Origin of the sequence: Actinomadura latina NBRC 106108 (assembly GCF_001552195.1) — a bacterium.
GTDB lineage: Bacteria > Actinomycetota > Actinomycetes > Streptosporangiales > Streptosporangiaceae > Spirillospora > Spirillospora latina.
The window spans coordinates 1-55555 of the sequence record NZ_BCQS01000001.1 but is presented as its reverse complement, the minus strand read 5'-3'; the positions used below and the strand labels follow the sequence as shown (position 1 = coordinate 55555).

Sequence of the window (55555 nt, the reverse complement as noted above, 5' to 3'; positions counted from 1 at the left end):
GAACACGGGCTACGGCCCCCCGCAGCCCCCGCCCTACGAGGGCGCCCCCATGCCGCAGCCGTTCGACGGGGGGATGCTGCCGCCGCCGTACTACCCGGCCCCGGCCTACGACCCGTCCCAGGCCCCGCCCTCTTCACAGCAGTCGCCCCCTTCGCAGCAGTCGCCGTACGACGCCAACGGCAACGCCGCGCCGCCCCTCGACCAGCTGCCGCCGTACCCGCCCGAGCAGTTCGCGCGCCAGGACGCCGGCGGGCAGTACCAGCCGATCGACCCCGCCACCGGGCAGCCCTACCCGCAGGACACCGACGCCTCCGGGCAGCCGTACGTGCCGATCGACCCGAACACGGGCCGCCCGCTCGCCCCCGAGGCCGGACCCCCGCAGGACGTGAACGGCACCGTCCAGCAGCAGTTCCCCCCGGCGGACCCGAACGCGGCCCCGCCCTACGCACCCGACCAGAACGTCCAGCAGTACCCGCCGCAGCAGTACCCGCCGGCCGACCCCACCACCGGCCAGCAATACCCGCCGGCCGATCCGACCACGGCCCAGCCGTACCCGCCGGCCGATCCGACCAGCGGCCAGCCGTATGCCCAGTTCGACCCGACCACGGGTCAGCCGTACGCCCAGGTCGACCCGAACACGGGGCAGTCCTACCAGCCGGTCGACCCGAACACCGGGCAACCGTACGTGCAGGTCGACCCGAACACGGGCCAGCCGTACCCGCCGGACCCCAACGCCGTCGCGCAGCCCTACCTGCAGGTCGACCCCAACACCGGGCAGCCGTACATGCCCGTCGACCCGAACACGGGGCAGCCCTACCAGGGGTACGGCTACCCGGCCGGGCCGCAGCAGGGGCAGATGATCCCGCCGGGGCACGCCGCCCCGCCGCAGCAGCCGCAGGACTCCGACAGCCTCAGCTCCGAGAACCTCCTGGGCGAGCGCCGCATCGCGCCGTCCTCGGGGTGGCGGCGCGCCGTCTACAAGGCGACCGCGGGCAGCATCCACCCCGGCGAGTCGCAGTACGAGCTGCGCCGCAAGGACCTGATCGCGCGCGCCCGCACCCCCGTGGCCGGCGGCCACCACCGGGTCGCGGTCATGTCGCTGAAGGGCGGCGTCGGCAAGACGACCACCACGACCGGCCTGGGCTCGATGCTCGGCTCCTTCCGCGGCGACCGGGTCATCGCGGTCGACGCCAACCCCGACCGCGGGACGCTCTCGGACAAGGTCCGGCTGGAGACGGCCGCGACCGTCCGCGACCTGCTCAACAACCGCGACCAGATCAGCCGCTACGCCGACGTGCGCGCGTTCACGTCGCAGAACGAGGCGCGGCTGGAGATCCTCGCGTCCGACCGCGACCCGGCGGTCAGCGAGGCGTTCTCCGCCGAGGACTACGCCGCCGTCGCCGTCGTCCTGGAGCAGTACTACTCGGTCTGCATCACCGACTGCGGCACCGGGCTGCTGCACTCCGCCATGTCGGGCGTACTGGCCCTCGCCGACCAGCTCGTCCTGGTCAGCTCCCCGTCGGTGGACGGCGCCCGGTCCGCGAGCGCGACCCTCGACTGGCTGGAGGCGCACGACCACGGGCACCTCGTCCGCAACGGCGTCGTCGTCCTGTCGATGGTCCGCAACCGCACCCGCAGCCAGGTCGACCTCGACAAGCTGCAGGCGCACTTCGAGAGCCGCTGCCGCGCCGTCGTCCGCATCCCCTACGACGACCACCTGGAGGAGGGCGCCGAGGTCGAGCTGGAGCAGCTCGCCCCCGCCACCCGCGAGGCGTACCTGACCCTGGCCGCCGTCGTCGGCGACGGCTTCGCCTTCCAGCGCCCGCCCCAGTCCTGAGGACGGACGGTAAGGTCACGTTCCGTGACTGACGGCGATGGCTTGTACGTCGGCAAGGCCGGACCGGACGCGGCCGGTGACCGGGGCTGGCTGCTCGGGCACTTCAAGCCCGCCGGCGATCTCCGGCACAGCGACGAGGTCGAGATCAAGTGGGGCGTCCACCCCAAGGGGGAGCGGCGCGCCCAGTGGACGGACGGGGAGAAGCGCACGGCCCTGCTCATCCTGATCAGCGGCCGGTTCCGCCTGGAGTTCCCCGGACGGAACGTGGTGCTCGCCGAGCAGGGCGACTACGTGGTCTGGGGACGCGGCGTCGACCATTCGTGGGAGGCCGAGGAGGAGTCGGTCGTCCTGACGGTCCGCTGGCCGTCCATTCCCGGCTACCGCGTCCCCGAGGAGCCGTAGGAGACCCGGCCGCGGCTCGACGTCCACGCCGCCGTCGCACTCGGCTGAACTCCCGATACGCGGTCGAAGGCAGCCCCCCGCGACCGCTATCGTGGTCGGTGGCCGGGAGCCGCCGGCCACCGGGAGAGTTCGCATAGTGGACTAGTGCAGGCGCCTTGAAAGCGCCCAGGGCTGGGGACAGTCCTCGTGGGTTCGAATCCCACACTCTCCGCTCCGGAGTCGGGGGCGACCCCCTGGAACCCCCGGCCGCCGCAAGGTGGGCGACTCTGGCATAAGTCATCCGTTACCCTCTTCGGCATGTCGCAGACACCGAATGATCCGGCGGGTACGACGCACCAGTTCCAGAACTTCGCCAGCCAGGCGCAGCCGCAGAAGTCCGGGCCGAACGTCGGCCTGATCGTCGGCGCGATCGCCGTGGTGGCGGTCATCGCGGTCCTGGCGGTCGCGATCATGGCGCTCGGCTAGGACGCCGGAGGGCCCGGCCAGGGCGCCGGGCTCAGCGGCCGCTGCCGCTGAAGTGCTGGTAGTCCTTGGCGCCGCTCCAGGCGCCGCCCCAGCCCCAGCCGATCGAGGCGAACGCCTTCACGACCTTGTCGCCGGCGTGGATCAGGCCGGGCGCGTCGAGCTTGCGGTTCTTGTACTTCGTGCAGGACTTGTGGGCGATGCGCCCGTCCGCGTAGACGTAGGGGTTCTGGCAGGGGTTGATGTCGACGGCGAGGCCGTACGCGTGCTGGGAGAACGAACTCGACCCGGTCGCGTTGCGGCAGTTGAAGGCGGAGGTGTTGTTCGCCTCGATCGAGTCGAAGTCGCTGCCGCCGTACTTGTCGACCGGCTCCATGCGCTCGATCGGGTACTTCATCTTGTACAGCTTCTTGAAGACGGAGACGAGGTCGTCGGCCGCCTTGGCGTTGACGACGAGCCGTCCGCCGGTGTGCGGCTTGTCGTCCATGCCCCAGTAGGTCATCTCGATCATCCGGAGCCCGGACGGCGCCACGGGGCAGCCCTTCCGCCAGGACGACTTCAGGTCGCCGGCGGTCACCTTCTTGACGTCGGCACGGAAGCCCTGCTCCGACGGGGACGCCGACGGCGACGCGGCCGTCCCGGACGCGGTGGGCGGGGTCGCGGCCGGCGACTCGCCCGAGTCGTCGGAGCCGCGGCCACATCCGGCCGCCGCGAGCGCCGCCGTGAGCAGGACGCCGAGGAAAGTCGCGCTGAAGATCGGCCCTCTACCTGGCATCTTTGCAGCATACGCAGGCCTGGAGGTGCTCGCGTGGCACCGTTAGTTCGCTACGGTGCGTTTGAGGGTGCGCCCACCGGATAGGGGCGGCGTGGACCTTCGTTCGACCGCCGGGCATGTCGTCCGGTGACGTCCGGTCCCAGGGAGCCGGGATGGCGGAAGCTCAGGAGAGCGACCTCCCAAGCCTCGGAGACGAGATCTTCGCCGTGGCGCACAATGTGGAGGTCGAGCAGGGGGCGGCTGCGGAGCCGCGATTGCCGACGGACAAGGCGCAGGTGCTCGCCGAGCGCGCGCGGGCGTTCCTCGGCCGGGACGTGAAGGCGCTGGCGGCGGGCTTCGTCGTGTTCGTGTTCGTCGATCTCGTGATGATGTGGGCGCCGCTGATGATGAGCCGCCGCCCGAGCCTGCTGCCGCAGTTCATCACGCTGCTGCTGCTGGCGTTCGGGCTCGGCGGGCTGCTCGTCTGGCAGGTCGGCGGCCGGTGGCGGACGTTCGGCATCGGCATGATGCTCGCCTGGGGGTTCCTGACCCTGGTGTCGGTCGGGTTCCTGACCGGGGTGACCGTCCCGCTGTGATCAGGTCGCGGGCCCGACGCGCTTCAGGACGAGGCCGAACGCGCGCCCGATCGCTTCGAGGTCCTCGGGTTCGATCACGTCGATGAAGAACGTCCGGACGGTCTCGACGTGGTCGCGGGCGGCGCGTTCGAGCGCCGCGAAACCCTCGTCGGTGAGGTGCGCGAAGACGCCGCGCTTGTCGTTGGGGCAGCTGTCCCGCTTGACCAGGCCCTTGGTCTCCAGGCGGGAGCAGGTGTGCGACAGCCGGCTGCGGGACTGGCTGGCGTTCTCGGCGAGCTCCGCCATCCGCAGCCGCCGCTCGGGCGCCTCCGACAACCGGACGAGGATCTCGTACTCCGACACCGACAGGCCGTGCTTGGTCTTGAGGTCCCGGTCCATGATCTCGGTGAGCCGGACGCTGCCGTCCACGTATGCCCGCCAATCGCGCTGCTGGGTGGCATCGAGCCAGCGAGGTTCGCTCATACCGGAAAGTATAGAACGATATGTTGAATATTCAACTAGTGCGCGCTATCTTCACGGTAGCAGGACGGGACGCCGCCTCCGTCCGCGGAAATAGTTGAAACATCAACTACGTTGCACGAGGCAGTGCACCGCCCGGCCGGGACGGGGCACCCGAATGAGGGGAGATCCCATGCCTGCCGTGATGGCCGACCCGCTGACCCTGCCCCGCCTCCCGCTGCTGCCGGAGACCGGGACCGACTGGCGCCGGGTCGCGAAGGTCGTGACCGCCAAGCGTCACCTCGAAGGCGAGGGATTCCAGGTCAGGCGGCCCTTCCCGGGCATCGACCTGGCCCTGGCCGACCCCTTCCTGCTCCTCGACCACATGGGCGCCGTCGAGTACGCGCCAGGCGAGGCGAAGGGTACCCCTTGGCATCCGCATCGCGGGTTCGAGACGGTCACCTACATCATCGACGGAGCCTTCCAGCACCAGGACACGACCGGCGGCGGCGGCCTGATCTCCGACGGCGCCACCCAGTGGATGACGGCGGCGTCCGGGATCCAGCACATCGAGCAGCCGCCGCCCGAGATGGTCGCCAAGGGCGGGCTGTTCCACGGCATCCAGCTCTGGGTGAACCTGCCGCGCGAGCAGAAGTGGCTGCCGCCGCGCTACCAGGACATCAAGGCCCGCGACGTCAAGCTGCTGGCCGCCGACGACGGGTCGTCGCTCGTCCGCGTCATCGCCGGGTCGCTCGCCGGGTACGACGGCCCTGGCGTCACCTACACGCCGATCAACTACCTGCACGCGACGGTCGCGCCCGGCGCGCGGCTCGCGCTGCCCTGGCCGCGCGACTTCAACGCCCTCGTCTACGTCCTGTCCGGACGCGGGACGGCGGGCGCCGAGGAGGTCGGGCTGGACGAGGGGCAGCTCGCCGTGTTCGCCGGCTCCCACCACAAGGGCGACGGGGACGGGCTCGTCGTCCGCGCCGCCGACAGCCAGCCGCTGGCCAGCGCGAACGGGTGGGAGATCCTGGTTCTGGGCGGGCTGCCGATCCGCGAGCCGGTCGCCCGGTACGGGCCGTTCGTGATGAACACCCGCGAGGAGATCGTCCAGGCCTTCGAGGACTTCCAGGCCGGACGCATGGGCACCGTCCCGGCGGAGCAGGTGCCGCACCGGTCGGACGCCGACGAGTCCCTCGCCTGACTCCCGGGAGCGGTCCTGCCCGGTACCCCGCTCCGGGCAGGGCCGCTCCCGGGGCACTTCCCGCGTTCGCGTGACGGAGGCGGACGCATGCGCTAGTGTGTTCGAATAGTCGAACAGAAGTTCGACCTGTTCGGAGGTGCTCGCCCGGGGAGGCGACATGGCGGCCATCGCCACGAGAGGGGCGGAAGCCCCCGCGCGCTGCGGGCGGCGGCGGGAGCACGCGACACGCCGCAGCGATTTCTACGCAAATCTACGGCCGCAGCTATATCGCCTCATAGAGTCCGACAGCGTGGACCCCGTGCGCAATCCCTACGCCCCGGGCGCCGGGCAGCGCCCCCCGGAGCTGGCCGGCCGCGATCGCGAGCTCCGGCAGTTCGAGGTCGTGCTGGAACGGGTGGCCCGCGGGCGCCCCGAGCGCAGCATGATCATCACCGGGCTGCGCGGCGTGGGCAAGACCGTGCTGCTCAACGCGTTCCGGTCGCAGGCGATCCAGCGGCTGTGGGGGACGGGCAAGATCGAGGCCCGGCCCGACCAATCGATCCGCCGGCCGGTCGCCTCCGCGCTGCACCGTGCCGTCCGGGAGCTGGCGCCCCGGCACCGCGCGCCCGACCGCATCGAGGACTTCCTCGGCGTGCTCAAGGCGTTCGCGCAGTCCGAGCCCGAGCCGTCCGGGAAGGGCAAGGCGCGGGCGCACCGCTGGCAGCCCGGCATCGACGTGCCCGCCGCGCGCGGGCGCGCCGACTCCGGCGACCTGGAGATCGACCTCACCGAGCTGTTCGTGGACGCCGCGTCCGTCGCGACGGACGTCGGCGCCGGCATCGCCCTGTTCGTGGACGAGATGCAGGACGTCCCCGCCGACGACGTCTCCGCGCTGTGCGCCGCGTGCCACGAGCTGTCCCAGGTCGGCGGGCCGCTGATCGTGGTGGGCGCGGGGCTGCCGCACCTCCCGGCGGTCCTGTCGGCCAGCAAGTCGTACAGCGAGCGGCTCTTCCGGTACGCGCGCATCGACCGGCTCGACAGGGAGTCGGCCGATTTCGCGCTGATGGCGCCGGCCGAGCGCGAGGACGTCACCTTCACCAGGGACGCCCTCGACGCGCTGTACGGGGCGGCCGACGGCTACCCGTACTTCGTCCAGGCGTACGCCAAGGTCGTCTGGGACGTGGCGCCCGGCACCCCGATCACGGCGGACGACATCAAGGTCGCCGCCCCGGAGGCGGAGAGCGAGCTCGCGGTGGGCTTCTTCGGCAGCCGCTACGAGCGCGCCACCCCCGCCGAGCGCGACTACATGCGCGCGATGGCCATGCTCGGCGACGACCCGGTGCCCACGGCGTCGGTCGCGGACGAGCTGGGCCGCAAACCGTCCAGCCTGTCGCCCGCCCGCGACGGGCTCATCAAGAAGGGCCTCATCTACAGCGCCGAGCGCGGCATGGTCGCGTTCACTGTGCCGCACTTCGGCACGTTCCTCCGCTCCCAGCCCGCCTGACCGATCCGGCTCTATCGAGTTCTCTAGCGAAAAGGCTAGAGAGCGGTAGAAGCCTGCATCGCGCCGCGTTCGCGCCCTGTTTGCGCCGGTGTCGTCCGGTGAGTATGAGGTTCTCTAGCTTTGAAAGTAGAGAGCCATAGATTTTGCTCGCCCTATTCTCTGGCTTTGTCTAGGATCCTCTAGGACTTTTTGTAGAATGCCCTAGAAAGATGCAGAGGCGTGCGGCGGGCCCGGTGTTGTCACATGGGGCGGGTGGGTAGGACCCCGGGCGAATGCCCATCCAACGGGCAGAAGCTCTATATATCGGGGGGAAGCATGACGGACCGAGCTCGGTTCCGCGGTCAGGACCCGGACAACGCATTCGGCCAGGAGGACTACTCCGGCCAGGACGACACGTCCTCCGCCTTGGGCTACGACGACTCGATGGGCTACGACGAGGCCGTCCGCTACGACGAGACGCAGGACCAGGGCGGCCGGATGCCGGGCGCCGACGACGGGTACACGACCGAACGGCGCCGCTACCACGGGCAGGACGAGTACGGAACCCACCAGAACGAGTTCGGGAACGAGAGCACGGAAGGCGACTGGTGACCCGTCCACGGGGTGAGGGCCGCGTCCCACGGAATCGCGGCCCTCGGGGAGCCTCTCGGACGTGCCCGGTACCGGGCTAGACAGCCGACATTTCGGGCATCACGGTGGCGGACCGCACGTCCCGGTCCCCTTCGGCGGTGGACACGGCGAACACGATCTCCACGTCCCGGTCGTCCACCCGGCCCGCGAAGGCCACGAACCGCCAGCAGCCCTCCCGCCATACGTCCAGCGGGACCGCGCTCGCGACCGCGTTTTCGTGCCTGCTCCACGCCGCGCTCTCGAAGAGCGCCGCGTACGTCTCCGCCATCGGGCTGCGCCGCCGCTCGCACGGCGGATCGGCGGGCGTCCCCCGCCGCTCCGCGAGTTCCGCCAGCTCCGGCGACAGGAGCGCGAACAGCGCCAGCTCGACCGCGAACACCAGCCCGACCTGGACCTGCACGTCCCGCAGCACGTCCACGCCCGCGAGCGGCGCGCCGAGCGACGCCACCGCCGCACCGGTGAACAGCACGGCCCGCAGCACGCTGCGCCGCCCGACCCTCTTGGCGCTGAGGCCGCCGAAGCAGCCGCACCCGGCGTCCGGCCGGTGGACCCGCAGCTCCCCGACCACCCACGTCGCCGCCGCGAACGCCACCGTCGTCGCGAGCCGCACCGACAGGTGCGAGGTCACCAGCAGCGCCAGCCCGAGGAGGCCCTCGCCGAGCCCGAGCCCGACCGTCATGCCGCGGCTGCGGCGCACCGCCGTCAGCCGGGCGAGCCCCGCCGGAACCGGCACGCCGTGCACGTGGTCGGGCGCCTCCGCCGCCCGCTCCCGGACCGTCAGCTTCGCCGCGCACGCGGCCAGCAGCACCGCCGCGAGCAGCAGCACCTGGGTGTTCTGGAACGCCGTCACCATGACCCCTCCAGCGGCAGGTCCGGGCGGACGGACGCGTTGAAGCAGCCCGCGTCGAGATCGCCGCCGAGCCCGGCGAACGCGACCGGCGTCAGCTCGACGATCCGGCCGCGCGGGGACGCGTCGCACTCCACGCACCGGTCGCAGAACCGGGCCGCCGTGCAGCCGCACTCGACCACCGGCACCGCCGCGGCCCTCCTGCGGCACTCGTTGTGCACGGTGATCCCGCTCCCCACCGACAGGTACGGGAACGGAACGCAACCGGGCGGGGCGTCCGCGCATCCCCCGGCGGCCCCCTCGGAGTCGACCGCCGGGTAGGCCGCCCCGTCCGGCGCCGCACCGCCGGCGTCGCCGAACCAGGTCGCCGTCCCGCGCAGCACCCCGGGCACGGGCGCGGTCGGCTCCGGCGCGGCGAGATCGTCCGCCCGGTATCCGGGCTGCGACGTGCCGGGACGCACCGCCCGCGGCCCGTCCGGGGACCCGACGCAGATCACGTCGATCAGGTATCCGGGCTGCAGGCGCGGATGCCGCACCAGCACCCGTTCGAGGGCGTGCGGGGGGATCACCACATGGGCGCGCCCGCGGTGGGGGCCCATGTCCACCTCCACGGTGTCCTTCTCGCACGCCAGGATCGTGCCCGCGACGCGCCGGATGTCGACCCAGACCCGGTCGGCGACGAAGACGCCCCGGGGGGCGTGGGGGGTCGTCCCCCCTCGAAGGGTGCGGTCGGTGACGCCGCTCTCCCTCTGCCGGACGATCACCGGGCGGCCCGGCCGGAGCGCGGCGAGGCCCCCGCGCCCGCCGTGCCAGACCCCGGTGTCCCCGCTCATCGCGAGCCGGACCTCCGTGCCGCCCGCGGCCAGCACCAGCAGGTGCGGGCTGGCGTCCAGGACGATCCCGCACACCGCGCGCAGCGGCGGGCCGGCCTCCGGAAGGCCCGCCTCGGGAAGCCCGGCCTCCGGAAGGCCCGCCTCGGGACGGGCGGGGGACGCCCCGAACACGGCCGCGCGCCGGCGGCGGCGCGCTTCACGGGACGGGCTCGGCGGCATCGCGGCACTCCGGCAGTGATCACTCTGGGCGAAGGGGTGGAAGACAGTGCGTCAAGGCTCACGTGCCGTGACCTCGCCTGTCGATGAATTTGTCGCGATAAGTCAGCCAGCGGTGGACGTCTGATCTACCTGGGATGAAGATTATGAACTGGTTGACCCGGATATGTGATTTATGTAGGCCCGTAATTACGATCTTCCTGCGATCGTCGACCATACCCGGGAGCGGCCCGGCGCCGACTCTCCAACCCCTTGGCCCGGTGGTGATGTGAACGCGACGCGGCACGAGGAGTTCCGCGCGTACGTGGAGGAGCGCAGGCCCGTCCTCCTGCGCACGGCGACCCGGCTGGCCGCCGACCGCGCCGAGGCCGAGGACCTGCTGCAGGCCGCCCTCGCCAAGACCTACCTCGCCTGGGACCGTATCGAGGACCGCGCCGCCGTGGACGGCTACGTCCGCCGCGCCATGGTCAACACGCAGATCTCCTGGTGGCGCCGCCGCAAACTCGACGTCTACCCCACCGACCGCCTCCCCGACCGTCCCGTCGAGGACCACACCGGCCGCAGCGAGATGCACGACGCCCTGGGCCGCGCCCTCGAACGTCTCCCCGAGCGCCAGCGCCTGGCCGTCATGCTCCGCTACTACGAGGACATGTCCGAGAGAGAAGTGGCCGAAGTACTGGGCGTCAGCGTAGGCACGGTGAAATCCACCGTCTCCCGGGCCATGGCCCGCCTAAGGGAGTTGTACTGAAGCTCAACTACCGGTCACGGGCATGCCCCGCGCTGTCATCGGGGCTTCCAAGGGTTCGCCTCCCCAGGGTAGAAAGCTGTGGGGAGCCGTTTCTGGCAGGAGGCGTGCCGTGTTCAGCACCATGCAGGACTTTCCGCTGACGATTACGACGATCATGCGCTATGGCGCGGGGGTCTTCGGTGATGCCGAGGTCTCCACCTGGACGGGGGACGGCGCGCGGCGGCGGAGCTACGCGGAGGTCGGGGAGCGCGCCGCCCGGCTGGCCGGGGCGCTGCGCGGCCTCGGGGTGGACGGCGACCAGCGCGTCGCCACGTTCATGTGGAACAACGCCGAGCATCTGGAGGCCTACTTCGCGGTTCCGTCGATGGGCGCGGTGCTGCACACGCTCAACCTCCGGCTGTTCCCCGACCAGCTCGTCTACATCGCGAACCACGCCGAGGACCGGGTCGTCCTCGTCGACGGGTCGCTGATCCCGCTGCTGGCGCCGGTGCTCGCGCAGCTGAAGACCGTCCAGCACGTGGTCGTGGTGGGCGACGGCGACACGGTGCCGCTGGAGAGCGCGGGCAAGGAGCTGCACCGGTACGAGGAGCTGCTGGCGGCGGCGCCGGCGACGTTCGACTGGCCGGAGATCGACGAGCGGTCGGCCGCGGCGATGTGCTACACGAGCGGCACGACGGGGAACCCGAAGGGCGTCGTGTACTCGCACCGGTCGGCGTACCTGCACTCGATGGCGACGTGCACGGGCAACGCGATCGGGCTGAGCGCGTCCGACGTCGTGCTGCCGGTGGTTCCGATGTTCCACGCGAACGCCTGGGGCCTGCCCTACGCGGCGGTCATGGCGGGCGCGTCGCTGATCATGCCGGACCGGTTCCTGCAGGCGGAGCCGCTCGTCCGGCTGATCGAGGCCGAGCGCCCGACGGTCGCGGGGGCGGTGCCGACGATCTGGTCGGACGTCCTGCGCTACACGAAGGAGCACGGGTCCGACCTGAGTTCGCTGCGGCTCGTGCCGTGCGGCGGGTCGGCGGTTCCGGAGGCGCTGATGCGGGGCTTCGACGAGATCGGCGTCCGCATCGTCCAGGCATGGGGGATGACTGAGACGTCGCCGGTCGCGTCTGTCGCGCACCCGCCGGTGAACGCCGCCGGCGAGGACGCCTGGCGGGCGCGGATCAGCCAGGGGCGCGTCCTCGCGGGGCTGGAGATGCGGATCGTCGGGGACGGCGACCGGGTCCTGCCGAACGACGGGGAGGCGGTGGGGGAGGTCGAGATCCGCGGCCCGTGGATCACCGGCGCCTACTACCTCGACGAGGACCCGGGAAAGTTCGACGACGGCTGGCTGCGCACCGGCGACGTGGGGACGCTGACGGCGGACGGCTACCTCGTGCTCACCGACCGGGCGAAGGACGTCATCAAGTCGGGCGGCGAGTGGATCTCCTCGGTGGAGCTGGAGAACCACCTGATGGCGCACCCGGACATCGTGGAGGCGGCCGTGGTCGGCGTCCCCGACGAGCGGTGGCAGGAGCGGCCGCTCGCCTCGGTCGTGCTGCGGGACGGGGCCGAGGTCACCCCCGAGCGGCTGCGCGAGTTCCTCTCCGACCGGATTCCGAAGTGGCAGCTCCCCGAACGCTGGTCGTTCATCACCGAGGTCCCGAAGACGTCCGTCGGGAAATTCGACAAGAAGGTGCTGCGGCGCCGTTACGCGGACGGTGACCTGGAGGTCCGGGAGGTCGGCTGATCCCGGTTCTGACCCGGAGTCACGACACGCGTGGTCACGGAGAGGTGCAGTAACTCACCCGGGTGTTACCTTAACGGTGGATTTCGGGAGATGATGTGGTGCAGATAGGGTCCGCGGGTGTATGCAAGGTGGGCTGATTGTCCGGATGCCCCCCGTGGGGGCGGGCCCCTCATGCCGCTGCCGGGAGCGTGAATGCCCAGGTTGTCCACCTCCGCACGCTCGGCCGACCGTGAACTGGTCAAGGGGCTGAACGAAGGCGACGAGGCGGCGCTCGCCGCGCTCTACGACGAGTACGCCGAGCGCCTCTACGACTACGCTCTGTCGATGTCGGGGGACGAGAAGGTCGCCGCCGACATCGTGCACGACACGTTCATCGACGCGTGCCGCCGCGCGCCCCGGATGCGCGACCACCTGCACCTGGGCTCCTGGCTGTACGGATCGGCCCGGCGCCGCTGCGTCCGGCGGGGCCGCGCGAAGGTGCTCTGCTGGGACCGCGACGGCGAGTTCGGCGACGCCCAGTTCGCGAGCCGCGCCGATGACGACGACCTGGGGCTCGACTGGCCGCCCCCGGACGAGTTGCACGGCCTGCTGCGCGGCTGCCTGTCCCAGCTGGAGCCCGTCGACCAGGAGGTCATGTTCCTGGCGTTCCGGCACGGGCTGCGTCCCGCGCGGCTCGGGGCCGCGCTCGGCCTGTCGCCGCGGCGGGCCGCGCTGCGGGTGCGCAGGGGGCGCGCCGAGCTGGAGGCCGCCCTCCAGGAGGTGGTCCGCCGCGCCGAGCGGGCGTGCGCCGGCGGGCCGGCGGCGGAGGGGCCGGTGTCCACAGCGGTCGCCGTGCTGGCGGCCCGCGTGCCGCCGAAGGAGGAGTCCGCGCCGGCCGTCCCGCCGCGCCCGGCCAGGGGACTGGCCCGGGTGCTGCGCCGCCGGGGCGACGTCTCCCCCGCCGACCCGGAGACCGAGCGGCATGTCGCCGACTGCCTCGACTGCCTGCGGCGGGGCCGGGTGTCGCCCGCCGCGCTGCTGCGCCGGGCGCCCGCGCCGGTGCTGCCGGCCGCGCTGCGGCACCGCGTCATGCACACCGCCACCGATCCCGAGCTGGCCGGCCACCGGGCCGACATCGCCGCGCGCGGCGGCGCGCTCACCCCGTCCGGCCTGCCGATCCAGCCGGACGTGCCGTCGCCGTTCACCCGCCGGTGGCTGTTCACCGTGGGCGGCATGGCGGGCGCGCTGGTCGCCGCGCTCGTCGCGGTGGTCGTGATGGGGCCCGGCATCGGCAGCGGCACGCTGTCCTGGCCGCCGTTCCGCACGCAGCCGCAGCCGTCGATCACCAAGGTGCACCCGCCGGCCGGCTCCCGCGGCGGCGGGCAGCCGTCCGCGGCGCCGGGCGGGGGAGCGCAGGGCCGTCCCGCCCAGCCGCCCGCGAGCGCGCCCGCGGAGGGCGAGGATCCGCAGCACCCGCAGGACCCGTCGGCGCCGCCGTCGCAGCCGACCGACCCGCCCGCGCGGCGCGGCGTCCTCGTCGTGAGCCCCGGCAAGGTCGAGATGTACGGCACGAAGACCGCGCACGTCAGCCTCGCCGCCAGCGGCGGATCGGTGTCGTGGACGGCGATGACGTCGACGAGCCAGCTGATCCTGTCGGAGATGCAGGGCGGCATGTCCGACGGCGACACGACCAGCCTGACGCTGACCCTCCGCACGGCGATCATCGGCCTGCCCGGTCAGGGGACGCTGACGTTCACCGACTCCGAGGGCGCGCCCCACCAGGTGACGGTCGTCTGGGGCGCCACGCTGCTGTGACGGATCAGCCCTCGGGCCGGTCCTCCAGCGCGTCCCTCATCGTTTCGAGGCGGTCGCCGAGGACCGCCTGGACGCGGGCCTCCATGGCCCGCGCGATGAACGGTTCCACGACCATCTTCACCAGCGGCCGCATGCGCCGCACCACGGCGGCGACCTCGGCCACCTTGGCGCCGTCCGGGACGGGCTCGCCCTCGAGCCGGTCGAACACGTTCGCCTGGACGAGGTTGACGAACCGTCCGGCGATCACGTCGCAGTCGTCGCGGATCTCCCCGGCGATGTCGAGCACCGAGTCGAGCGGGATGCCGGCGGCGACGAGTTCGGCGCCGACGTGCAGCAGCCGCGGGCTCGGCACCCGGAACTTCTCGCCGTCCCGCTCGATCAGGCCGAGTTCGACGGTGCGCTGCGTGATCCGGGCGATCTCGTCGTCGTCCAGCCCGGTGCCGAAGATCTCGATGAGCTCCTCGTAGGTGGTCGTGCCGGGTATCTCGTCCGACCAGGGGTCCGTGAGGACCTTCTCCAGCCCGAGCACCTCGCCGACGTCCTTGCCCGTCTCCCAGGCCGACAGCAGGTCCTTGATGATCGCGAACGTGTAGCCGCGGCCGAGCAGCTGGCCGATGAGCCGGAGCCGGGCGAGATGCGAGTCGTCGTACTTGCCGACCCGGCCCTCGAGCCGCGGCGGCGGCAGCAGCCCCCGGTCCTGGTAGGCGCGGATGTTCCGCACGGTGGTCCCGGCCAGCCGCGCCAGCTCGTCGATTCGGTACTCGGCCATGTTGCCGTGATCTTACTCCCGGCCCATTGTTACATCGTTCGATGGCACATAGGGTTGCGCGCATGGCGGACGACATCGAGGAGACCCTCCTCGGCGGCCCCCTGCGCTACACGCGCAAGGAGGTCGAGGCCCTTTCGGGCGTCACGGACGATTACGCGCGCCGGATCTGGCAGGCCCTCGGCTTCCCGGCCCCGCCCGACGACGAGACCGCCTTCACCGACGGCGACGTCGCGGCCCTGCGCGAGATCAAGGACCTCCTCTCCCACGACATGGTGGACGAGGACATGGTCCTCCAGCTGGCGCGCGCCGTGGGCCAGACGATGGGCCGCCTCGCGAGCTGGCTCGGCGACGTCTGGCTGCAGCGGCTCGGCGAGCTCCCGTCCGCGGAGCCCCTCACGTCCGACCTGGTCACCGCCGCGCTCGCCGCCACTGAGGAGCTGCGCCCGGCGTTCGAGCGCCTCCTCCTGCACGGCTGGCGCCGCCAGCTCACCGCCGCCGGCATGCGCGCCGCCGCCACCACGGCCACCGCCCAGTCCGATCCGGCCGCCGGCCTCGCCCACCTCGCGGTCGGCTTCGCCGACGTCGTGTCGTTCACCCGGCTGAGCCGCCGCCTCGACGGCGACGCGCTGGGCGCCTTCATCGAGCTCTTCGAGTCGACCGCCGCCGAGATCGTCGCCGAGGCCGGTGGCCGCATCGTGAAGACCCTCGGCGACGAGGTCCTCTTCGTCGCCCCGACCCCGTCCGCCGCGGCCGACATCGGCCTCCGCATCGCGGACCACTTCAACGAGGCCCCCGACTCCCCCAAGGTCCGCGTCGGCCTGGCCTACGGCGAGGTCATCCAACGCCTGGGCGACGTCTTCGGCACCCCGGTCAACATGGCCGCCCGCCTGACGTCCATCGCGTACGCGGGAACGGTCCTGGCAGACCCCGACCTGGCCACGGCCCTCCCCAAGGACGCCTACGAGATCTCCTCGCTGCGCCCCCGCCCCCTCCAGGGCCTGGGACGCGTGAAGCCCTACCTCCTACGCCACCCCCGCCGCTAGCCCACCGCGCCGGCGAGGGCGGAACGATGCGTCGCCAACCTGGTGCGGCCGCGCGCGTGCGCCTAGCCTCCGGGACTACCGGCATGGACGTCCGTTGCGTGGGCTCTGGGGGGATGAGGTCGGTCGTGTTGAGCGGCGGCACCCTCGCGGGGACCGCCCCGGGACGCGCACTGAGCCCCGCCTGACCCCGCCGAACCCCGCCCGGCCGGGAGATCGGAGCCGGCGGAGCGTCCTCGGCGTCATTCGAGGATCGGAGGCAGGCCGAACGCGGAGAACACCTTTGGGTCCTGGAAGACGACGTTGCGCGCGATGCCATTCGGGGTCACGGTGAAGACCTGCAGGGTGTGCAGCCGGTACGCGCCGTCGGTGCGGGTGTAGGCGACGGCGGCCGGTTGCGCGTTCGCCGTTGTCCGGGTCATGCGCCAGTCGGTGCCGCGCATGGTGAAGACGCGCTCCATCAGGAGCTGGACGGGACGGTCTTGATGACTTCGCCCTTCTGGTTCACCGCGAGGTAGCCGCCGCCGTACTCGTCGGAGAGGTAGATCATCATGGTCGGCCGGTCGCCGTTGAACGTCCAGGCCGCCTGCACGATGACGTACCGGCTGGTCGGCTTCGGCACCTTGAGGACGCCCTCCGCGCGGCTCATCAGTCGCGGCAGGGCGTCCCACTCGAAGGCGCGGAGATTCACCGTGGCGTCACCGGTCGTTATGGCGATGCTGGGACGGCTGCGTACGGCCGCGTCCGCGCCTTTCTCGTAGGTGTAGTTGTCGAAGGCGCCGGGTCGTCCGGAGTGAGCAGCGACTTGACCTCTTTGACGCCGCCCCCGCCGTTCCCCGCCTGCGGGGCGGCGGCGCTCCTCGATGTCGCGTCGTAAGGTTCACCGCCGTTGTCCGGTTCGTCGTCGTCCATGAGCGCGGGAAGGACGATGAGGGCCGCCGCGAGAAGGATCGCGACCGCCCCGGCCAGCACGGCGGCAATGGCCCCGATCATGCCGGAACGGCGTTTCCGCGGCCGCCCGGGGACGGTCGTCCGCATCGAGAGCGGTGGCGGAGTCGTCCCGGGTCCCGGCATGGGGACGAAGGGCGGAGGCGGAGGCATCGGCGGGGGTGAGGCCATGGACGGCGCTGCGGCCGCACTGGCGGCGGCCTGGGCGAGCATGTGGTCCAGCTGGGCCGCCGCGGGCCGGGCGGCCGGTTCCCGCACCAGCAGCGCCCGCAGCACGGGCGTCAGGGGACCGGCCCGGCGGGGCGGCGGGACATCGGCCGTCATGATGGCGCCGAGCGTCGCGGCCGTCGTGGACCGGCGCAGCGGATTGGTCCCCTCGACGGCCACGTACAGCAGCAGCCCGAGCGACCACAGGTCCGAAGCGGGGTCGCCCTCGTGCCCGTGCAGCCGCTCCGGCGCCATGTACTCCGGCGAGCCGACCAGCCCGCCGGTGGCGGTGACGCGGGACGCCTCCTGGAGCACCGCGATGCCGAAATCGGTGAGGACCGGCGTCCCGTCCGTCCGCAGCAGGACGTTCGCGGGCTTGACGTCGCGGTGGCAGACGCCGGCCTCGTGGGCGGCGCGCAGCGCCGCGAGCAGCCCGCGTCCGACGGCGGCCCCCTCGGCGGGCGGCAGCGGCCCCCGCGCCAGCCGCTCCTGGAGGGACTGCCCGCGGACGAGTTCCATCACCAGCCACGGGTGCGGCATGTCGGGCGAGTCCACGATGTGATGAATGGTCACCACATTGGGGTGATCGACCCGCCGCTGCCGAGTCGTGCCCGCAGCTCGAAACGGCCGTCGATCACCATCCCCGCAGAGGTCACGGCGGACAGCCTAAGGCCATGATCTCCGCAAAGCCCCTGATTCGCCCTTCCTGGGCGGGAACGCGGCGATCCACCGGCCGCCGCCGGTCGAGCGCGGAACACCGGTGATTCACGCGATGTCCGGCCGCCGGGGGCGGGCGGACACTGTGCTTCCCCGACCCCCGCCCCATGGAGGCAACCATGCGCCCACCCCTTCGGCGTCCCGGACGGCGGGCCGCCGCCGCGACGCTGGCGGCGGCGTTGTCCGCCGCTCTGCTCTGCGCGCCGTCGGCCGCCCGTGCCGACGCCGCCGATCCCGTGGTCACCGTCCCGCCCGCCGGCGACCACGGCTTCCCGTTCCTGGCCGCCGCCGAGGACCTCGGCTCGTTCGGCTACACCGAGAGCGAGTACTTCATCTCCGGGACCGCCGCGTCCTACGCCAAGTCCGGCATCTGGGGCTCGAACGGCCGGTGGGACGTCCGCGAGTCCGGTCACGCCGCGTACAAGAGCCGGCTCCTGGTGCGCCGCCCCGCCGATCCGGCGAAGTTCAACGGCACCATCGTGGTCGAGTGGCTCAACGTCAGCGGCCAGATCGAGATCTCTCCCGACTACTGGTTCACGCGGGACGAACTGCTGCGCAAGGGCTACGCCTGGGTCGGGGTCTCGGCGCAGTCGGTCGGCGTCAACGGCGGGCTCGGCGAGGTCAAGGGCCTCAAGGGCTGGGACCCGGCGCGGTACGGCAGCCTCGTCCACCCCGGGGACGCCTACTCCTACGACATCTTCTCCCAGGCCGGGCAGGCGCTGCGCAGCCCGGACGGGCCCGACCCGCTCGGCGGGCTGGAGGTCAAGACCCTCCTCGCCGACGGTGAATCGCAGTCCGCCGGCCTCATGACGACGTACGCCAACGCCGTCCAGCCCGTCTCGAAGGTCTACGACGGCTTCATGATCCACAGCAACGGCGCCGTCGCGGCCCCGATCAGCGGCGAGCTCACCGATGTCCTGTGGATGCCGAACCCGTCCCGGATCAGGACCGATCTGCCGGTGCCGGTGTTCGTCGTGCTCACCGAGACCGACGTCCCGGGCGCCTTCCTCGCGCGGCAGCCGGACACCGGCCGGGTCGTCCACTGGGAACTGGCGGGCACCGCCCACGGCGACCAGTGGGCGTTCGACCTGGGCGGTCCCACCGTGAAGAAGTCGGTCGGCTCCGCGGGGCCGCAGCCCGACTGCGCCGCCGGGTCGGCCCCGTACAACGACGGGCCCGGCCACTACTCGATGAACGCCGCGCTGCGCCTGCTGGCCGGCTGGGCGCGGGGCGGGGCGGCGCCGCCGAGCGGACCGGAGCTGAGCACGGTCATCCGCGACCCGCGCACCGGCCTGGCCACCGGCGGCATCCGGCTGCCGGACGTCGCGGTCCCGACCCGGACCCTCACCGGCGAGCGCGACACCAGCGGCAGCGGCGTCTTCTGCGGCCTCTACGGCGCCCGCGACCCGTGGAACGGCGACGCCGACCCGTGGGACCGGCACGACGCCGGCGACCCGTCCGACCCGTCCTTCCCCCGCACCGCCGAACCGGTGCTGAGCAGCCTCTACCCGACGCACGCGGACTACGTGGGCAAGGTGCGAGCGGCCGCGCGGCAGTCGGTGGACGCCCGCTACCTGCTGCCGGAGGACGCGGCCGCGATCATCACCGCCGCCGAGAACTCCGACATCGGCGGCTGACCCCGCACCCCGCGACGCGAGGCCCGCCGGCGTGCCGGCCCGGCGGGGCCGGCTTGTCCCCCGTGCGAGCTACCGGCAAGTGTCCACTGCGCGGTGACGATTCCCGATCGCATGATCCCTAGCGTTCTTCCTGGCCGCGGCGCCAGAACCGCGGGGACAAGGTGAGGGAGTCATCATGAAGCTGTTGATCCAGCTCTTGGCGGTCGTGGCGGTCGCCGCCATCGGCGGCGTCGCCACCGCCGCGGTGCAGTGGGACGTGCTGCCCACGTTGGGCCTCGGCCTCGCGTCAGCGGTGCTGGCGCTGCTGGTCTACGTCTTCGTGGTGGGGCGGACGGAGCGCCGCCCGGTGGACGAGCTGGCCCGCGCCGGGGCGGTCCCCGCTCTCGGCCGGGGCGCGCTGATCGGCTTCGGGTTGTTCGGCGTCGTCATCGCGAACCTCGCCCTGCTCGGCGACTACCGGGTCGACGGCTTCGGCTCGGTCGCCGGCCCGGTCGCGCTGGTCGGCGTCATGGCCGCCGCTGCCGTGACGGAGGAACTGGTGTTCCGCGGCATCCTGTTCCGGATCGTCGAGGGACGCATCGGCACCTGGTGGTCGCTGGCGCTGACCGGTGTGGTGTTCGGCCTGATGCACCTGGGCAACGAGAACGCCACTCTGTGGGGGGCCATCGCCATCGCGATCGAGGCGGGCGGCATGCTCGCCGCCGCCTATGCCGCGACCCGGAACTTGTGGGTGCCGATCGGTCTGCACTTCGCCTGGAACATCGCGGGCGCCGGCATCTTCGGCACCACGGTCTCCGGCAACGACACCCCGGACGGGCTGCTGGACGGCGTGACATCGGGCCCGGCCCTGATCACCGGCGGCGAGTTCGGCCCGGAGGCGAGCCTGTACTCGGTGGGGCTCGGCGTGGCGGCGACGGCCGTGTTCCTGTGGTTGGCCCACCGGCGCGGCACCATCGTTCCCCCGAGGCGCCGCGACCGCGCCGCCGCGACCGCTAGCCTCTCCCAGTGATCGACTTTCGGCAGATCCCGGACATGTGGCGCCGGTGCGGCGTCATGGTCCGGGATCTGCCCTTGGCGCTGCTGCTGGCGGCCGGGTCGCTCGTCCCCGCCTTCCATGGCCTCGGGACGCAGGTCGGCGGCCTTCCGGACCGTCCCTACGACGGACTGGCGGTCCTGGCGGTCGCTCTGCAGAGCCTTCCGCTCATCGTGCGCCGCCGGTGGCCGGCCGCGTGCCTCGCCCTGGTGTCGGCCGGCTTCGCCCTCGACCAGCTCCGCGGCTACCACATGTTCGCCGGCACCGGGCTGGCCATCGCGGTGCTGAGCGCGGGCGCCCATCTGGACAGGTTCCGGCGCACCGCCATGGTCGTCCTCACCGCGGGATACGCGGTGCTGGCGGTCGCGCTCGACCGGGCCGGCGCGACCGAGCGGCCGGACGGGTTCGTGACGTTCTACCTGGCGATGGGCGTCGTGTGGGGCATCGGGGCCTGGCTGCGCGCCACCCGGGCCGCCGAGGCCGAGCGCCGCCGCCGCGTCGCCGAGGCCACCCGCGCCGCCGAACGCACCCGCATCGCCCGCGAACTCCACGACGTCGTGACCCACCACGTGACGGCGATGGTCGTCCAGGCGGAGGCGGCGCGCTACCTGACCGCCGCACCGGACCGGCTGGACGAGACCCTGACCGCCGTCTCCGACACCGGCCGCCGCGCCATCGGCGACCTGCGGCATCTGCTCGACGTGCTGCACCCCGACCACGACGCCGAGCGCGCGACGCTGTCCGTCGGCGATCTCGCGTCCCTCGTCGAGCAGACGCGCAAGGCGGGACAGCCGGTGGAGTTCACCGAGGAGGGGACGCGGGCGGAGTCGGCGGGCAGTGCCGAGTTCGTCGCATACCGGGTCGTCCAAGAGGCGCTGACGAACGCCCTCAAGTACGCCCACGGCAGCCGCACCGAGGTCCATGTCCGCTACGCCGACAAGGAGATCACCGTGCAGGTCGGCAACGACGGCTCCGGCTCGCGGTCCGGGACCCCCGGCGGGAGCGGACGGGGCCTCACCGGCCTCCGCGACCGGGTCGACGCGCTGGGCGGCGGGTTCAGCGCGGACCGGCGGCCGGACGGCGGCTTCGTCGTCCGGGCGCGCATCCCCGCGGGAAGCCCGTCGTGACCGTGCCGGTCCGGGTGCTGGTCTGCGACGACCAGGCGCTGATCCGGACCGGGTTCGCGACGATCATCGACGCGCAGCCCGACCTGGAGGTCGTCGGCGAGTGCGGGGACGGCCGCACCGCCGTCGACCTCGCCCGCAGGCTGGAGCCGGACATGGTGGTGATGGACGTCCGGATGCCGGTGCTCGACGGCATCGAGGCGACCCGGCGGCTGGCCGGCGCCGGAGTGCCGAACCCCGTCAAGGTGCTCGTGGTGACGACGTTCAACCTGGACGAGTACGTGTACGAGGCGCTGCGCGCGGGCGCGAGCGGGTTCCTGCTCAAGGACGCCCCGCCGGCGCAGCTGCTGCACGGCATCCGCACCGTCGCCGCCGGCGCCGCGCTGCTCGCCCCCGAGGTGACGCGGCAGCTCGTCGGCCGGTACGCGGCCCGGATCCGCCCGACGGAGAGCACCCCGGCCGAGACCGCGCTGACGCCGCGCGAGCTGGAGGTGCTGCGGCTCATCGCGAATGGCCTGTCGAACAGCGAGATCGCGGCGGAACTGGTGATCAGCCAGGAGACCGTCAAAACGTACGTGTCGCGCATCCTCGCCAAACTCGACTTGCGCGACCGCGTCCAGGCGGTCGTCTACGCGTACCGCAACGGCCTGGTGACCTGAGGGCATCGCCGGTCGGCGAGCACTTGAATGGAGGCTCCCGGCCTGCTCGTCGGCGGCGTCCGGGAGTTCTTCAGCAGGCTGCGCTGAGATGGATCATCCGGTCAGGGACCGCAGGTAGGCCATGAGGCTTGCCGCGCGGAGAGAGCCGGTAGTGCGGGCTAATCGTCCGAGGGCAGCACGAGCTTCTGCAGGGAGCTTCGCAGGTGCTCCGCGGCCTCCGGGGTGAGGGACGCCAGGAACTCGCGCTCGGCTCCGTCGTTCGCGTCGCCGGCCAGGCGGAGGGTCTCGCGGCCGGCATGGGTCAGTTCGACGACGTTGCGGCGGCGGTCTTCCGCGTGCGGGTGGCGTGACACCAGGCCCTTGCCCTCCAGGGCGTCCAGCATCGCGACCATCGTGGTGCGGTCGATGCCCAGCCGCCGCGCCGCCTGCTGCTGGGACGCCGGTTCGCGGCCGGCCAGGGAGAGCAGGACGCCCAGCTCCCGTCCGTCGACGCCGTGCGCCGCCACCGCGTCCGCGGCCAGCTCCGCCATCCGAAGGTGCGCGCGCTTGAGCAGGTAGACGAGATTCCTGCTCAGCTCGGGGCCCGGCCCATCACTGCTCGACACGGAAGAATTCTATCGCTAAACTGATCGTCAGTAGTACTGATAATCAGTAGAGCGACAGAAAGGATCCAAGCAAATGATCTTGGTTACCGGAGGTCTGGGGTTCATCGGCTCCCACACCGTGCGCGCACTGCTGGACCTCGGCGAGAGCTGCGTCCTGGTCCAGCGCCGGACGGCCGAGCCGCCCGCCGATCTCGCAGAGGGGCGGGCAGTGGCCGAGCGGGCCGACATCACCGAGCCGCGCGCGTTGCTCGACATCGGTGAGCGCCACGAGATCACCGGCATCCTGCACCTCGCGGGCTCGATGCCCTGGCCGCCCGATCCCGAGCAGCCCGTCGAGGCCGCCCGGAAAGCCCTGGGCGGCCTGTTCAACGTCCTGCAGGCCGCCCGCGAGTGGAACGTGCACCGGGTGGGTGTCGCGAGCACGATCGGCGTCTACGGCGGCGTCGCGAACGAGGGCCCGCTCCGTGAGGACATGCCGCTGCCGATGACCTCGGGCCACCTGATCCCGACCTTCAAGAAGATCGGTGAGCTGCTCAACGGTCACCTGGCCGACGCCGCCGGCCTCGATGTCGTCGACTACCGCATCTCCGGCACCTGGGGTCCGCGCGACCCCCATGGCGCCCTGTTCTTCGCGGCCCCGGAACTCGTCCACGCCGCCGTCCGCGGCACCGAGCCGGATCTGTCCGCGCTCCCCGGTCCCGCGCACGCGGAGGATTCGCTCGACCTGTGCTACGTGAAGGACACCGCCCGGGCGATCGCGCTCCTCCAGCTCGCGGACCGGCTCGACCACCGCACCTACAACGTCGCGTCCGGCCGCGCGACGACCAACGCCGAGATCATCGCCGCGATCGAACGGGTGGTGCCGGACGCCCGGGTCGAGCTGCCCACCGGAGGGGACGCGCGGCAGAGCTACCTCGACATCACCCGGCTCCAGCAGGACACCGGCTTCAAGCCCGAATACGACACCGAACGCGCGGTCGCCGACTACATCGCCTGGCTGCGCGCCGGCAACGAGCACTGACAGACCACGGCCCGGGACCCGCGGAACTCCCGCATCAGGTCCCGGGCCGTGAGAACGGAGGGCTACGTCAACGCGCACACACGAAGCTTCGGCCAGCGCGGGTACTCGCAGAGCGGGCGCGTCCTGCCGTCGCGGCCGTCGGTGGCCACCGGCCTGACGGGCGGACGCCCCTCTTCGGCCCACCGTTCCAGGGCGGACAGCGAATCCCAGGTGCCGGCGAAGGCGACGTCGCCGAAGTTGGCGTGGTTCACGCCGGGGATGAGGTAGTACCGCAGGGAGTTCTGGGTCTGCCCGATGCCCGCGGTGGCGATCACTCGCCGGTAGTAGTCGCTCGTCGAGCGGTGGGAGACGAGTTCATCGGCGGAGCCATGCAGGAGGAGCAGCTTTCCGCCGGAGCGCATGAAGGGACGGAGGTCCGCGTCGTTGCGGTCCTGGATGGCGGACAGGTAACTGATCCGGGGAAGCCACTTCCCGGGCCGCCGAGGGTCGACGTCGAGGGAGTTGGAACCGGGATCCCTCGTGAGGAAGTACTAGACCCACTGGTCCCAGAACTGGAGCCCGTATCCGGCCGTCGCAGGCATCGGGTTGGCGGGCGCGGTCGTGCCGAACCCGATGAACGGCGTTCTCATGTCGGCGCCCGACAGCAGGGGAAAGCCGGGATACTCTCGCTCACCACTGGCGATCCGGTACGGCCACCGGAACGGCTTGGACGCCGCGACCACCGAAGCGATCTGCGCATCGGGCGACCGAGCCCGCGGTGCTGCGGTGATCCGGTGTTGATGAAGTTCCGGACGCCGGCGATCGAACAAACGGACGGACGTTCTGGCGGGTGGGCCGGCAGGCCGACCAACGGCCCGAGGACGTCCTCGGAGATCCGAGCGCAGACCGGCGGACGGAGGGTCGACACGGCGGTCAGGGTGTACGGGCCGGGACGGCCGGAGGTTTCTCGTGGACGGGCCGAGGCCGTGGTTCCGTGGGGCGGCGGTGCGGCGGCGGGCCGTCCGGACCCTTGCCGTCCCGCACTGCGGTCATGGCGTCACGGCGGGGCGGGACCGCGCCTGGGGCGTCCTCATGATCACGGCGTTCCGTCCGGGATCGGACGGCGCGGCCGTCACTGCCGGGCGTCCGCCTCCAGGACGGCGGCCTCGAGCCGCGCGACGGCTTGCGCCGCGGACAGCCCGGTGCCGTCGGCGGCCAGTGCCGCCAGCGCATCCGCCTCCTCGCGACAGACCGCGCACGCCAGCAGATGAACCCGGAAGTCTTCCGGCAGAGGGGCGTCGGAACCGAGGATCGCGTCGATGGCGGCATCGACCCGCTCGAAGCAGTCGTCACAGGAGAGCCACGGTTCGGTGTTGGTGGTCAGGCGGTCGATCGCCTCCGGCGTCAACGGCTCATGGTCTCTCACCGGTTCACCTCCTTGGTGGTCCGGACGGGCAGGTAGCCCTGGGCGGACAGGTGGGCTCGCAGACGCTTGCGGGCGTCGTGCAAGGTCTTGTACAGGGCGCTGCGGTTGGTGCCGAGCCGCTCGGCCAGCACATCGATCGGCACCTCGTCGACCAGTAGCGCGACGGCAATGCGCCGCTGGTGCGGCGTCAGCGCGGCGAAAAGCGCGTCCCGCGCGGCCCGGGCCAGATCGCGGCCCTCGGCGTAGGCCTCCGGGGAGGAGGCGGCCGTCTCGCCGGGTTCCGGCACCTCGTGCAGCCGGATCTCCCTGCCGCTCCACGCGGCGCGCCGCACCTCGACGCCCGCGTGCAGGATCCCGAACTTGTAGGCCCAGGTCGTGAACCGGCTGCGGCCCTCGAACGTGTGCAGGCGGGAAAGGACCGACACCGTCGCCTCGTCCGCGGCCGCCTGCACGATCTCCTCGCGGCGGGCGGCACCGAGATCGGCGGCTTCGACCATACGGCCGACCTGGTACCGGGCCGCGCGCAGCATCAACCCGTGCAGGTGCGCCACCGCGTCGTCACGCACCGGCCCGGCCGCCGAAAGGCGGGCGACCCAGTCGTCACCCGGCGGCCCCTCACCCGGCGGCCCCTCACCCGGCGGCACCCCATCGGCCCGTGGCCGACGCTGCTCACGGTACGGGGTCACTAGCGCCTCACCCACCTCCCTCACCTCGCCCGCCTCACAACCGCCCCTTCACCCGCGGCCGCGCCATGCCGCAGACACCGCTCTTTCCTTACCACCATGGCATGAACGTCGGTCATGCCGTCAGCCGCCATCCGGTGCGCCGACAGTTCGTCGTATCCGGCGGCTATGAGCTGCTCGCGGCGCCATCTCACTTCCCGTCCTCGCGGCCGCGGCCGCGGCAACGGCGGAATGCCGTACGCCGCCGGGCCATGCCTCGTCATGCCATGCCTCATATCAGGACCGGTCATACGTGGTGAGTGCCGCCGGCCCCGTCCCGTCTTACCGGGATCTCACGAATTCGCTCGCCCCCGGTAAGACCACCGCGTCCGGCGCCCACTAACCAACAACCGAGGCGGACGGCGGCTCTCCGTGACGGATCCGCCTTGGCAGGCACACCCGCATTCCACCGAAGGGACCTTCATGTCCATCCGACACAAGACCAGATACCGCGCCTCCACAGCATCGCTGATCGCGGCGCTGACCCTGTCGGGCGGCCTCCTGACGGCCTGCGGCTCGGGCGGCGGCCATGTTGCGACCGCCGCCGCCGCGCACGGCCAGGCCCACCCGGCCGCCCACCCGACCGCGCAGGTGTCGGCCGAGGTGGCGCTCTACACCACGATGCGGACCCTGTGGGCCGAGCACATGGAATGGACCTGGTCGACCGTGGTCGCGTTCGCCGCCGACTCGCCCGCGCTCCAGCCCACCCTCGACCGCCTCCTGCGCAACCAGGCCGACATCGGTAACGCCGTCGCGCCCTACTACGGCGAGGACGCGGCGAAGCGGCTCACCGAGCTGCTGACCACCCACATCGAGGAGGCGGTCCCCGTCCTCACCGCCGCCAAGGCCGGGGACAAGGCGGCACTGAACAAGGCCACCAGGGCGTGGTACGCCAACGCCCGGGACATCGGAGACTTCCTCGCTCACGCCAACCCCAACTGGTCGCGACACGACATGCGTCTCATGATGAGGACGCACATCACCCAGACCCTCGGCTACGCCGGCTCTGTCCTGGGCGGCGACTTCAAAGCCGCCATCGCCACGTTCGACAAGGCCCAGACGCACATGGACGGCATGGCCGACATGCTCTCCCAGGGCCTCATCGAGCAGTTCCCCGACAAGTTCTGACGCCCTGGCGACGCGCGTGAGCGTGCGAGACGGTCCGCACACCGTCCGCCCGGACCATCCGTCCGATCGATCCCCGTCGGCACCACGGAACACCGACCCGCAAACAAGCGAACACAGGAGAACCACCACATGATCACGAACCAGAACCGGGACCAGGACCGGAACACGCCCTCACTGGCCGACCCGGGAGCCCAGGCGTTCCTGGCGCTGCGTCTCGGCTTCGCCGTCCTGCCCGTCCTGTTCGGGCTCGACAAGTTCGCCACGATTCTCACCGACGACTGGACCCGCTACCTCGCCGCCGTGTTCAACGACGTCGTCCCCGGCGACGCGGGAACGGCCATGCAGCTCGTCGGAGTCGTCGAAATCATCGCCGGCCTCGCCGTCCTCGTCATCCCGCGCCTGGGTGCCCCGCTGGTCGCCGCATGGCTCGGCACCATCATCATCAACCTCATCATCGTCGGCGGGTACGGCGACGTCGCGCTCCGCGACTTCGGCCTCATGGCGGCCGCGCTCGTCCTGACCCGCCTCGCCTGGGCCTACCCGAACGGCCTGCCCGCCCGCCGTCCCTGACCCGCGGAAACGGCCGTGCGGGCCCGGCCGCAGAGGACCGGGAGAGGGGCATCTCGAGCGCACGCACGGGTTCGTGGCCGGCGGTAGAGCGGCCGAGGCACTGCGAAAGCGTGGCTTCGACACCGACCCCGCACTGCGCTGGAGATGCCCCTGCCTGTTTCCCGCCCCACCGCTCAAGATCATCACCAACGGTGCGGGCTTGGCGGAGCGGAGAAGTTTCCCGCGGATGGGAATGAGTCGGCCCAAGTACTTGTTCGGCCAACTATCAGTGGTTCGAGCAAGGAAGGGGACGACGGCATGACGGCTTCCATCGATGACCAGGCCCGGGTGAGCCCGTTCGAGCGCTTCGAGGTCGGGTTCGGGACACTCAGAAACCGGGTCGTGATGGCCCCGATGACGCGCAGCCGCGCGTACGGGCCGGACGCGAGTCCCACCGGGCTGATGGCCGAATACTACGCACAACGGGCAGGTGCGGGGCTGATCGTCACCGAGGGCGTCCAGCCCAACCGGATCGGCCAGGGCTACCCCGATACGCCCGGCCTGCACAGCGGCGCCCAAGTCGAGGCGTGGCGTCGGGTGACCGGCGCTGTGCACGGCAACGGCGGGAGGATCGTCGCGCAGTTGATGCACACGGGCCGGATTGGCCATCCGGACAACTATTTCGAGCCCGCCATACCGGTCGGCCCGTCGGCGGTCCGTGCCGGTGGCCAGATCTTCACCGCCGGCGGGCTGCGGGACTTCGTGGAGCCCGTGCCGCTCACGGGCGAGCAGATCTGGGAGACGGTCGCGGACTTCGCGGCGGCCGCCCGCAACGCGATCACGGCGGGCTTCGACGGCGTCGAGCTGCACGGTGCCAACGGCTACCTGCTCCACCAGTTCCTGTCCACCAACGCCAACCGGCGCGAGGACGAGTGGGGCGGGCCGGCGGAGAACCGGATCCGCCTGACGCTGGAGGCCGTCCGCGCGGTGGCGGAGGAGATCGGCGCCGAGCGCACCGCACTGCGGATCTCCCCGGCGAACCCGTTGAACGACATCGAGGAGCGGGACCATGCCGAGACGTACCGGCTGCTCGTCGACGAACTGGACCACCTCGGCCTGGCCTACCTTCACGTGCTGGAGTCCACGGATCCCGGGCTCACCTCCGCTCTGCGGGCGCGCTGGTCCGGCCCGTTCATGCTGAATCCGGCCACCCCCGGATCGAAGACCGGCCCGGAGCACCTCTCGCTCATCGAGGAGGGTGCCGCCGATCTGCTCTCCTTCGGCCGCCTCTTCATCGCCAACCCCGACCTGCCGCATCGGCTCGCGACGGGCGGGCCGCTTCGTGAACCGGACTTGGCCAGGGCCTACGGCGGCGACGCCGCGGGCTACACCGACTACCCGGCCCTGCGGCCCGCACCGGCGGGCGGGACTTCCGCCTGACGTCCGCCACCAATGGAGGGAACACCGCCATGACCACCACACGCACTGACCACGACACCGCACGGGTCGTCGTCATCACGGGCGCGGCCGGGGGAGTCGGGGCTGCTCTCGTCGGCCGATTCCTGCGCAACGGCGATCGGGTGATCGCCACGGACCTGTCCACGGACGTCCTCGACAAGCTCCGCGCGGATCTGGACGCGGATCCGGGCGCGGTCGAGTCGCTGGTGACCGTCGCCGGCAGCATCGCCGACGAGGACGACGTCCAGGCGATCGCCGACGCCGCTCGCCGGCTGGGCGGGGTCGACGTGCTCCTCAACGTGGCCGGGTTCTTCCCGTTCGACATGTTCGAGGACACCAGCCCCGACCGCTGGCGGACGGTGATCGACATCAACCTGACCGGGTATTTCCTGGTGACCCACGCCCTGCTGCCCCTGATGAGGGGCCGCGGCTGGGGCCGGATCGTCAACATCGGGTCGGCGTCGATGTTCCCAGGCGTCCCCGGGCAGGTCCACTACGTCACGGCGAAGTCCGGACTGCTCGGGTTCACCCGCAGCCTCGCACGTGAGGTCGGTGCGGACGGCATCACCGTCAACCTGCTGACCCCCGGCCTGACCCTCACCGGACCCGTGCTGGAGAACTTCCCGCCGGAGCTCATCGCGTCCCAGCGCGAGGGCCGCGCGCTCAAGCGGGACCAGCACGCCGGCGACCTCGTCGGGCCGATCTTCTTCTTGGCGTCTCCGGACGCCGACTTCGTGACCGGCCAGACGTTGAACGTCGACGGCGGCATGTTCATGAACTGACCTCGGCGGGCCGCGCTCCGGCGCGGGGCGCGGCCCGGCGAAACGGAAGGAACCGATAATGACCGAGTTCAATGACCGTGTCATCGCGGAGTTCCGGGCGGGCCGTGGCCGCGTCGGCGCCTGGGGGAGCAACCTGGTCCTCATCCATCACCGCGGGATACGGACCGGGACCGAGCGGGTGAACCCCGCGATGTCCCTGCGCAGCGGTGGCGACTGGCTGGTCGTGGGTTCCGCGATGGGTGCGCCGCGCGACCCGGCCTGGACGGTCAACCTGCGGGCCCACCCCGACACCGAGATCGAGGCCGTGATCGACGGCGACATCGCCACCGTTCCGGTGCGTGCCGTCGAGTTGACCGGCAGGGAGCGCGACGCCGCGTTCGCGCGCTTCGTCGACATGGCACCCGCCTTCGCGGCCTACCAGGCCAAGGCGCCGCGGCCGCTGCCCGTGATCCGCTTCACCCGCCGTGCGCCGGAGCACGTCCCCGGCACTGTCGAGGACGCCCGCTGAACCGGGAGCCGGGCCCGCCGTCAGGCCGGCGGGCCCGGCTCCCGCTGTTCGGCGGCGACCAGGTTGTCTTCCAGGGCATGCAGCGCGTGCAGCACTCGCTCCCGCTCGGCTGCGCCCATCCCGCCGACGGTGAGCGACTCCAACTCGGCCCAGATCCGCTCCACGCTCCGCTTCAGCGCGAGGCTGGCACGGGTGGCCTCGACGATCGTCGCCCGCTTGTCGGTGGGGCTGGGGGTGCGCCGGACGAAACCCGCCGCTTCGAGGCGGCGGACCGAACGTGCCACCGCGGGCGCGTCGGTCTCCAACATCCGGACGAGGTCGACCTGGCGCTGCGGCCCGCGATCCCACAGCTGGATCATCAGCAGTTCCTGACCGGGGTACAGGCCGACGTCGCGGAGCAACTGGCCCGCGAACGCCTTGTGCAGCCGGGCGACGCGAAAGATCGAATGGCTGATCGGACCGAGGCCGGCGACCGAACGCTCCGACGGCGCGTCCGCCGCACCTGGTGTTTCCGCCACGGCTCCGAGGATACCGACGCCGTGAGAGGTCTTACCCGAAGGTCGAAGAGTCCTGCTTCGATGCTGTCTACCGACGGCTACCCGCCGACGTCCAGACGCTGGTGGCCGCAGGCCATCGAGACGGGCCGCCCCTGCGGCACGGCGGTGGGGAGCGCCGCCGCGGCGACCGACGCGATCGCCCAGGGCTTCGGCTTCGTGGTGGCCGCCAACGACACCACACTCCTCGCCAGCGCCGCGATGACCCTCATCCACCAGATCAGACACCGCCCCGCACCGAATGACGGCCCTGGGCCGGGCGGTTACCGGCGCTCAGTGAGGATGTGGCTTCCCGCACCTGGAGCGATATGAATTATCGCCGGCCCGGGGGTGCCATTATGGCGACAAACCGCCTCGCCGTCAGATGACAAGTGAGGTTCAGGTGAGTGGCGCAGGTCCCGATTAGCCAGCGGCGTGACAACCCCCAACATCGAATACATCGAGCGGGGCCGCAGCCTGTCGGGCTTGACGGGCTGCGGCCTGCCAGCGGAATTCCCGTTTGCCTTCAACGCGAAGGCGGCCTTGATTATGATCGGTGCGGAAACGGGGATGAGCAGAAGGGCGGGGGCCTTGGCGAGGCTGTTGTCGGACCGGTATGAGTTCCTGGAGCCGCTGGGGAGGGGCGGTATGGGGGTGGTGTATCGGGCGCGGGACCGCCAGTTAGAGCGGATCGTGGCGGTCAAGGTGCTGCCTGCGGGGATGCTCCACGACGGGGACCTTCGGGCCCGTTTCCTGCGGGAGGCGCGCGCGGCGGCGGGCTTGACACATCCGAACATCGCGGTCGTCCACGACATCGGTGAGGACTCCGGGGCCGCGGGGCCGGTTCCGTATCTGGTGATGGAACTGGTGAAGGGAGCGACTCTGGCCAAGTTGCTGCGCGAAGCTCCGCCGACCGCGGACGAAGCGGGACGGATCGTGGTGGCCGTCTTGGAGGCTCTGGAACACAGCCACGAGCGGGGAGTGGTACACCGCGATATCAAGCCCGCCAACATCATGGTCCACCGCGCCGACGGCCGGGTGCGGGTGAAGGTGATGGATTTCGGGATCGCCAGGTTCATGTCGGAGTCCGTCACCCGGCTGACCGCTACCGGAGCGCGCATCGGCACGCCGTCCTATATGTCTCCAGAGCAGGCCGATGGCAGACCCGCCGACGCCCGCTCGGACCTGTACTCGGTCGGATGCGTGCTTTACGAACTGCTCACCGGTCGAACGCCCTTCACCGGTGACTCGGCCGCCGTCGTCCTCTACGGGCACCTGCACAGGGCCCCGCAGCCGCCTTCGCAACTGAACCCCGATCTGGCCCCTTTCTGGGACCGGATCCTGGCGGCCGCGCTGGCCAAGGAGCCCGAACAACGCCACCCGGACGCCGCGGCGATGCGACAGGCCATCGAAACCGGCTCGGGCGCCGCCACCGCCCCGGCACCTCCGCCGGCCTCACCCCCGGCGTCCGGTGACCGCGGACCGGACACCGCCATGCCGAACGCTGGGAAGGCGCCACCGGAGCATCCGACGAACGCGCCACCGGTCGCCCCCGAACCGGAGGGTTCCCGCCGCTCGCACCTGTTCCGGCGGAGTTCCTTGACCGGACTCATCGCGGCCGCGTGTCTGGCTCTTCTGGTCGGCGGCGGCTGGATCGCCTGGGATCATCTACACGACCCGCCGCCGTCATCGAAGCCCCAGTCGTCGAAGTCGTCGAATCCGGCGTCGGCATCCCCCGGGCACGGTCCCGTTCCGTCCCTCGAGATCGTCGCGACCGTTCCCACGACCGTGGCCATCAGGGTGCGCGACACGGCCGGCGAAGTCATCTATAACGGCATCCTGTCACCCGACGACGGGCCGAAGCGGTTCTTTCAGCCATCCCTGGATGTCGTCGCCGACAACGGCGGTGCCCTCCAGGTGCAGATATACGGTGCGCCCCAGAAACAACTGCCCTTCGGCAAGCGCGGCACCTGGTCCGTGCGGAAACCGAACTGACCCGGAGTCGACCAGGCGGGGGGCCCGCAGGAGCCCTCGCACGCCGCTGATGACCCCGTCGACCAATACCACGCTTGCTCACCTTGCCGGACGAGTGGGTCAGCGACTGATCGCCCAAGGGGCGGCACCGTCCGGATCGCGAGAGCGGACGGCTGCGCGGGTCAGCAGGAGGACGGGACCGGACGGGTCCTTGCTGCCGGCCGGTTCACCCTGGTGTCCGCCATACGGACAAGTGTACGATCCCACTGTCGCGTGAACGGCGGAGTGATGGCTGGTCTCACCGGGAGAGCAGGACTCGGCACGGGCTCCCACGAGGCGACGGAGGGATGGCGTCCGATGACCGATCACGAGGTTCCGGTTCTCATCGCGGGTGGCAGCCTTGTCGGGCTGACCACCTCGCTACTGCTCGCGGCGCGCGGGGTTCCGCACATGCTGGTCGAGCAGCATCGGGGTACCGCGATCCACCCCAGGGCGGCCTCGTTCCACCAGGGGACGATGGAGGTCTTCCGCAGCGTCGGCATGCAGGACGCCGTCGATGCCGCCGCCGAGCGGGAGTTCGTCCAGAACGGGGCGATCATCGCCGTGGAGAGCCTGAGCGGCAAGGAACTCACGTACTTCTACCGCTCCTACAACGACGGGGTCGAAGGTCTCAGCCCGACCTCGCGGCTGTTCATCACCCAGATCGGCCTGGAGCCGCTGCTGCGCGAGCGCGCCGGGGACCTCGGCGCCGAACACCGCTTCGGAACCGAACTCGTCGGCTTCGAGCAGGACGACGACGGCGTCACGTCCGTCATACGGTCACGTGACCGTGGAGCGGAACAGACCGTCCGCTCGAAATACCTGATCGCGGCCGACGGCGCGCACAGCACCGTGCGCGAACGGCTGGGAATCGACATGCGCGGCCGCGGCGGCTTCGCCGACTGCGTCACCATCTACTTCAAGGCCGACGTCCGCGACATGCTCGGAGACCGCAACCTCAGCGTGGTGTACGTCAACCATCCGGAACTGCTGGGGTTCTTCCGGTTCTCGATCACCGCGGATTCCGGGTTCCTCGCCGTCTTCGCCACCACCGGCCCGGACGGCTCCCGCGACAAGAACGTCGGGGAGAACACCAGCGCCGCCCGGTGCGCGGACCTCGTACGCACCGCGCTCGGCGCCGGGCCGGAGTTCCCCGTCGAGATCGGCAATGTGCAGCGGTGGAGCGCGGCCGCCGCGGCCGCCGAACGGTTCCGCGACGGGCGCGTCTTCCTCGCCGGGGACGCCGCGCACGTCATGCCGCCGACCGGTGGGTTCGGCGGCAACACCGGGATCGCCGACGCGCACAACCTCGCCTGGAAACTGGCCATGGTGCACAGCGGCGCGGCGGGTGCGCCGCTCCTGGACACCTACGACACGGAACGCCGACCGGTCGGTCACCTGACCGCTGAGCAGGCGTACACGCGCTACGTCCTGAGGGTGGATTCCTCACTCCCCAGAGACGACCTGATGGAACCGCTCGACGACGCGTCCATCGAGTTGGGCTCCGTCTACCGGTCGGCCGGGCTCGCCGGACCTCCCGCGGCCGTGGAGGAGCCGCCCCTTGAGGACCCGCGGAACCCCACCGGACGCCCCGGCGTGCGAGCCCCGCACCTCCCGCTCGAACGGGACGGCGCGCCGATCTCGACGCTCGACCTCTTCGGGGGCGGCTTCGTCCTGCTCACCGGCCCGGAAGGCCGGGCCTGGTGCGATGCCGCCGCCTCGGTGGCCGCGTCCCGGGGCATCCCGCTGGAGGCCCACAGCGTCACCGACGCCGGCCCGCTCGTCGACAAGGAAGACCGCTTCACGGACGTTTACGGCATCGGACCCGGCGGAGCCGTCATCGTCCGGCCCGACCGCGTCATCGCCTGGCGGACGGCGGGCCCCGCCGACGACCCGCGCGGCACGATCGAGGACGTCATGACCCGGCACCTGTTCCGCTGACGCTCCGCACTGCGGCCGGGCGGCGCGCCGCGGCGCGCCGCCCGCCGCTCCCGCCGCGACACTTCAGGAGTGCCTTCCATGCCACAGCGCGTGGAATGCCAGCGCCAGCCCGGTCACCGTGCTCCCGGCGCCGACCGGCAGCCACACCGAGGGGACGAGCAGGACCACCACTCCGGCGCCGGCGCCGAGGGCGAGGCAGACCGCGGTGACGATCGCCTCGCGTCGATGCGGCTACGCGAGGATGGCCGCGTCCACCTCTGTGGAGTACTCCTTCACGACCTGGTCGCCGTTGTAGAGCCGGATGGTCACCGAGGCCATCGGGCCGCCGACGGCAGGGCCGTCCGCGCCGCCGCCGCTTCTCCTGAGGACGAAGAACCGGCCGCTCACGGGCGCCTCCGCCGACCTGCCGTCCGTAGCTGTGAAGGTGATGCGGGTGCCACCCGGCATGACGCGCCCGGCCAGGTGGAGCTCCCACCCCACCTTGGAGCCGGGGGTGTCGAAACGCAGAGTCCCGCCGCCCGTGTGGTCGTAGATCACGTGGTCGGGGACGATCGTCAGGGGAACACCCCAGGCGTGGGCTGCTTGATGGAAAGCCCGATCGTCCGTCGTCGGCCTGCCGGATCGGTCGAGCCGGCAGAGCCGGAACGCCGTCCCGCTGCCCAGCAGGACCGTCCGTCCGCGGGAGTCGCGAACGGACTCGGCCAGCACCCGGAAGTCGGACACCATCGTCCCCGGCCCGGTCAGCCGCTCGATGTTCACGGGGTCGTCCGGGATCGGGACGGTGATGAGCGGATCGCCCACCATGCACGCGCGCACGAGGGAAAGCTGCGCGGCAGTGTTACTGGGCAGCACCTTGGCGCCCGCCCGGCGCTCGTGCACCGCCTCCGTCGGCCCGGACGAGCGGGTCGTGGCCAGCAGTGCCGCCGTCACGCCTCCGGCGGCGACGACGGTGCCCACCACGATGAGGGCCGTCCGGCCAAGCCACCCGATGTCCCCCACCGCTGCCCTCTCCTCGCCTCGGCCATCGCGGCGAACCGGAACGATCATCCACAGAGGGGTGAAGAGGCGCAAGGCCCCCGCCAGTCGCGTGTCAGCCCCGGCGGAACAGGCGCGTCCAGACGTTTCCGGCGGCGGGAGCTTCCTTCTCCTTGCAGTCGCAGCGTTGGGACCGGGGAACTCCGGCGAGCACCTGGTCGACGTGCCTGCCGCAGCCCCGGTAGGTGAAGCGCTGGCATTTACGGCATACGGCCCGCTGGCACATGGGCTGTCTCCTTCGGATCGACGTCGGATCGACTCCCGGGCCTGCGGCCCGGACCGCTGGGTGTGCGGCTTGACTGCTTCAATATACCCCCCAGGGTATCCGTACCGTGCATGTGCTTCGCCCTGGGGCACCCCGCCGATGGCCGAGCTCGAGCCGGCGGCGAGGCCGAAGGCCTGGTGATCAAGTCGTGATCGTTCTGAGGTGATCAGACGGGCGGGGTCGGGCGTCTTGTGGGGTGAGCAGCCCCCGGAGGATCCCGTGCAAAGACGCCTTTCCGCCCTGATTTCCGCCGTTCTCCTGGCGGCGCCCGTTGTCGTGGCCGCCGCGCCCCCCGCGTCCGCGTCGACCTATGTGTACGTGAACTCCGTGCTGGATAAGGACGATCCCGCACATCCCGTGACTGTCACCGTGAAGGTCCGGGGTGAGGGCGTGGCGCAAGTGAAGGGGTGGCTCTCCGATTCGCAGTTCGGTGGCGCCTGGGCGGCACTGGGGGACCTCCGGCTGATCAGCGGGACGGCGCAGGACGGCACCTGGCAGGGGACCTTGCCCGTCTCCGTCGAGGAGCACCCGGGGGAGCACTGGGCCGTCGTCTACGTGAAGGACGCGGACGGCAACCGGCTCGGTCAAGGCGCCAACGTCTTCCAAGCGTGTTACGCACCGGTCTACTCCGGTGTCACCGCGGCGCCGGCGGTGATCGACGCCGACCACCGGACGGTGACGGCGTCCGGCGGGATCTCCTACCGAACGTCCAGGAACGCCTCCCTGGAACCCGCGGCCGGGCTGCCCGTGAAGCTCCTGGGGACCCCGGGGACCACCGAGACCGGCGCCGACGGCCGGTTCACCGTGCGGGCGGATGCAGAGATGCGGCCTCACCTTTCCAACGACGCGAAGGGCGTGGTGTGCCCCGGCTGGGGGACGGTCCCGGTCACGGTCCGGCAGACCGCCACGGCGATCTCGGCGCGTATCAGCGTCGCGAACCCCGTTCCGGCGGGCAGCACGGTCACCGTCCGCGGAGAGCTGGTGCGCGCGGGGACCGGCGGGCCGGTGTTCCTGGGGTCGGGCGAGGACGTCGAGGCGTGGATCATGCCGTTCGACGGCGGCGAACGCTACCTCGGGAAGGTCGGGAAGCTCGGCGACGGCGGTTCGTTCGAGTTCACCTTCGCGGCGACCCCGGGTGATCTGCTCGTCCAGTACGTGACGAACACGACCGGCCTGTTCACGCGGAGCGAGATCCGGCAGCCGCTGGAGGTCGGGACCGCGCGGGCCGTCACCGCGTTCAGCGGGGCGAACGCCGGGCCGGAGCCTGTCGCGCTCAACGGGACGGTCACCACGTCAGGGCGGCTGCTGGCGGGTGGCGCCGCTGTGATGGGCGCCACCGTGGACGTCGAGTTCTCCGCGAACGGCACGTCCGGGTGGACGCGTGCGGGCCAGGGGACGACCAGCTCGACCGGCGCGTTCTCGGTGGGGGCGCCCGCCGCGCGCGACGGGTACTGGCGGGTGCGCTACGCGGGGTCGTCCGCCTACCGTCCGGCGATGAGCGGCGTCGATTTCGTCGATGCGCGGTACCGGACGGCCATCACGTCCTTCAACGCCGCGCCGGAGCCGGTCCGCAAGGGGCGGGCGCTGACGGTGCAGGGCAAGCTGAGCCGGTACGTGGGCGGGTGGAAGCCGGGGTCGGGCGGGACGGTGAAGATCTACTTCCGGCGGGCGGGGGCGTCGTCGTGGGCGCTGGCCGGGACCACCCGCAGCGCCTCCAACGGGGTGTTCCGCAAGTCCTTCACCGCCAAGCGGGACGGCACCTGGCGCGCCGTCTACCCGGGCAGTGCCACCTACCTGCCCGTCACGGGCCCCGGCGACTACGTGGACGTCCGCTGACCGAGCCGCCTCGCGCACGGCGCTCCCGTCCGGGGCGCCGGCGAGGCGGCCCGGCCTCCGGACCGGCCGGAGTGCCGCGGTTTCAGGGGTTCCTGGGTAGGGTCGATAGCTCCCGGCCTCCCTGGCGGAGGACGAGGAACGGGTTCCGGGCGCGTCGTCACGGGACCCGACCAGGCTCGAAGGGAGAGTCGCCATGCCGATTCCCGATGCCGTTGCCCGTTTCAACCGGACCGTCACCAACCGCGTGACCAAGCCGTTCGCGGGACGCCTCCCCGGGTTCGCGGTCGTGCACCACAAGGGTCGCAAATCCGGACGGTCCTACCGGACTCCGGTCAACATCTTCCCGAGGCCCGACGGGTACGTCGCCGCGCTCACCTATGGTCCCGACCGCGACTGGGTCAGGAACGTCATCGCGGCCGGGGGCTGCGAGCTGGAGATCCGCGGGAAGCTCATCCAGGTCGGTGCACCGGAGATCGTTCATGATCCGGAACGGGGCGGGATGCCGCCCGGTGTGCGGCAGATCCTCGGCGTCCTCGGGGTCACCGACTTCCTTCACTTGACCAAGGTGACTCGGTAGGGCGTGGAGGCCGGTCTTGGTACGGCGCATGGCCGACCGCGATCCCGGCCCCAAGACCCAGGACGGAACGGGCTCGGGCTTCCTGTGCGTGGAGAATGACGACCCGACCGCCGAACTACAGTGCCGGGCCTTCGACGCGGCAGGCACCGCCCCCCGATGTGACTCTCTGGAACGCCTACCCGCGGTATATCAACCGGGTGCCGAAGGCCGCCGAGCGGCAGGCCGGAGTCGACCCGCTGCTTCGTCTGCTCGGACTGCTGCCGCAACTCCGCATCGTGCTCCTCCAGGGCCGTGACGCGCCTGACATTCCGGGGTGCTGTGTCGTCGAACTGGTGATTGCCGAGAGTCCATCCCACAGGAAGAGACGAGTAGTGATGTCTGCGCAGCGCGAAGCAGCCGAAACCGAGATCAGGCAGCAGGTCGAGGAGGTCGTCGAAGGGATCCGCGCCAAGGACCTGGAGGGCCTGAGGCGGTTCTACGCGACGGACGTCGTCTCCTTCGACGTCGAGCCGCCGCTGCAGCATGTAGGGGTAGCGGCGAAGCTGGAGAACTGGACGAGGGCGTTCGCGCTCTTCGAGGACGTGGATTACGAGCTTCGCGATCTGACACTCACCGTCGGCGATGCCGTGGCGTTCGGCCACGGTTTCGGCCGGCTCAGCGGCACGCTGAAGGACGGGACGGTGACGCGCGGCATCTGGGTCCGGGCCACGTTCTGCTTCCGGAAGACCGACGGCCACTGGTTGATAGCGCACGATCAGGCCTCGGTGCCGTTCGACTTCGCGAGCGGGAAGGGCGTGACCGACCTCGAACCCTGACGAAGTCCGGGCTCCGCCGCAGTTGAGCCCCCGGCCCCGGTTTCGCGGGCCGGGGGCTCGGCGGCGGTGTCGCCGGTGGCGCCCCTGTTCTGCTACCGGCGTGTCACACGTCCACCGTGGGGTCTAGCGACGGCTCCCGGGCGGGGATGTCCGCAGCCCGGGCGGCGGACCGCCGCCGAGCGGGGCGCCGACGAACGGGATCCCCACCCGGGACGCCGGTGGTTCAGAATCCGATGGTTTCGCGGAGCAGCAGGACAGTGCCGCGCCCGGGGTGGGGTTCCGAGTTGAGGATGAGAAGCCGGTTGATGGCACTGGGCTGGCCGTAGACCTTCATGGTGCGGTCGCTTTCCAGCGGAAGGCAGTGGTCTTCGACGCGGCGCAGCGCGGTGGGCAGGTCGGGCACCACCTTCTGCGACCCGACGATCCAGATCGCGTGGCCGGCGGCGCCGGCGTAGCCGGGCAGCTGGCTTCCGCTGGCCGAGGCGACCACGAGGGAGCCGGTTTCGGTCACCGCGGCGACACTCCCGACGATGACGTCGGGTGCGGACATCAGCCGCCAGATCTCCCGCAACTGGGTGGCGCGGTCCATGGCCAGGCCGCGTGGCTTGACGGCGTCGTAGCGTCCGCTGGTGTTGATGTCGTCCTCAATGCCGGACAGGCGGAGGGTCTCACTGGCCCCGGTGAACACGCTGGCGCCCTCGGGTATCAGCTCTCTGACGCGGGTGCGCGCGGCGGCGGCGTCGTCGAGGATCTCCACGGTGAAACCATGTTCCGACAGCGCCGAAGCCGTCCGCTCCAGGCGCTGCGCGGGTGCCGGGCCGGCGAAGGACGATGCCGGCATGGAGGTGGTCATGATGTCTCTGACCTTCCTGCTCGCTGGATGATGTGTCCGTCTCGGCAGTACGACGACACAACCCGCCGGAATGTCAGGCGACGCGCCGACCTCACACTTCCGCGCGCCATCTCGTCGGACAGGTGAGGGCAGACGCGACCGAGGGAGCCGTCGACACCATGACCACCCGACCCGAGCCAGGACACGGCCGACCCGATCCCGGTCTGAGTGCGCTCATGAGCGAGCGGCGCCACCTGATCAATCTGGCCTACCGGCTCCTAGGCTCCCTGGCCGAGGCCGAGGACGTCGTGCAGGAGACCTACGCCCGCTGGTACGCCATGTCCAGGCAGCAGCAGGACGCCATCGAGTCCCCCGGCGCCTGGCTGACGAGGGTCGCCGGCCGCATCTCCCTGGACGTGCTCGGTTCGGCGCGCGCGAGGCGCGAGCGGTATGTGGGCGAGTGGATCCCCGAGCCGCTGCCCGCGAGCACGGAGTGGATCAGCGGGCGGCGGGGCGGCGCGGCCGTCGACCCGGCCGACCGGGTCACCCTGGACGAGTCGGTCAGCATGGCCTTCCTGGTCGTGCTCGAAGCGATGACCCCGGCCGAACGTGTCGCGTTCGTCCTCCACGATGTCTTCTGCCACTCCTTCGCCGAAGTGGCCGGGATCGTCGGCCGGAGTCCGGCGGCATGCCGCCAACTGGCCTCCTCGGCCCGCCGCCGCATCCGCGAGTCGCGGGGCCCAGCGAGTCCGACGGCCCGGCAGGACGGCATCATCCGGGACTTCAAGCGGGCATGGGAGGCCAAGGACATCGACGCCCTGATCGGCCTGCTCGACCCCGACGCCACGGCGATCGCCGACAGCGGCGGCCACGCCATCGCCTTCCTGCACCCGATCGAAGGCGGCGAGCGGATCGCGCGCGCCTGGATCGAGATCGCCGACCGGAGGCCCGGGAACATGACGATCCTGGAGCGCACGGTCAACGGTCAGCCCGGTCTGGTGGCCGAGCAGGACGGTGTCCCCGTGAGCGTCTTCGCGTTCGAGGTCGCGGGCGACCGGATCAAGCACATCTGGGTAGTGCGCAACCCCGAGAAACTCCGTTACTGGACGGCGGGAGACCTGGATGAGGGCAGCGAACCGGTGCCCCCTGTCGCCGTCCGCCCTACCGGAGACTGAGGCGCGGCCTGATCAGGCCACCGGCGAGCGGGGACGGCGCTCGTATCGCCCACCTCCCGGAGGCCCACGGGCAATGCGCCCGGGAACACTACCTCCGCCCGGCGCCTGGCCAGCGGACTCGTCGAGCGGCATCGGCGGTGCCAGGGGCGCGGGTCAGGAGACTGGCGGACGGACGGTCGGCCCGGCGGTGATACCTGCGGGCCGGGGCGGCCGGAAGTTTCTCGTGAAACCGAGGGCCATGGTTCCGGGGCGGGAGGACGGGGCCCGTCCGGGTCCTTGCTGTCCCGCACCGCCACCACCGAAGCACTGGCCATGTCCGTGAAAGAACTGCTCACGGGTCCGGGGTCAGGCGAAGTCGCCGGAATGGTCTAGCCAGACGTGGTCGCCGGTACGTGACACGGTCAGGCCGAAGCGGTCGCGGCCGGGGCTGCGATGGGCGATCCAGTCGAAGTAGGCCGACACCGCCAGATCCCACAGGGGCCGTTCTCCGCCCTGTTCGACGTCGAAGGAGTCGCGGCCGGGCTCGTAGTGAGCTTCGGCCCACGCGTCCGCGCTCCACAGGTGCAGCGTGTAGGCGGCGCCGTCGTGTGCACCTCTGGCGCACACGCCCGGTAGCGCAGCCCCCATCGCCAGGTCGGCGCCCGCGGGAGCGTAGCCGATGGTCCGGGGGTCGATGTCGGTCGTGGATCGGTCCCCGTGCCGGTCGGAGGCGTCCCATTCGGGGTGACGCTGCGCCCGCATCATCATGTACGAGGCGTAGCCGGTGAAGCGGCCCACGGCGGTACCGTCCGGCATCACCACGAGCCGCAGTTCGTGGCTGGACCCGAACCCGGGAGCGTAGGGCGTCACGATCACCCCGCCAAGGCGGGTCTGCTCCACCCACGCATACGGCACGCGGGCGACAGCGCATGTGGCGTGCACCCGGTCGTAGGGTGCTCCCTGCGCCCAACCGTGAGCGCCGTCCCCCACGATCAGCCGAGGCGCGTGGCCCGCTCTCTTGAGGTTGACGGACGCCTGCGCCGACACAGCGGTATCGACCTCCACGCTGGTGACATTCGCCGAGCCGACCAGATGCGACAGCAGCGCGGCCGTCCAGCCGGTACCGGTGCCCACGTCCAGCACGCGGTGCCCCGGCTCGACGTCCAGCAACTCCAGAAGGGACACGACGGTGCTCGACGCGGACAGCGACGAGGTGAAGCGGCCCGCACCGGTCGTGAGATCGGTCGTGCCGTCGTCGAGCTGGGTGATGATCGCGTCGTCGCCGTAGATCAGATCAAGCCAACCTTCGGGTGCGGCCTCCTTGCTCACCCGGTCGCCGTCGCCGGTCCAGGCCACCGGCGGCGCGAACTCATGCCGGGGGACGTCACGCAGCGCCGCCCTGACGCGGTTCTGCGTCAGCCACCCGGCGGCGGCCAGCCGCTCGATCAGCGCCTCGACGCGCTGCATGACGTCTCCCATCACCCGATCACTTCCCCCGCTTGCCGTCGCCCTTGTCGTCCTTGTTCGGCGGCGGAACGGGCTTGTCCGGTTTGTGGCCGTTCTTCTCGGCGGGGTCCTCGTGCTTACCCATGGTGCTGCACCTCCTCGAAGTTGTCCTCACAGATGAGGAGACCCCCGATACAGTCGGTGAGGCCACGCTGACGGGACCTCATTCACGGTTCATTCACACCCTCATCCTGGAATGGAGAGAGGATCGCGCTATGGCCTCCCAGCAGCCCGCCGACAGGCCGGAGCCCCCGTCCGCTCAAAGAACCTCGTTCGGCGCGGCCCTGACTCGGTGGCGCGAACAGCGGACGATGTCGAAGAAGAAGCTGGCCGCCGAAATGGGCTTCGACCCCTCATACGTCAGCCACGTGGAGGCGGGACGTCACCCGGCCAGCGAGGACTTCGCCCGCAAGGCCGACAGCGTGCTCAGTGCCGGCGGTGCAGTGTGGCAGGCGTGGCGGGCCGACGGGCCGCTCCGAGCCGCAGGCGCCGGTGCGAGCGACGCCGATGGCCTCGTGGTGGAGGAGGACCACGCCCGGCTGGAGTACGACGGGACGACGTACCGGCCGATGCAGCGGCGCCGTCTGTTCAACGGCGGCGCCGAACCGGTCACCCGCTACCTGATCCGCATCAGCGTCGACCGCTACCCGGGCCGACCCGACCGGTCCAACGCGCTGTACCGGGCCCGGCCGCTCACCTGGGACGAACTCGCGCTGACCGCGTCCTGTGACGGTGAACCCATGAGCTGGCGCCCCAAGCAAGACCGCGACTCCTTCAAAGAGGCGTGGCTGTGCCTGGAGAACGACCGCGGACGCTTCCCCCTCTACCCCGGTCAGCACTCGACCATCGAGTACGGCTATCAGGTCGACGACGGGCGATGGGGCCCCTGGTTCCAACGCGCGGTGCGTCTGCCGACTCGGCGCCTGTCGATCGAGCTGGTGTTCCCTGCCAGGCTGGATCCGGTGGTGTGGGGCACTGAGACTTCCACCACCGCCGAGGCCGTCCCGCTGCGCACTCCCATCACACGCACCGAGGACGGTGACCGGCTGGTGTTCTCCTGGGCTACCCAGGATCCGCCGATGGGCGCCCGCTACCGGCTGGAATGGCGGTTCCGGACCCGCGACGACGCCGCCGAACGGCACCGTCCCCAATTGCGCACAGCCAGCGACCGGATGAGGGCCGCCGGCATCGTCCAGCGCGGCGAACCGATCTTGGCCACCATCGCGCGGCCGTTCGATCTCCCCGCCGAGGCCGGTGAGGCCAACGACGTCGTCGACCAGTTGTTCGCCGCGATGCAGCGGGTCCGCGAACACCACGTGTTCGGCAAGGGCATGGGCTTGGCGGCCCCGCAAATCGGCCTTGACCGCGCCGCCGCCGTCATCGCCCCGCCCGACCCGGACGCCGAACCGCTCGTACTGCTCAACCCCCGCGTGATCAGCGCATCAGCCGAAACCGACGAGCAGTATGAAGGCTGCCTGAGCTTCTTCGACGTCCGCGGACTGGTGCCCCGTCCGCTCAGGTTGGAAGTCGCCCACACTCGGCTGGACGGACGGCAGGTAGTAGCCGTCCTGAATGCCGCACTCGCGCGTCTGGCCGGGCATGAGATCGACCACCTGTATGGACAGCTCTACACCGACCGGATGCGTGAGGGCGTCCACCCGATCCCCGTCGAGGACTACCGGGGTACCGGTCAAGCCTGGACTTATCGCTGAGACGTCCGAACGCGAGGTGATCGGTCAGGTGGCGCGGGTGAGGGCTGTTCGGAGTGCGCTGCGGGGGATGAGGAGGACGGGGCCGTCGGGGATGCTTGCCAGCTCGACGCACTCGCCGCCGTTGCTGAGGCTTCGACTTGCCCTGCGGCAGGTGAGGTTTTCCAGGGGCATGGGGCCAGTGTCGGGTGCGCGGGTGGGCTTGTCGCCGGACCTGCCCGCTTGGCTGGGGTTGCCTGCGGGGTAGGTGGACGGGCTTGGGTCTCGCCCGTGGGGAGACTGGGGTGCGGCGGGTCGTCCGGGTCGGGGGACGGGACGACTCGCCGCTACTCGGCGGGTCGGGGCCGCCGGGGATGGTTCGTGCTGGGTGGTCAGTGCGTGCCGGTGGCGGACTGGACGGCCGTCCGCAGGGCCGCGCGGCTCAGCAGGAGTACGGGGCCGTCCGGGTCCTTGCTGTCCCGCACCGCCACCACCGCACCGGCCACGCCCGCCAACTCGACGCACTCGGCGGCGTTAGAGCCGCTGTAGCTGCTCTTGCGCCACTTTGTGTTCGTCAGGTCCATCTTTCTTGAGCCACCTTCCTGATCAGCTCGCGTGACTGCTCTTGTGTGAGTGCACGTGAGCGGAGGTCGACCAGCGTTCGAGCCATGACGGAGAGGTCGGCGGGGTCATCCGTCGTGATCGAGCGTATGGCCGTTTCGGCATACGCCACCTCGCTCCGATCCTCCATGGTCGCGAGTACAAAGGCGCCCATGTTGCCGTCGTGCTCACCGCTGCCCAACACTACTTGAACGGTGATGTTGGGCATCATGCTGAGCTCGATCAGGTGCTCCAGCTGCTTTCTCATTGTTTCGGCGGTCCCGACCTGGCGGGTGAGCACCTGCTCATCGATCAGGAACACGACAATCGCCGGACCGCGCTCGTCGTCCCTGGTGAGGATGGATTGGCGGTTGATCCTCAGGTCTGCGGCCTCCTGGTTGCCGTGCACGATGGCGAGTGCGTACTCGGGGGTCTGAGCCAACCCTGGGATGACGGAGTGCTGCCAGCAGATCAACATGACCGCGTCGGCTTCGATCTGGGGCCAGTCGAACCAGATCGGGACGGGGTGGCCGTCCTTGTTGAGGTCCTCCCAGAGGTTGATGAGGGAGCCATTGGCTTCCAGGTACTCGTCTACGAACTCCACGAAGGCGCGGGTGGCGCGCTTCTTGCCGTTCTCGATCTTGCTGACCTGCGGGCCGCTGACCTGCGTCAGGTGGGCGATGGTCTCCTGCTTGATGCCCTTAGCTTCGCGCAGTCGGCGCATCTGGCGGCCGAAGGCGATGAGGGCGGGGGATTCGCTGGGACGTCGAGGACGTCGCGGGGGCATGGCTCCTGCCTCTCAGTGAAAGGTGCCTAAACGGAGAGTGATCTTCCTTTGTCTGCCACCTTTCAGCGGCAACCGCATTCTAGCCTGAAAAGTGGCTCACTGTGTGGTGTACGACACACACAGTGAGGAGAGGTCATGGGGCAGGCGGCGACGCAGAACGAGATGGTGGTGAAGCGGGACCTGAAGGTGGTCGCGGAGGTGCGGGCGTTCGTGCGGTTGGTCACCGGCGAGTTCGGGATGGACGATTTCGTGCCGTGCCTGGTGGCCAGCGAGCTGGTCACCAACGCCCTCCAGCACGCGACGTCCACGACGGACGAGGACGTGATCTTGCGGTTGAGCCGTACCGAGGACGACGCGCTGTGGATGGAGGTCCAGGACTCCGCCTGCGGCCTGCCGCACATGCTGGCGGCCGACACGTCCAGCGAGACGGGACGGGGCCTGTTCATCGTCGACCAGTACGCCCGCTGCTGGGGCGTCCGCGCGATGGCAGACAACGTCGGCAAGGTCGTCTTCGCGGTCATCGACCGCACCTGAAGACCAGCGGAGGGGCGTTCCCTCCCGTCCGCCCCTCCGCTGAACACTCCGAGGCGGGAGATCGTGATTCCGCAGGAGGTCCAAAAGAGCGCTGAAGGTAACCTGCTGAGTATCCGCACCAACCTCGACCGGAGGCGCTACGAGCCATGCACGCGCTGACTCTTCCATTGCCGTCCGGTGACACCTGGACTCGGGCAGACTACGAGGCGCTGCCCGAAGACCTCCCGGTACGCGTGAGCCTCATCCACGGAGAACTTGTCGTGAATCCACGGCCACGGCCGATCCACCAGCGCGTCGCACGGCGCTTGGCGACTCGCATCGAAGACGCCGCTCCTGATGCATGGCAGGTCGACACTGACGTGGACGTCCTGTTGGATGACGACGAGACAGAGCCTGTCGAGATCGCCCCCGACATCGTCGTGTACTCGGCCGAGCATGACGTCTACGAACGTCCCATCCCAGCAGGTCTGGTCGCTCTCGTCGTTGAGGTGGTTTCGCCGTCCACCAAGCGCCAGGACCGGCGGATACAGCCAGCCCTGTACGCGGAGGCGCAGATCCGGCACTACTGGCGGGTGGAGACTGACCAGACCGCACCCGCGTTCGCGATCTACACCTATGAGTTGGACGATGCCACCTGCGCATACGTCGCAACCGGCGTCCACCATGACCACATCACCACCACCGTGCCGTTCGCTCTCGACATTGAACTCAAGGCCGTCCGCGAGCGCTGACACTCGTAACGCCTTCGGTTCTGCACAGCGACGAGGGGATGAGCGTCACCTGACCGGGATCGGCGGCGAGAGGCAGCGCTGGTGGGAAGTCCAGGAGGCGGACAGGGCTGACGAGGCCGGCCGGGCCTGCTGGAACTGGCGGATGCGGGTGAGGAGGTCGGCGATTTCGGGGGTGCGTTCATCGGCGGCGCCGGTCCTCACGGCAACTCGGGTTCGTGGGGGAGCAGTGCCCCGCCGCTCAGGGTGGTGGCTAGGAGGTCGGCCATCTCGTCGGCGCACTTCGCGGCGGTCCGCGCGCTGGTCCTGAGGTCCTGGACCTTGCGGAACGCCTGGCCATAAGCGGTCTGCTCGTCCAGCGCGAGCAGCGGGACGCGCAGCCGGGACGCCACGAGCTGGTGCGTCGACGTGCCGGTCGTCGCCTGGCTGACGTTGTCGGGCGCGCTGACGAAACCGGCGAGGAACCACGGGTCGAGCCGTCCGGGATCGGGTCGCAGCAGGAACACGCCGTTGCCGAGCAGGCATCCGGCGTCGTCCTCACCGGCCACGCGGGTCGCGACTCCCTGAGGGCCGACGACCTGCGTGAGGAGGACGTCCCCCGTCTCGATGGTGACGGGGTCGGTCAGGTGCAGTTCGCGTGCGTCGCCGCTGGCGGGCGTCCCGCCGATCAGGTCACGTGCCCGCAGGACGGGACGGTCCGCCAGATCGGCGGGCAGGGCATCGGCGGATGAAGCCCGAAGGCCGCGATGGACGGCGAGCGCCCCGCCACGGTCCAGGTCGGCGACGGTGGCGCTGCGCCAGGTGCGGTTGGTCTCGCCGGCCGATGCCCACGGCCCGACCGTGCTCGCCTCGGCGAACGCCGACACGTGAGCCTTGAGACGCTCGGTGAGTTCGGCGACGTCCCTGAGAGCCGCGGCAGGGCTGATCACCGGTGCGGAGCGGACGTGCCGTGCCGGCGAGAGGTCGACGAGTTCGTCCAGGAGGTCGATCGGTGGCACGGCACGGGCGGTCCCCGGGACGTCGGTGAAATCGGCCGAGCCGGTGAACGCCTCCCAGGTGCGGCAGATCGTCTCCCGGAGCGTGCCATGCTCCGCGGCCTTGCCCTGGCCGGGCGCCGGGGCCGCGGTGGCGGACTGGTCGGTCATGTCCATCAGCAGGACGAGGTCGCGGCCGGGGCGCTCAGCGTCGGGACGGCGGAGTATCCACAGGTGAAGCCCGATGTGGTGCGGTACCGCGAGGCCCGCCGGGAGCGCGATGACCGCGCACAGCGCCCCCTGCCGGAGCAGTTCGGCGCGGATGCGGCGGCCGGACGGCCGTGACGCGGTGGCCGGCGGGAGCAGCAGGACGGCCTGCCCGCCGTCGCCGAGATGCGCCAGCGCGTGCTGCACCCAGGCCAGTTCGGGTTCCGAACGCGGTGGCACGCCGTACGCCCAGCGCGTGTCGAACGCCAACTCGTCGTGGCCCCACTCGCGGTCGCCGTAGGGCGGGTTGCACACCACGGCGTCCACGCGGAGGTCGGGGAAGGCGTCGTCGCGGAGGCTGTCTCCCGTCCGGACGTCCACGGACACCTTGGGCGCCTCGTCGATGACGCGGGTCGTGGCCTGGGCGGCGGCGACGGCGCGGTACTCCTGGCCGTGCACGTGCGCGCCCGGCTGGAGCCTGGTGGCCGCCGCGGCGAGGAGGCGTCCGCCTCCGCACGCCGGGTCGAGGACGCTGCGGACCCGCCGACCCTCCGCCGTCGCCAGCTCGGCGATCAGGTCGGCGATCGCCGGTGGCGTCGGGTGCGTCCCGCGGATGCCGATCGGTGCTTCGGAATGCTCTTCCAGCACGTCGAAGACGGCGAGGCCCCCTTCCCGCAGCATCACGTTCGCCGCCGACCGCAGCAGCGCGGCCGGCACGTCGCCATGGCCCGGCTTCACGGAATCGGAAGACGACGACACCGCGTCCGCGTACAACTCGCTCAGCCCGTCGTCGTCGAGCGTCGCGACTCTGCCTCGTTCGTTCTCGTCCAGCCCGGCCGCGTGCGCGGTGAACAGCGCCACGGCCTCGACGTCGCGCGGGGGACGTCCGCGTAGCTGGGTTCGCAGGTCGTCCCTGGCGGAGCGTGCGGGGAGGCGGCCCCGCGCGTCGAGCCACGCTTCGACCCGCCGCCGGTCGTAGCTGGGGCTGGCCTCCGTACCGCCGCTGGGCTGCGGAAAGTCGGGGTGGCGCCGGCGCCAGTTGCTCACGGTCGCCCGCGTCACGCCGGCGAGCCGGGAGATCTCGGCGGCGGTCAGCTGCTCGCTCTGCGATGCCATCGGCACTTCCTTATCAGCTTTCGGGAGCAACGCCACTGTACACGACCCATCGGATTAAAACTGTTTGACAGTGCTTTCACTTCGTGCTCTCATGATGGTGCTTTCAACGGTGCGGCGCGAGGAGTGAGAGATGACGAGCTGGGTGGCGATCGACTTCGAGACGGCGAACGCCCTGCGGGGAAGCCCGTGCTCGGTCGGACTGGTCAAGGTGAAGGGAGGGCGGATCGTCGAAGAGTGGTCATCGCTGATCAGGCCCCCCGACGGGCGCGACCACTTCGACGCCTTCAACGTCGGCATCCACGGCATCACGGCGGACGACGTCAGGGACGCCCCCGGCTGGCCGGAGACGCTGGAGCGCATCGTCCGGTTCACCGGCGGCGCCCCGCTCGTGGCGCACAATGCGGCCTTCGACCTCGGGGTCCTCGCCGACACGTGCGAGGCGATCGGCCGCCCCGCCCCGGACCTCCGGTTCGCCTGTACGCTCGTGGTCGCGAGGCGAACCTGGACCGGTCTGCTCTCCTACAAGCTCCCGGTCCTCGCCGACGCCCTCGGCATCGACCTGCCGCGCCACCACGACGCCGGCGACGACGCGCGGGCCGCGGCCCACGTGATGCTGGCCGCGCTGAAACGGCAGGGGACGGCCACCCTCGCCGACCTCCTCGCCGTCCACAGGATCCGGATGGGCTCCTATCGGGACGGTGTCCGCCAGGGGTGCGCGTACCGGGGATGCGCCCGGCGCGAGCCGTCTCCGGACGCCGACCCCGACGCCGACCCGGACAACCCCTTCTACGGCCGCACCGTCTGCTTCACCGGATCACTCCCCAACATGAAGCGGGCGGTGGCCGCCAAGCGGATCGCCGCCCTCGGAGCCTGGACGGCCGACAGCGTCACCAAGTCCGTCGACCTGCTGGTCGTCGGCGGCATCGAACCCCACCAGCTCGCCCCAGGGGCGAAGAAGACCGGCAAGCTCGCCAAGGCGGAACGCCTCCGCGACTCCGGTCACGACACCACGGTCATCGACCACGAGGAGTTCTACGAGCTCCTCGCGGTGGCCGAGGGCTGACCAGTCCATGCGGACGTCCACAGACCTCCGCGTCCCCTCCGATACGCGCCGCCGTCCGCTCGACCCAGCCCAGCACCGGCGGGCGGCGGCGTCCCTTCCCCCCTTCGACGGCGCGTCACGAAGGACGCGCCCGGCACCAAGGAGCACCCATGCGAAAGATCACCATCGGCCTCGTCGCGGTCGCCGTCCTCACCGCCGGCTGCAACCTCGAACAGGACCCGGTCGCCGTCCAGTCGTCCGGCCCCGGCAAGTCCGCGGGCAAGAGCAGCGGCGGGGCCAAGAGCAAGACCTTCCCGATCAAGCTCACCGCCAAGCGGGCGCACGCGAGCAAGAGCGTCCTGAGCGACGGCGGCGCCCTGTCCTGCGTCAAGGTCACCGTCACCAACCAGACCAAGAAGCAGCTCGAGATCAACCCGCTCTACTTCTCCATCACCGACACCAAGAACACCAAGCACGACAGCACCTCCGCCCTCGGCGAGTACGAGGGGCAGATCGACACCACGGAGCTCGCCCCGGGCGAGAAGGCCACCGGCCTCGTGTGCGCGAAGGGCAACTTCCGGCCCAAGGTCGTCGCGATGACCAACCCGCTCTTCGACGAGGCCGCCCGCGCCCAGGTCGCCTCCTGACCGGGAAGGCGCCCCCGGCGACGCGAGAGCCGCTCAACATTCGCTCTCTGTCGCCACAAAGCACCGGCATCCACCGAGCAAAGGGAGAACATGAAGATCCTGCACGCCGCCGATCTTCACATCGACAGCCCGTTACGGGGACTCTCGCTCTACGAGGGCGCCCCCGAAGAGGACCTGCGCCTGGCCACTCGGAGAGCCCTGGAGAACCTCGTCCGGCTCGCGATCGAGCTGCCCGCGGACGCCGTCCTCCTCGCCGGCGACGTGTACGACGGCGACTGGAAGGACTACCAGACCGGGCTCTACTTCAGCCGCCAGATGGCCCGCCTCGGGCGAGCCGGCATCCCCGTCTACATGGTCTCGGGGAACCACGACGCGCAGAACCGCACGATGCGCTCGCTCAGGCTTCCCGACAACGTGCACGTCTTCGCGACGAGGGAGCCCGAGACCGTCCGGGACGAGAAGGCCGGACTCGTCGTCCACGGCCAGGGATTCGCCGAATGGGACCTCACCGACAACCTCGCCGCCGGATACCCGCCGCGAGACGGCGGCCTGTTCAACGTCGGCCTGCTCCACACGGGCCTCGAAGGCGGCCACCACGAGCACAAGCGGTACGCGCCCTGCACCATCGCGGACCTCGAAGCCCGCGACTACGACTACTGGGCGCTCGGCCACGTCCACACCCAGCAGATCGTGAGGCGGCAGCCCTGGATCGTCTACCCCGGCAACATCCAGGGACGCCACGCCCGCGAACCGGGCCCGAAGGGGTGCATCGTCGTCACCGTCGACGGTGATCTGCGCGTCCAGTCGGTCGACCACCATGACCTGGACAGCACCGCCCGCTGGGCACGCCTCGACGTCGACGTCACCGGTCTCGACGACACCGACCAGGTGCTCAGCCGCGTCCAGCAGCGCTTCCAGGAGATCCCGGAGGAACGGCTGACCGCCGTCCGCGTCACCCTCAAGGGCCGGACGTCCGCCCACGCCGCGCTGTGGCGGCACCGGGAGCGGATGCTGAACGAACTCCGGGCGGCGGCCGGCCACCACCCGAACCTGTGGCTGGAGAAGGTCAAAGTCCGGACGTCCAGCGAGGACGGCGGCCGCTGCCCGCCCGGTTGGCGAACTTCGCCGCCGAGGCGGATGACGACGGTTGATCCGCTCGATTCCGAGAGACTGCGGCCGCCGATGCCGAATACCAGAAGAAGGCGTTCACCTGTGCCAGGTGCCGTCCTTGCGGCCTGCATGGCGGGGGCGGCTGCTTGCCGCCCCCACCTCACTGGTCAGCGACTCGGGGGCGGTGAGGTCGGCGCCGGCGGTGACGGTCACCTTCAGGCGCGGGGCGATCTCCCGTGGGTGATCGCCCCGACGCGTCCCATGTGGGCTGGCGGTTCTTATCCTTGGCGGAAGATGGCTCCGTCAGACGAGGACTCATCCGCAGGCCGCAGCTGGCCCACGCCCCACAGGCTGGTAGTCCCGGGAACCAGGGCCAGGCCGTCGACGTAGGCCGTACGGTCCCCCGCCTGGACGGCCGAACTTGACCACGTGCCGTCGGATGAGCGGTGCATCAGCACCGGGGCGTCGCGGCCCGACTCCCGCCTATCGCCTTCCCCGGAGATCCACAGCCCGCCGCGGCCGTCGGCCGCGGCGACCCGCGGACGCCAGCTCCCCGGCACGTCCACCTTCTGCCACCGGTCGCCGTCCCAGCGTGCGGCCACCGGAAACTCCGTTGAGCCAAGGTCGTCGCTACGCGAGACCATCCCCGTCACCCAGACTTCCGTGGCCGACACTGCGACCACGTCCGACAGGAAGACTTGCTGTGAGGGCTCTCCCTCGCCGCCCCGGATGTCGTCGGGCAACGCGTCACCGACCGGCACCTGGGTCCAGGCCGTGCCGTTGTAATGCGCGATCACCTTGAAGCTGTCCGAGGAGTCGTTGCCGATCGCCCAGATGTCGCGGGCTGACACCGCGCTGGCCCGTTCGATGCTGTACGGCAACTGGACCTGGGTCCACCGGTGGCCGTCGAAATGCCAGGTGCCCACGCCGGCGTCGCGGCGATTGTCGCTGAAGACCCATGCCTTGTTGGGGCCCGCCGCGGTCACGCCGCTGACGATGCCGGTGGCCCATCGGTGCGCGACCACCCATTTGCGGCCGTTCCAGCGCAGTGCGTACGAACCCCTGGAAGCGCTGTCGCTGTCGCCGACTGCCCAGACGTTGGAAGTGGATGTGGCACTGGCCTCTCGGATTTCCCCGGGCAGTCCGGCCGGCACTGCCACGTCGCGCCAGGCCCTGCCGTTCCAGTGCTGCGCGATGATCCGTTCGTGCTGGTCCCCGGTAACGAACGTCCAGGCGTTGCGCGGGCTGGTGGCCGTGACCGCCGACATGTTGTCGTACTGGTTGAGGTCGTAGGTCTTCACCACCTGCCAGGGCTGCGGCTGTGCGGCTCGCGCCGGCGGTACCGCTCCCACGAACGCCAACACCAGCGCCAACGTCGGCACTGGCACGAGTTTACGGAGCTTGACAGTGAACCTGATGCATGAATGCCGCATCGTTCCCCCGATCGGGAAAGGGCTGAAAGCAGTCATCTATAGGACTCTTGGTCGGCCCCGCCGGTAGCGCGCGATACCGGATACGGCCACCGCGTCAACCGCGCGCCTTGATCATCCGTCCGGTGCCCGGCTGACCGCGAATGCACCCCGGTCTCCGCTGATACTGCTGATCACACCCCGATCTCGCTCTGATCGGCAGGTTGAGAATAGCCAGTCCCGCAGCCAGCCGAGCCAGAACCGGGATGGACCGTTCATAGCCAGGTACCGCCGAAAATGAGGCCCGCTGGGCGGCCGAATTGCACTAAGCCAAGCCCGTTACCGGGCAAGACCTAGAATTTCTCTGCCAACCAGTGCCAACGCCTGGGCGTGGCGTGCCAGAACGACCAGCCGTGCCGAAGGTGTGGCTTTGGCCCCGGATGTTCGCGAGTTCGGCACCTCCAGCGATCCGTTGGCGGTCGTGCCGGTCGGCAGGTGATCACCGATCCGCTGTCAGGGCGGGCCGCGCCCGCCGGGTGGTCACCGGGCGATGTCGCCTTGCCCGCAGTTGGCCATGCAGCCGTTGTAGACGGTCCAGACGATCGCCATGAACGCGGCGTAGGCGGCGATCGCCCCCATGATGCACAACACCATGAGAGGCGGGATCCAGCCCAGCCAGACACATCCGAGCAGCCCGACTGCCAGCATGGCGGTGGCGGCGGACATGAAAAGGATGAGCAGCGCCAGGCACATCGCCTGGCATGCCTCAGGTGACTCTTCTGCGGCGCCGGCTGGGGTGGCCACCAGTTGTTCCGCCGTGCGGGCCAGGATCGGGTCGCTTTTGATCGCTGTGGTCAGCGTGTCCAGCTTGGTGCGTTCGTCCATGGACCTGAGCTCAGGAAAGGCGGGAACGAACGCCCTGGCCGCGGCCTCGGCCTTTTGTACCAGGGCCTGTGTCCGAGCGCCGGTGATGCCGACAAGCTCGCCCAGTTCCCCGAAAGGGGCCTCCTGCCGCGACTCGGGGTCGCGCGTCAACCTGGCTCGCAGCGCGGCGGCTTTGTCGGCGTACTCTTGGCGCTGAGCTGCGTCCATGTTTCTGACGGTGCCGGCCTGAGCGGCGGCAAGCTCCATTGCCGCGGCCACGAGCCGCTGGAAGTCCTGATTTTGCGAGATGCGGCTTGCGATATCCTCGACCACAGTTTCTCCAAAGGCATTCCAACCACAGATCCGCGCCGATGGGTCGGCGGGACAACCAGCTGGAGCGGTCAGCGCGGTAGGACGAGAACGTGTGAACGGCGACGCTCCTTTGGGCGAGGCGAAGGCCGCGCTGCCACGAGCATGCGCCTCCACGCCCGAAACGTCACCGCCCCGTGAGCATCCACATCCGGACACGCATCCCCCATAAGGACTGCGTTTGTCCGGTTCGCTTCCTATGACGGGCCGGACCTGCATGCGCTTCGCCGGTGGCCAGAACGCGACCTGCTGCGTCTCCCGCCTGGACCTCTCGACATGCCCGCAGTCCGCTGAGATGCGGTGCCGCGAAACGGCACACCCCAGGGGTGTTGGTACGTCATCAATGAACGGGCGCAAGCTTCCTTGCCGTGGTTGAAGATCCTCTCCTGGCGACGCTGTGAGGCATCCTCACGGGTTCGCTCGGTTGGCCGGACCGAGTAGATCCCAGCGGTTGCCGGCGATGTCGAGGAACACGGCGACCCGTCCGTAGGGCTCAGTGCGAGGTTGCGTAACGAAGGCGACGCCAGCGGTCGTCATGCGTGTGTAGGCGAGGTCGAAGTCGTCCACTTGGAGGAAGAACCCGACGCGGCCAGCGACCTGCTTCCCGATAGTGGCGGTTTGGTGCGATGTTCAGCGCTTGTAGCGGTGCTGGAGCAGTCGGCTGCCGATCAGGATGGTTGCCAGT

At 70.8% G+C, this 55555-nt stretch carries 57 protein-coding genes, 1 tRNA gene and 1 pseudogene (1 of these 59 cut by a window edge); 34 read left to right on the top strand and 25 right to left on the bottom strand.

Translation table 11 applies throughout. The features are described 5' to 3' along the window. The 4 genes from AL2_RS38905 to AL2_RS37940 all read left to right on the top strand — a co-directional run. A protein-coding gene (locus AL2_RS38905) for a MinD/ParA family ATP-binding protein (protein ID WP_245666214.1) crosses the window boundary here: on the top strand, positions 1-1837 show its 3' portion. The gene continues 224 nt to the left of window position 1, outside the view; only the last 1837 of its 2061 coding nucleotides appear in the window; the start codon falls outside the window, past its left edge; its stop codon occupies positions 1835-1837. A 24-nt stretch (positions 1838-1861) separates the two neighbouring features. Beyond that, positions 1862-2239 carry a cupin domain-containing protein gene (locus AL2_RS00265; protein ID WP_067627751.1) on the top strand — a complete coding sequence of 126 codons (378 nt, stop codon included), beginning with the start codon at positions 1862-1864 and terminating at the stop codon, positions 2237-2239. Between the two features lie 122 nt (positions 2240-2361). Further along, a tRNA-Ser gene (locus tag AL2_RS00260) sits at positions 2362-2450 on the top strand. Between the two features lie 86 nt (positions 2451-2536). After that, positions 2537-2704, top strand: a complete 168-nt coding sequence (locus AL2_RS37940) for a hypothetical protein (protein WP_168444623.1) — start codon at positions 2537-2539, stop codon at positions 2702-2704. Positions 2705-2735: 31 nt separating this feature from the next. On the opposite strand, the gene AL2_RS00255 is transcribed toward AL2_RS37940, so the two are convergent. Further along, on the bottom strand, positions 2736-3476 hold the full coding sequence (locus AL2_RS00255) for a M15 family metallopeptidase (protein WP_067627749.1): 741 nt from the start codon (positions 3474-3476) through the stop codon (positions 2736-2738). A gap of 152 nt (positions 3477-3628) precedes the next feature. On the opposite strand from AL2_RS00255, the gene AL2_RS00250 reads away from it, so the two are divergent. Continuing rightward, positions 3629-4051 carry a hypothetical protein gene (locus tag AL2_RS00250; protein WP_067627943.1) on the top strand — a complete coding sequence of 141 codons (423 nt, stop codon included), beginning with the start codon at positions 3629-3631 and terminating at the stop codon, positions 4049-4051. Here AL2_RS00250 and AL2_RS00245 read toward each other — a convergent pair whose 3' ends face one another. Further along, entirely contained in the window at positions 4052-4513 is a 462-nt protein-coding gene (locus AL2_RS00245) for a MarR family winged helix-turn-helix transcriptional regulator (protein WP_067627746.1), read from the bottom strand. A gap of 169 nt (positions 4514-4682) precedes the next feature. Between AL2_RS00245 and AL2_RS00240 the strand changes: the two genes are divergently transcribed. The 3 genes from AL2_RS00240 (at position 4683) to AL2_RS00230 (ending at position 7767) form a co-directional block, all read left to right on the top strand. Further along, positions 4683-5693: a pirin family protein gene (locus AL2_RS00240; protein ID WP_067627739.1), complete on the top strand. Its 1011-nt coding sequence runs from the start codon at positions 4683-4685 to the stop codon at positions 5691-5693. A 289-nt stretch (positions 5694-5982) separates the two neighbouring features. Further along, on the top strand, positions 5983-7176 hold the full coding sequence (locus AL2_RS00235) for an ATP-binding protein (protein ID WP_067627736.1): 1194 nt from the start codon (positions 5983-5985) through the stop codon (positions 7174-7176). Between the two features lie 315 nt (positions 7177-7491). Then, entirely contained in the window at positions 7492-7767 is a 276-nt protein-coding gene (locus tag AL2_RS00230) for a hypothetical protein (RefSeq protein WP_067627733.1), read from the top strand. Positions 7768-7843: 76 nt separating this feature from the next. Here the strand turns inward: AL2_RS00230 and AL2_RS00225 are convergent, their stop codons facing one another. Further along, entirely contained in the window at positions 7844-8659 is an 816-nt protein-coding gene (locus AL2_RS00225; protein ID WP_067627730.1) for a MauE/DoxX family redox-associated membrane protein, read from the bottom strand. After that, the gene (locus tag AL2_RS00220) at positions 8653-9705 is read right to left on the bottom strand and encodes a hypothetical protein (protein WP_067627727.1); all 1053 of its coding nucleotides are present in this window, start codon (positions 9703-9705) and stop codon (positions 8653-8655) included. Before AL2_RS00220 ends, AL2_RS00225 begins: the two co-directional genes overlap by 7 nt. A gap of 265 nt (positions 9706-9970) precedes the next feature. Here AL2_RS00220 and AL2_RS00215 point away from each other — a divergent pair, with 265 nt between their 5' ends. From AL2_RS00215 to AL2_RS00205, 3 genes are all read left to right on the top strand, one after another. Further along, complete coding sequence (locus AL2_RS00215) at positions 9971-10450, top strand: SigE family RNA polymerase sigma factor (protein WP_067627724.1); 480 nt, start codon at positions 9971-9973, stop codon at positions 10448-10450. A 109-nt stretch (positions 10451-10559) separates the two neighbouring features. Beyond that, complete coding sequence (locus AL2_RS00210) at positions 10560-12182, top strand: long-chain fatty acid--CoA ligase (protein ID WP_157437931.1); 1623 nt, start codon at positions 10560-10562, stop codon at positions 12180-12182. A gap of 192 nt (positions 12183-12374) precedes the next feature. Continuing rightward, positions 12375-13976: a sigma-70 family RNA polymerase sigma factor gene (locus AL2_RS00205; protein ID WP_083945789.1), complete on the top strand. Its 1602-nt coding sequence runs from the start codon at positions 12375-12377 to the stop codon at positions 13974-13976. 4 nt (positions 13977-13980) lie between these two features. On the opposite strand, the gene AL2_RS00200 is transcribed toward AL2_RS00205, so the two are convergent. Further along, positions 13981-14745 (bottom strand): MerR family transcriptional regulator, encoded by a 765-nt coding sequence (locus AL2_RS00200; RefSeq protein WP_067627719.1) that lies wholly within the window; start codon positions 14743-14745, stop codon positions 13981-13983. A 62-nt stretch (positions 14746-14807) separates the two neighbouring features. Between AL2_RS00200 and AL2_RS00195 the strand changes: the two genes are divergently transcribed. Then, positions 14808-15788 carry an adenylate/guanylate cyclase domain-containing protein gene (locus AL2_RS00195; RefSeq protein ID WP_083945788.1) on the top strand — a complete coding sequence of 327 codons (981 nt, stop codon included), beginning with the start codon at positions 14808-14810 and terminating at the stop codon, positions 15786-15788. Positions 15789-16027: 239 nt separating this feature from the next. On the opposite strand, the gene AL2_RS00190 is transcribed toward AL2_RS00195, so the two are convergent. From AL2_RS00190 to AL2_RS00180, 3 genes and pseudogenes are all read right to left on the bottom strand, one after another. Then, positions 16028-16228, bottom strand: coding sequence for a hypothetical protein (locus AL2_RS00190; protein ID WP_157437930.1), 201 nt, complete (start codon positions 16226-16228; stop codon positions 16028-16030). Positions 16229-16245: 17 nt separating this feature from the next. After that, positions 16246-16476, bottom strand: coding sequence for a hypothetical protein (locus tag AL2_RS00185; RefSeq protein ID WP_067627713.1), 231 nt, complete (start codon positions 16474-16476; stop codon positions 16246-16248). 17 nt (positions 16477-16493) lie between these two features. Then, positions 16494-17525: pseudogene (locus AL2_RS00180) on the bottom strand (serine/threonine-protein kinase); the annotation flags it as partial. Positions 17526-17776: 251 nt separating this feature from the next. Here AL2_RS00180 and AL2_RS00175 point away from each other — a divergent pair. The 4 genes from AL2_RS00175 to AL2_RS00160 all read left to right on the top strand — a co-directional run bounded on the left by AL2_RS00175 (position 17777) and on the right by AL2_RS00160 (position 22110). Continuing rightward, entirely contained in the window at positions 17777-19294 is a 1518-nt protein-coding gene (locus tag AL2_RS00175; RefSeq protein WP_067627709.1) for an alpha/beta hydrolase domain-containing protein, read from the top strand. 175 nt (positions 19295-19469) lie between these two features. Continuing rightward, positions 19470-20303, top strand: coding sequence for a CPBP family intramembrane glutamic endopeptidase (locus AL2_RS00170; protein ID WP_067627705.1), 834 nt, complete (start codon positions 19470-19472; stop codon positions 20301-20303). Next, positions 20300-21454 (top strand): sensor histidine kinase, encoded by a 1155-nt coding sequence (locus tag AL2_RS00165; protein WP_067627703.1) that lies wholly within the window; start codon positions 20300-20302, stop codon positions 21452-21454. The genes AL2_RS00170 and AL2_RS00165 overlap by 4 nt, the downstream gene beginning before the upstream one ends. After that, a complete protein-coding gene (locus AL2_RS00160; protein WP_067627700.1) occupies positions 21451-22110 on the top strand; it encodes a response regulator in 660 nt (219 codons plus the stop codon). Before AL2_RS00165 ends, AL2_RS00160 begins: the two co-directional genes overlap by 4 nt. Positions 22111-22268: 158 nt before the next feature. Here the strand turns inward: AL2_RS00160 and AL2_RS00155 are convergent, their stop codons facing one another. Then, positions 22269-22715 carry a MarR family winged helix-turn-helix transcriptional regulator gene (locus AL2_RS00155; protein ID WP_067627697.1) on the bottom strand — a complete coding sequence of 149 codons (447 nt, stop codon included), beginning with the start codon at positions 22713-22715 and terminating at the stop codon, positions 22269-22271. 73 nt (positions 22716-22788) lie between these two features. Here AL2_RS00155 and AL2_RS00150 point away from each other — a divergent pair, with 73 nt between their 5' ends. Further along, positions 22789-23736, top strand: coding sequence for an NAD-dependent epimerase/dehydratase family protein (locus AL2_RS00150; protein WP_067627694.1), 948 nt, complete (start codon positions 22789-22791; stop codon positions 23734-23736). A gap of 62 nt (positions 23737-23798) precedes the next feature. Here the strand turns inward: AL2_RS00150 and AL2_RS38380 are convergent, their stop codons facing one another. The 3 genes from AL2_RS38380 to AL2_RS00135 form a co-directional block, all read right to left on the bottom strand. Beyond that, positions 23799-24182 (bottom strand): tannase/feruloyl esterase family alpha/beta hydrolase, encoded by a 384-nt coding sequence (locus tag AL2_RS38380; RefSeq protein WP_210748041.1) that lies wholly within the window; start codon positions 24180-24182, stop codon positions 23799-23801. Positions 24183-24847: 665 nt separating this feature from the next. Beyond that, positions 24848-25141 carry a hypothetical protein gene (locus AL2_RS00140; protein WP_157437929.1) on the bottom strand — a complete coding sequence of 98 codons (294 nt, stop codon included), beginning with the start codon at positions 25139-25141 and terminating at the stop codon, positions 24848-24850. Further along, positions 25138-25842 (bottom strand): RNA polymerase sigma factor, encoded by a 705-nt coding sequence (locus tag AL2_RS00135; protein ID WP_210748030.1) that lies wholly within the window; start codon positions 25840-25842, stop codon positions 25138-25140. The genes AL2_RS00140 and AL2_RS00135 overlap by 4 nt, the downstream gene beginning before the upstream one ends. 444 nt (positions 25843-26286) lie before the next feature. Here AL2_RS00135 and AL2_RS00130 point away from each other — a divergent pair, with 444 nt between their 5' ends. The 5 genes from AL2_RS00130 (at position 26287) to AL2_RS00110 (ending at position 30288) form a co-directional block, all read left to right on the top strand. Further along, positions 26287-26991, top strand: a complete 705-nt coding sequence (locus tag AL2_RS00130; RefSeq protein ID WP_067627686.1) for a hypothetical protein — start codon at positions 26287-26289, stop codon at positions 26989-26991. Between the two features lie 129 nt (positions 26992-27120). Next, positions 27121-27561, top strand: a complete 441-nt coding sequence (locus AL2_RS00125) for a hypothetical protein (RefSeq protein WP_067627683.1) — start codon at positions 27121-27123, stop codon at positions 27559-27561. A gap of 297 nt (positions 27562-27858) precedes the next feature. Next, positions 27859-28980: an alkene reductase gene (locus AL2_RS00120; protein WP_067627680.1), complete on the top strand. Its 1122-nt coding sequence runs from the start codon at positions 27859-27861 to the stop codon at positions 28978-28980. A gap of 29 nt (positions 28981-29009) precedes the next feature. Then, positions 29010-29780, top strand: a complete 771-nt coding sequence (locus tag AL2_RS00115; protein ID WP_067627677.1) for an SDR family NAD(P)-dependent oxidoreductase — start codon at positions 29010-29012, stop codon at positions 29778-29780. 58 nt (positions 29781-29838) lie between these two features. Further along, positions 29839-30288, top strand: coding sequence for a nitroreductase/quinone reductase family protein (locus AL2_RS00110; RefSeq protein ID WP_067627675.1), 450 nt, complete (start codon positions 29839-29841; stop codon positions 30286-30288). 20 nt (positions 30289-30308) lie between these two features. Here the strand turns inward: AL2_RS00110 and AL2_RS00105 are convergent, their stop codons facing one another. Both AL2_RS00105 and AL2_RS37095 read right to left on the bottom strand, forming a co-directional pair. Continuing rightward, on the bottom strand, positions 30309-30806 hold the full coding sequence (locus AL2_RS00105; RefSeq protein ID WP_067627670.1) for a MarR family winged helix-turn-helix transcriptional regulator: 498 nt from the start codon (positions 30804-30806) through the stop codon (positions 30309-30311). Between the two features lie 77 nt (positions 30807-30883). After that, positions 30884-31054 (bottom strand): hypothetical protein, encoded by a 171-nt coding sequence (locus tag AL2_RS37095; RefSeq protein WP_157437928.1) that lies wholly within the window; start codon positions 31052-31054, stop codon positions 30884-30886. Positions 31055-31256: 202 nt separating this feature from the next. Between AL2_RS37095 and AL2_RS00100 the strand changes: the two genes are divergently transcribed. Both AL2_RS00100 and AL2_RS00095 read left to right on the top strand, forming a co-directional pair. Then, on the top strand, positions 31257-32816 hold the full coding sequence (locus AL2_RS00100; protein WP_067627667.1) for a protein kinase domain-containing protein: 1560 nt from the start codon (positions 31257-31259) through the stop codon (positions 32814-32816). Between the two features lie 336 nt (positions 32817-33152). Then, positions 33153-34775, top strand: a complete 1623-nt coding sequence (locus AL2_RS00095) for an FAD-dependent monooxygenase (RefSeq protein WP_067627666.1) — start codon at positions 33153-33155, stop codon at positions 34773-34775. 231 nt (positions 34776-35006) lie between these two features. On the opposite strand, the gene AL2_RS00090 is transcribed toward AL2_RS00095, so the two are convergent. Together AL2_RS00090 and AL2_RS40300 are read right to left on the bottom strand one after the other, a co-directional pair. After that, entirely contained in the window at positions 35007-35774 is a 768-nt protein-coding gene (locus AL2_RS00090; RefSeq protein WP_067627664.1) for a hypothetical protein, read from the bottom strand. Between the two features lie 91 nt (positions 35775-35865). Further along, the gene (locus tag AL2_RS40300) at positions 35866-36036 is read right to left on the bottom strand and encodes a DUF8730 family Cys-rich protein (RefSeq protein ID WP_168444624.1); all 171 of its coding nucleotides are present in this window, start codon (positions 36034-36036) and stop codon (positions 35866-35868) included. Between the two features lie 429 nt (positions 36037-36465). Between AL2_RS40300 and AL2_RS00085 the strand changes: the two genes are divergently transcribed. The 3 genes from AL2_RS00085 to AL2_RS00075 all read left to right on the top strand — a co-directional run bounded on the left by AL2_RS00085 (position 36466) and on the right by AL2_RS00075 (position 39303). Then, the gene (locus AL2_RS00085; protein ID WP_157437926.1) at positions 36466-37911 is read left to right on the top strand and encodes a hypothetical protein; all 1446 of its coding nucleotides are present in this window, start codon (positions 36466-36468) and stop codon (positions 37909-37911) included. A gap of 193 nt (positions 37912-38104) precedes the next feature. Further along, a complete protein-coding gene (locus AL2_RS00080; RefSeq protein ID WP_067627660.1) occupies positions 38105-38488 on the top strand; it encodes a nitroreductase family deazaflavin-dependent oxidoreductase in 384 nt (127 codons plus the stop codon). 197 nt (positions 38489-38685) lie between these two features. Next, positions 38686-39303: a YybH family protein gene (locus AL2_RS00075; RefSeq protein WP_245666211.1), complete on the top strand. Its 618-nt coding sequence runs from the start codon at positions 38686-38688 to the stop codon at positions 39301-39303. 223 nt (positions 39304-39526) lie between these two features. Here AL2_RS00075 and AL2_RS00070 read toward each other — a convergent pair whose 3' ends face one another. Continuing rightward, positions 39527-40156, bottom strand: coding sequence for an LUD domain-containing protein (locus tag AL2_RS00070; RefSeq protein ID WP_067627658.1), 630 nt, complete (start codon positions 40154-40156; stop codon positions 39527-39529). 215 nt (positions 40157-40371) lie between these two features. Between AL2_RS00070 and sigJ the strand changes: the two genes are divergently transcribed. After that, complete coding sequence (sigJ, locus tag AL2_RS00065) at positions 40372-41310, top strand: RNA polymerase sigma factor SigJ (protein ID WP_245666209.1); 939 nt, start codon at positions 40372-40374, stop codon at positions 41308-41310. A gap of 345 nt (positions 41311-41655) precedes the next feature. On the opposite strand, the gene AL2_RS00060 is transcribed toward sigJ, so the two are convergent. After that, the gene (locus AL2_RS00060) at positions 41656-42756 is read right to left on the bottom strand and encodes a methyltransferase domain-containing protein (protein ID WP_067627936.1); all 1101 of its coding nucleotides are present in this window, start codon (positions 42754-42756) and stop codon (positions 41656-41658) included. A gap of 122 nt (positions 42757-42878) precedes the next feature. Between AL2_RS00060 and AL2_RS00055 the strand changes: the two genes are divergently transcribed. Beyond that, a complete protein-coding gene (locus tag AL2_RS00055) occupies positions 42879-44507 on the top strand; it encodes a peptide deformylase (protein WP_245666207.1) in 1629 nt (542 codons plus the stop codon). A gap of 24 nt (positions 44508-44531) precedes the next feature. On the opposite strand, the gene AL2_RS37090 is transcribed toward AL2_RS00055, so the two are convergent. The 3 genes from AL2_RS37090 to AL2_RS00045 all read right to left on the bottom strand — a co-directional run bounded on the left by AL2_RS37090 (position 44532) and on the right by AL2_RS00045 (position 45870). Continuing rightward, a complete protein-coding gene (locus AL2_RS37090; protein ID WP_157437922.1) occupies positions 44532-44678 on the bottom strand; it encodes a DUF397 domain-containing protein in 147 nt (48 codons plus the stop codon). A 197-nt stretch (positions 44679-44875) separates the two neighbouring features. Beyond that, the gene (locus AL2_RS00050; protein ID WP_067627653.1) at positions 44876-45067 is read right to left on the bottom strand and encodes a DUF397 domain-containing protein; all 192 of its coding nucleotides are present in this window, start codon (positions 45065-45067) and stop codon (positions 44876-44878) included. Beyond that, complete coding sequence (locus AL2_RS00045) at positions 45058-45870, bottom strand: helix-turn-helix domain-containing protein (RefSeq protein WP_083945785.1); 813 nt, start codon at positions 45868-45870, stop codon at positions 45058-45060. The genes AL2_RS00050 and AL2_RS00045 overlap by 10 nt, the downstream gene beginning before the upstream one ends. 135 nt (positions 45871-46005) lie before the next feature. On the opposite strand from AL2_RS00045, the gene AL2_RS00040 reads away from it, so the two are divergent. Together AL2_RS00040 and AL2_RS35870 are read left to right on the top strand one after the other, a co-directional pair. Beyond that, on the top strand, positions 46006-46404 hold the full coding sequence (locus tag AL2_RS00040; protein ID WP_067627637.1) for an ATP-binding protein: 399 nt from the start codon (positions 46006-46008) through the stop codon (positions 46402-46404). Between the two features lie 146 nt (positions 46405-46550). Continuing rightward, a complete protein-coding gene (locus tag AL2_RS35870) occupies positions 46551-47135 on the top strand; it encodes a Uma2 family endonuclease (RefSeq protein WP_083945784.1) in 585 nt (194 codons plus the stop codon). Positions 47136-47332: 197 nt separating this feature from the next. Here the strand turns inward: AL2_RS35870 and AL2_RS00030 are convergent, their stop codons facing one another. Beyond that, the gene (locus tag AL2_RS00030) at positions 47333-49429 is read right to left on the bottom strand and encodes an N-6 DNA methylase (RefSeq protein WP_174550797.1); all 2097 of its coding nucleotides are present in this window, start codon (positions 49427-49429) and stop codon (positions 47333-47335) included. A gap of 130 nt (positions 49430-49559) precedes the next feature. On the opposite strand from AL2_RS00030, the gene AL2_RS00025 reads away from it, so the two are divergent. The 3 genes from AL2_RS00025 (at position 49560) to AL2_RS00015 (ending at position 52618) form a co-directional block, all read left to right on the top strand. Continuing rightward, on the top strand, positions 49560-50492 hold the full coding sequence (locus AL2_RS00025; RefSeq protein ID WP_067627633.1) for an exonuclease domain-containing protein: 933 nt from the start codon (positions 49560-49562) through the stop codon (positions 50490-50492). 149 nt (positions 50493-50641) lie between these two features. Then, a complete protein-coding gene (locus tag AL2_RS37935; protein WP_067627630.1) occupies positions 50642-51118 on the top strand; it encodes a DUF4352 domain-containing protein in 477 nt (158 codons plus the stop codon). A gap of 90 nt (positions 51119-51208) precedes the next feature. After that, positions 51209-52618 carry a metallophosphoesterase family protein gene (locus AL2_RS00015; protein ID WP_067627627.1) on the top strand — a complete coding sequence of 470 codons (1410 nt, stop codon included), beginning with the start codon at positions 51209-51211 and terminating at the stop codon, positions 52616-52618. On the opposite strand, the gene AL2_RS37085 is transcribed toward AL2_RS00015, so the two are convergent. The 3 genes from AL2_RS37085 to AL2_RS39675 form a co-directional block, all read right to left on the bottom strand. Beyond that, a complete protein-coding gene (locus AL2_RS37085; protein WP_157437920.1) occupies positions 52507-53610 on the bottom strand; it encodes a hypothetical protein in 1104 nt (367 codons plus the stop codon). The genes AL2_RS00015 and AL2_RS37085 overlap by 112 nt on opposite strands. 567 nt (positions 53611-54177) lie before the next feature. Next, a complete protein-coding gene (locus AL2_RS00005) occupies positions 54178-54834 on the bottom strand; it encodes a hypothetical protein (RefSeq protein WP_067627620.1) in 657 nt (218 codons plus the stop codon). Positions 54835-55278: 444 nt separating this feature from the next. Beyond that, positions 55279-55479 carry a VOC family protein gene (locus tag AL2_RS39675; RefSeq protein WP_281181553.1) on the bottom strand — a complete coding sequence of 67 codons (201 nt, stop codon included), beginning with the start codon at positions 55477-55479 and terminating at the stop codon, positions 55279-55281. Positions 55480-55555 lie beyond the last annotated feature (76 nt).

Coding starts and splice junctions, on each gene's coding strand:
- AL2_RS00110 (WP_067627675.1), top strand. CDS start 29,839: ATGACCGAGTTCAATGACCGTGTCATCGCGGAGTTCCGGGCGGGCCGT.
- AL2_RS00170 (WP_067627705.1), top strand. CDS start 19,470: ATGAAGCTGTTGATCCAGCTCTTGGCGGTCGTGGCGGTCGCCGCCATC.
- AL2_RS00125 (WP_067627683.1), top strand. CDS start 27,121: ATGATCACGAACCAGAACCGGGACCAGGACCGGAACACGCCCTCACTG.
- AL2_RS00080 (WP_067627660.1), top strand. CDS start 38,105: ATGCCGATTCCCGATGCCGTTGCCCGTTTCAACCGGACCGTCACCAAC.
- AL2_RS00245 (WP_067627746.1), bottom strand. CDS start 4,513: ATGAGCGAACCTCGCTGGCTCGATGCCACCCAGCAGCGCGATTGGCGG.
- AL2_RS00050 (WP_067627653.1), bottom strand. CDS start 45,067: ATGGACCTGACGAACACAAAGTGGCGCAAGAGCAGCTACAGCGGCTCT.
- AL2_RS40300 (WP_168444624.1), bottom strand. CDS start 36,036: ATGTGCCAGCGGGCCGTATGCCGTAAATGCCAGCGCTTCACCTACCGG.
- AL2_RS00120 (WP_067627680.1), top strand. CDS start 27,859: ATGACGGCTTCCATCGATGACCAGGCCCGGGTGAGCCCGTTCGAGCGC.
- AL2_RS00205 (WP_083945789.1), top strand. CDS start 12,375: ATGCCCAGGTTGTCCACCTCCGCACGCTCGGCCGACCGTGAACTGGTC.
- AL2_RS00130 (WP_067627686.1), top strand. CDS start 26,287: ATGTCCATCCGACACAAGACCAGATACCGCGCCTCCACAGCATCGCTG.
- AL2_RS00190 (WP_157437930.1), bottom strand. CDS start 16,228: ATGCGCGGCACCGACTGGCGCATGACCCGGACAACGGCGAACGCGCAA.
- AL2_RS00060 (WP_067627936.1), bottom strand. CDS start 42,756: ATGCAGCGCGTCGAGGCGCTGATCGAGCGGCTGGCCGCCGCCGGGTGG.
- AL2_RS00030 (WP_174550797.1), bottom strand. CDS start 49,429: ATGGCATCGCAGAGCGAGCAGCTGACCGCCGCCGAGATCTCCCGGCTC.
- AL2_RS00250 (WP_067627943.1), top strand. CDS start 3,629: ATGGCGGAAGCTCAGGAGAGCGACCTCCCAAGCCTCGGAGACGAGATC.
- AL2_RS00240 (WP_067627739.1), top strand. CDS start 4,683: ATGCCTGCCGTGATGGCCGACCCGCTGACCCTGCCCCGCCTCCCGCTG.
- AL2_RS00025 (WP_067627633.1), top strand. CDS start 49,560: ATGACGAGCTGGGTGGCGATCGACTTCGAGACGGCGAACGCCCTGCGG.
- AL2_RS00095 (WP_067627666.1), top strand. CDS start 33,153: ATGACCGATCACGAGGTTCCGGTTCTCATCGCGGGTGGCAGCCTTGTC.
- AL2_RS00220 (WP_067627727.1), bottom strand. CDS start 9,705: ATGCCGCCGAGCCCGTCCCGTGAAGCGCGCCGCCGCCGGCGCGCGGCC.
- AL2_RS00055 (WP_245666207.1), top strand. CDS start 42,879: ATGGTGCTGCACCTCCTCGAAGTTGTCCTCACAGATGAGGAGACCCCC.
- AL2_RS00195 (WP_083945788.1), top strand. CDS start 14,808: ATGGCGGACGACATCGAGGAGACCCTCCTCGGCGGCCCCCTGCGCTAC.
- AL2_RS37940 (WP_168444623.1), top strand. CDS start 2,537: ATGTCGCAGACACCGAATGATCCGGCGGGTACGACGCACCAGTTCCAG.
- AL2_RS37090 (WP_157437922.1), bottom strand. CDS start 44,678: ATGCCCCTGGAAAACCTCACCTGCCGCAGGGCAAGTCGAAGCCTCAGC.
- AL2_RS00150 (WP_067627694.1), top strand. CDS start 22,789: ATGATCTTGGTTACCGGAGGTCTGGGGTTCATCGGCTCCCACACCGTG.
- AL2_RS00225 (WP_067627730.1), bottom strand. CDS start 8,659: ATGGTGACGGCGTTCCAGAACACCCAGGTGCTGCTGCTCGCGGCGGTG.
- AL2_RS35870 (WP_083945784.1), top strand. CDS start 46,551: ATGCACGCGCTGACTCTTCCATTGCCGTCCGGTGACACCTGGACTCGG.
- sigJ (WP_245666209.1), top strand. CDS start 40,372: ATGAGCGAGCGGCGCCACCTGATCAATCTGGCCTACCGGCTCCTAGGC.
- AL2_RS00255 (WP_067627749.1), bottom strand. CDS start 3,476: ATGCCAGGTAGAGGGCCGATCTTCAGCGCGACTTTCCTCGGCGTCCTG.
- AL2_RS00230 (WP_067627733.1), top strand. CDS start 7,492: ATGACGGACCGAGCTCGGTTCCGCGGTCAGGACCCGGACAACGCATTC.
- AL2_RS00070 (WP_067627658.1), bottom strand. CDS start 40,156: ATGACCACCTCCATGCCGGCATCGTCCTTCGCCGGCCCGGCACCCGCG.
- AL2_RS00200 (WP_067627719.1), bottom strand. CDS start 14,745: ATGGCCGAGTACCGAATCGACGAGCTGGCGCGGCTGGCCGGGACCACC.
- AL2_RS00015 (WP_067627627.1), top strand. CDS start 51,209: ATGAAGATCCTGCACGCCGCCGATCTTCACATCGACAGCCCGTTACGG.
- AL2_RS37095 (WP_157437928.1), bottom strand. CDS start 31,054: ATGAGGGTCATCGCGGCGCTGGCGAGGAGTGTGGTGTCGTTGGCGGCC.
- AL2_RS00045 (WP_083945785.1), bottom strand. CDS start 45,870: ATGCCCCCGCGACGTCCTCGACGTCCCAGCGAATCCCCCGCCCTCATC.
- AL2_RS00115 (WP_067627677.1), top strand. CDS start 29,010: ATGACCACCACACGCACTGACCACGACACCGCACGGGTCGTCGTCATC.
- AL2_RS00040 (WP_067627637.1), top strand. CDS start 46,006: ATGGGGCAGGCGGCGACGCAGAACGAGATGGTGGTGAAGCGGGACCTG.
- AL2_RS00175 (WP_067627709.1), top strand. CDS start 17,777: ATGCGCCCACCCCTTCGGCGTCCCGGACGGCGGGCCGCCGCCGCGACG.
- AL2_RS37935 (WP_067627630.1), top strand. CDS start 50,642: ATGCGAAAGATCACCATCGGCCTCGTCGCGGTCGCCGTCCTCACCGCC.